Origin of the sequence: Microcoleus sp. (genome assembly GCF_041354475.1) — a bacterium.
Lineage (GTDB): Bacteria > Cyanobacteriota > Cyanobacteriia > Cyanobacteriales > Microcoleaceae > Microcoleus.
Genome location: NZ_JBGJZU010000049.1, coordinates 1 through 48,092 on the forward strand (window position 1 = coordinate 1; position 48,092 = coordinate 48,092).

The 48,092-nt window shown below is 44.7% G+C and carries 44 protein-coding genes; 18 read left to right on the forward strand and 26 right to left on the reverse strand.

All coding sequences use genetic code 11. The features are described 5' to 3' along the window. Nucleotides 1-1,255: FG-GAP repeat domain-containing protein (locus ACBR23_RS18125; protein WP_371125666.1), on the reverse strand; the 1,255-nt coding region annotated here is incomplete at its 3' end. A gap of 158 nt (nt 1,256-1,413) precedes the next feature. On the opposite strand from ACBR23_RS18125, the gene ACBR23_RS18130 reads away from it, so the two are divergent. Together ACBR23_RS18130 and ACBR23_RS18135 are read left to right on the forward strand one after the other, a co-directional pair. Continuing rightward, the gene (locus ACBR23_RS18130; protein ID WP_371120132.1) at nt 1,414-1,824 is read left to right on the forward strand and encodes a hypothetical protein; all 411 of its coding nucleotides are present in this window, start codon (nt 1,414-1,416) and stop codon (nt 1,822-1,824) included. Between the two features lie 120 nt (nt 1,825-1,944). Beyond that, a complete protein-coding gene (locus ACBR23_RS18135) occupies nt 1,945-2,331 on the forward strand; it encodes a hypothetical protein (RefSeq protein ID WP_371120131.1) in 387 nt (128 codons plus the stop codon). 58 nt (nt 2,332-2,389) lie between these two features. On the opposite strand, the gene dcm is transcribed toward ACBR23_RS18135, so the two are convergent. Next, the gene (gene dcm / locus ACBR23_RS18140) at nt 2,390-3,352 is read right to left on the reverse strand and encodes a DNA (cytosine-5-)-methyltransferase (RefSeq protein WP_371120130.1); all 963 of its coding nucleotides are present in this window, start codon (nt 3,350-3,352) and stop codon (nt 2,390-2,392) included. Nucleotides 3,353-3,453: 101 nt separating this feature from the next. Continuing rightward, nucleotides 3,454-3,594: a hypothetical protein gene (locus ACBR23_RS18145; RefSeq protein WP_341736195.1), complete on the reverse strand. Its 141-nt coding sequence runs from the start codon at nt 3,592-3,594 to the stop codon at nt 3,454-3,456. A 22-nt stretch (nt 3,595-3,616) separates the two neighbouring features. Here ACBR23_RS18145 and ACBR23_RS18150 point away from each other — a divergent pair, with 22 nt between their 5' ends. Further along, on the forward strand, nt 3,617-4,000 hold the full coding sequence (locus tag ACBR23_RS18150) for a DUF4346 domain-containing protein (RefSeq protein WP_340525167.1): 384 nt from the start codon (nt 3,617-3,619) through the stop codon (nt 3,998-4,000). A 59-nt stretch (nt 4,001-4,059) separates the two neighbouring features. Here ACBR23_RS18150 and psb32 read toward each other — a convergent pair whose 3' ends face one another. Beyond that, nucleotides 4,060-4,782, reverse strand: a complete 723-nt coding sequence (gene psb32 / locus ACBR23_RS18155) for a photosystem II repair protein Psb32 (RefSeq protein ID WP_371120129.1) — start codon at nt 4,780-4,782, stop codon at nt 4,060-4,062. Nucleotides 4,783-4,914: 132 nt separating this feature from the next. Here psb32 and ACBR23_RS18160 point away from each other — a divergent pair, with 132 nt between their 5' ends. Next, nucleotides 4,915-5,145: a hypothetical protein gene (locus tag ACBR23_RS18160; protein WP_340525171.1), complete on the forward strand. Its 231-nt coding sequence runs from the start codon at nt 4,915-4,917 to the stop codon at nt 5,143-5,145. A 38-nt stretch (nt 5,146-5,183) separates the two neighbouring features. Here ACBR23_RS18160 and ACBR23_RS18165 read toward each other — a convergent pair whose 3' ends face one another. After that, on the reverse strand, nt 5,184-5,729 hold the full coding sequence (locus tag ACBR23_RS18165) for an NADPH-dependent FMN reductase (RefSeq protein ID WP_371115887.1): 546 nt from the start codon (nt 5,727-5,729) through the stop codon (nt 5,184-5,186). A 202-nt stretch (nt 5,730-5,931) separates the two neighbouring features. Between ACBR23_RS18165 and ftsH the strand changes: the two genes are divergently transcribed. Next, complete coding sequence (gene ftsH / locus ACBR23_RS18170; RefSeq protein WP_371120128.1) at nt 5,932-7,869, forward strand: ATP-dependent zinc metalloprotease FtsH; 1,938 nt, start codon at nt 5,932-5,934, stop codon at nt 7,867-7,869. Nucleotides 7,870-8,313: 444 nt separating this feature from the next. Here the strand turns inward: ftsH and ACBR23_RS18175 are convergent, their stop codons facing one another. After that, nucleotides 8,314-8,865, reverse strand: coding sequence for a M23 family metallopeptidase (locus tag ACBR23_RS18175; RefSeq protein ID WP_341736220.1), 552 nt, complete (start codon nt 8,863-8,865; stop codon nt 8,314-8,316). Between the two features lie 347 nt (nt 8,866-9,212). On the opposite strand from ACBR23_RS18175, the gene ACBR23_RS18180 reads away from it, so the two are divergent. Next, entirely contained in the window at nt 9,213-9,596 is a 384-nt protein-coding gene (locus ACBR23_RS18180; protein ID WP_341736199.1) for a hypothetical protein, read from the forward strand. A gap of 187 nt (nt 9,597-9,783) precedes the next feature. Continuing rightward, nucleotides 9,784-11,232 (forward strand): ATP-dependent DNA helicase RecQ, encoded by a 1,449-nt coding sequence (locus tag ACBR23_RS18185; protein WP_371120127.1) that lies wholly within the window; start codon nt 9,784-9,786, stop codon nt 11,230-11,232. Between the two features lie 236 nt (nt 11,233-11,468). On the opposite strand, the gene ACBR23_RS18190 is transcribed toward ACBR23_RS18185, so the two are convergent. The 3 genes from ACBR23_RS18190 to ACBR23_RS18200 form a co-directional block, all read right to left on the reverse strand. Beyond that, entirely contained in the window at nt 11,469-11,915 is a 447-nt protein-coding gene (locus ACBR23_RS18190) for a hypothetical protein (RefSeq protein ID WP_371120126.1), read from the reverse strand. Nucleotides 11,916-12,289: 374 nt separating this feature from the next. Further along, nucleotides 12,290-12,541, reverse strand: coding sequence for a type II toxin-antitoxin system VapC family toxin (locus tag ACBR23_RS18195; RefSeq protein WP_371120125.1), 252 nt, complete (start codon nt 12,539-12,541; stop codon nt 12,290-12,292). Then, the gene (locus ACBR23_RS18200) at nt 12,538-12,837 is read right to left on the reverse strand and encodes a hypothetical protein (RefSeq protein WP_371120124.1); all 300 of its coding nucleotides are present in this window, start codon (nt 12,835-12,837) and stop codon (nt 12,538-12,540) included. The genes ACBR23_RS18195 and ACBR23_RS18200 overlap by 4 nt, the downstream gene beginning before the upstream one ends. Nucleotides 12,838-13,003: 166 nt before the next feature. Between ACBR23_RS18200 and ACBR23_RS18205 the strand changes: the two genes are divergently transcribed. Next, complete coding sequence (locus tag ACBR23_RS18205; protein WP_371120123.1) at nt 13,004-13,966, forward strand: RluA family pseudouridine synthase; 963 nt, start codon at nt 13,004-13,006, stop codon at nt 13,964-13,966. 239 nt (nt 13,967-14,205) lie between these two features. Here ACBR23_RS18205 and ACBR23_RS18210 read toward each other — a convergent pair whose 3' ends face one another. After that, nucleotides 14,206-18,855 carry a CHAT domain-containing protein gene (locus ACBR23_RS18210; protein ID WP_371120122.1) on the reverse strand — a complete coding sequence of 1,550 codons (4,650 nt, stop codon included), beginning with the start codon at nt 18,853-18,855 and terminating at the stop codon, nt 14,206-14,208. A 396-nt stretch (nt 18,856-19,251) separates the two neighbouring features. Here ACBR23_RS18210 and ACBR23_RS18215 point away from each other — a divergent pair, with 396 nt between their 5' ends. Further along, the gene (locus ACBR23_RS18215; RefSeq protein WP_371115861.1) at nt 19,252-19,455 is read left to right on the forward strand and encodes a hypothetical protein; all 204 of its coding nucleotides are present in this window, start codon (nt 19,252-19,254) and stop codon (nt 19,453-19,455) included. Nucleotides 19,456-19,592: 137 nt separating this feature from the next. Here ACBR23_RS18215 and ACBR23_RS18220 read toward each other — a convergent pair whose 3' ends face one another. After that, nucleotides 19,593-19,868, reverse strand: a complete 276-nt coding sequence (locus ACBR23_RS18220; protein WP_371115860.1) for a hypothetical protein — start codon at nt 19,866-19,868, stop codon at nt 19,593-19,595. A 169-nt stretch (nt 19,869-20,037) separates the two neighbouring features. Here ACBR23_RS18220 and ACBR23_RS18225 point away from each other — a divergent pair, with 169 nt between their 5' ends. The 3 genes from ACBR23_RS18225 (at nt 20,038) to ACBR23_RS18235 (ending at nt 23,115) form a co-directional block, all read left to right on the forward strand. Next, a complete protein-coding gene (locus ACBR23_RS18225) occupies nt 20,038-21,600 on the forward strand; it encodes a nucleoside transporter C-terminal domain-containing protein (protein WP_371115859.1) in 1,563 nt (520 codons plus the stop codon). A gap of 289 nt (nt 21,601-21,889) precedes the next feature. Continuing rightward, on the forward strand, nt 21,890-22,504 hold the full coding sequence (locus ACBR23_RS18230; RefSeq protein WP_371115858.1) for a DUF3318 domain-containing protein: 615 nt from the start codon (nt 21,890-21,892) through the stop codon (nt 22,502-22,504). A gap of 176 nt (nt 22,505-22,680) precedes the next feature. Then, nucleotides 22,681-23,115, forward strand: a complete 435-nt coding sequence (locus tag ACBR23_RS18235; protein ID WP_340523732.1) for a response regulator — start codon at nt 22,681-22,683, stop codon at nt 23,113-23,115. 8 nt (nt 23,116-23,123) lie between these two features. Here ACBR23_RS18235 and ACBR23_RS18240 read toward each other — a convergent pair whose 3' ends face one another. The 7 genes from ACBR23_RS18240 to ACBR23_RS18270 form a co-directional block, all read right to left on the reverse strand. Next, the gene (locus tag ACBR23_RS18240) at nt 23,124-23,702 is read right to left on the reverse strand and encodes a hypothetical protein (protein WP_371115857.1); all 579 of its coding nucleotides are present in this window, start codon (nt 23,700-23,702) and stop codon (nt 23,124-23,126) included. A gap of 2 nt (nt 23,703-23,704) precedes the next feature. After that, a complete protein-coding gene (locus tag ACBR23_RS18245; RefSeq protein ID WP_371115856.1) occupies nt 23,705-25,393 on the reverse strand; it encodes an AAA family ATPase in 1,689 nt (562 codons plus the stop codon). Between the two features lie 17 nt (nt 25,394-25,410). Beyond that, nucleotides 25,411-26,553, reverse strand: a complete 1,143-nt coding sequence (locus ACBR23_RS18250; RefSeq protein ID WP_341736211.1) for a DNA cytosine methyltransferase — start codon at nt 26,551-26,553, stop codon at nt 25,411-25,413. A 96-nt stretch (nt 26,554-26,649) separates the two neighbouring features. Beyond that, nucleotides 26,650-27,441, reverse strand: a complete 792-nt coding sequence (locus tag ACBR23_RS18255; RefSeq protein ID WP_371120121.1) for a Uma2 family endonuclease — start codon at nt 27,439-27,441, stop codon at nt 26,650-26,652. A 268-nt stretch (nt 27,442-27,709) separates the two neighbouring features. Beyond that, nucleotides 27,710-28,984 carry a histidine--tRNA ligase gene (hisS, locus tag ACBR23_RS18260; RefSeq protein WP_371115854.1) on the reverse strand — a complete coding sequence of 425 codons (1,275 nt, stop codon included), beginning with the start codon at nt 28,982-28,984 and terminating at the stop codon, nt 27,710-27,712. Between the two features lie 130 nt (nt 28,985-29,114). Continuing rightward, complete coding sequence (locus ACBR23_RS18265; protein WP_340523744.1) at nt 29,115-29,405, reverse strand: hypothetical protein; 291 nt, start codon at nt 29,403-29,405, stop codon at nt 29,115-29,117. Nucleotides 29,406-29,439: 34 nt separating this feature from the next. Beyond that, nucleotides 29,440-29,715 carry a LuxR C-terminal-related transcriptional regulator gene (locus ACBR23_RS18270; protein WP_341736214.1) on the reverse strand — a complete coding sequence of 92 codons (276 nt, stop codon included), beginning with the start codon at nt 29,713-29,715 and terminating at the stop codon, nt 29,440-29,442. A gap of 382 nt (nt 29,716-30,097) precedes the next feature. Between ACBR23_RS18270 and ACBR23_RS18275 the strand changes: the two genes are divergently transcribed. Further along, nucleotides 30,098-31,078 (forward strand): carbohydrate kinase, encoded by a 981-nt coding sequence (locus ACBR23_RS18275; protein ID WP_371115853.1) that lies wholly within the window; start codon nt 30,098-30,100, stop codon nt 31,076-31,078. A 344-nt stretch (nt 31,079-31,422) separates the two neighbouring features. Here the strand turns inward: ACBR23_RS18275 and aqpZ are convergent, their stop codons facing one another. The 3 genes from aqpZ to ACBR23_RS18290 form a co-directional block, all read right to left on the reverse strand. Next, the gene (aqpZ, locus tag ACBR23_RS18280) at nt 31,423-32,121 is read right to left on the reverse strand and encodes an aquaporin Z (protein ID WP_371115852.1); all 699 of its coding nucleotides are present in this window, start codon (nt 32,119-32,121) and stop codon (nt 31,423-31,425) included. Between the two features lie 307 nt (nt 32,122-32,428). After that, complete coding sequence (locus tag ACBR23_RS18285; RefSeq protein ID WP_371115851.1) at nt 32,429-33,256, reverse strand: SWIM zinc finger family protein; 828 nt, start codon at nt 33,254-33,256, stop codon at nt 32,429-32,431. A gap of 334 nt (nt 33,257-33,590) precedes the next feature. Then, nucleotides 33,591-36,992, reverse strand: coding sequence for a DEAD/DEAH box helicase (locus ACBR23_RS18290; RefSeq protein WP_371120120.1), 3,402 nt, complete (start codon nt 36,990-36,992; stop codon nt 33,591-33,593). A 470-nt stretch (nt 36,993-37,462) separates the two neighbouring features. Here ACBR23_RS18290 and ACBR23_RS18295 point away from each other — a divergent pair, with 470 nt between their 5' ends. Continuing rightward, entirely contained in the window at nt 37,463-39,616 is a 2,154-nt protein-coding gene (locus tag ACBR23_RS18295) for a polyribonucleotide nucleotidyltransferase (protein ID WP_341739347.1), read from the forward strand. Between the two features lie 414 nt (nt 39,617-40,030). Here the strand turns inward: ACBR23_RS18295 and ACBR23_RS18300 are convergent, their stop codons facing one another. From ACBR23_RS18300 to ACBR23_RS18315, 4 genes are all read right to left on the reverse strand, one after another. After that, a complete protein-coding gene (locus tag ACBR23_RS18300; protein WP_371120119.1) occupies nt 40,031-41,254 on the reverse strand; it encodes a Rid family detoxifying hydrolase in 1,224 nt (407 codons plus the stop codon). A 142-nt stretch (nt 41,255-41,396) separates the two neighbouring features. Beyond that, entirely contained in the window at nt 41,397-41,891 is a 495-nt protein-coding gene (gene msrB / locus ACBR23_RS18305) for a peptide-methionine (R)-S-oxide reductase MsrB (RefSeq protein ID WP_341739349.1), read from the reverse strand. Nucleotides 41,892-42,123: 232 nt separating this feature from the next. After that, nucleotides 42,124-42,840, reverse strand: coding sequence for a molybdopterin-dependent oxidoreductase (locus ACBR23_RS18310; protein ID WP_371115845.1), 717 nt, complete (start codon nt 42,838-42,840; stop codon nt 42,124-42,126). 10 nt (nt 42,841-42,850) lie between these two features. Continuing rightward, a complete protein-coding gene (locus ACBR23_RS18315; protein WP_371120118.1) occupies nt 42,851-43,459 on the reverse strand; it encodes a cytochrome b/b6 domain-containing protein in 609 nt (202 codons plus the stop codon). A 360-nt stretch (nt 43,460-43,819) separates the two neighbouring features. Here ACBR23_RS18315 and ACBR23_RS18320 point away from each other — a divergent pair, with 360 nt between their 5' ends. Together ACBR23_RS18320 and ACBR23_RS18325 are read left to right on the forward strand one after the other, a co-directional pair. Continuing rightward, a complete protein-coding gene (locus ACBR23_RS18320; protein WP_341739352.1) occupies nt 43,820-44,440 on the forward strand; it encodes a thioredoxin family protein in 621 nt (206 codons plus the stop codon). A 4-nt stretch (nt 44,441-44,444) separates the two neighbouring features. Next, nucleotides 44,445-45,137 carry a cytochrome c biogenesis CcdA family protein gene (locus tag ACBR23_RS18325; protein WP_371115843.1) on the forward strand — a complete coding sequence of 231 codons (693 nt, stop codon included), beginning with the start codon at nt 44,445-44,447 and terminating at the stop codon, nt 45,135-45,137. Between the two features lie 192 nt (nt 45,138-45,329). Here the strand turns inward: ACBR23_RS18325 and ACBR23_RS18330 are convergent, their stop codons facing one another. Next, nucleotides 45,330-45,557, reverse strand: a complete 228-nt coding sequence (locus ACBR23_RS18330) for a hypothetical protein (protein WP_371125667.1) — start codon at nt 45,555-45,557, stop codon at nt 45,330-45,332. Nucleotides 45,558-45,802: 245 nt separating this feature from the next. Here ACBR23_RS18330 and ACBR23_RS18335 point away from each other — a divergent pair, with 245 nt between their 5' ends. Both ACBR23_RS18335 and ACBR23_RS18340 read left to right on the forward strand, forming a co-directional pair. Next, the gene (locus ACBR23_RS18335; protein ID WP_371115841.1) at nt 45,803-46,393 is read left to right on the forward strand and encodes a sigma-70 family RNA polymerase sigma factor; all 591 of its coding nucleotides are present in this window, start codon (nt 45,803-45,805) and stop codon (nt 46,391-46,393) included. 10 nt (nt 46,394-46,403) lie between these two features. Beyond that, entirely contained in the window at nt 46,404-47,183 is a 780-nt protein-coding gene (locus tag ACBR23_RS18340) for an anti-sigma factor domain-containing protein (RefSeq protein WP_341739366.1), read from the forward strand. The last annotated feature ends 909 nt before the right edge of the window (nt 47,184-48,092 follow it).

Here is a 48,092-nt window from a genome sequence, read left to right on the forward strand (position 1 = left end):
CCGGAGTTGGCGTTGTTACCGGAGTTGGCGTTGTTACCGGAGTGGGAGTTGTTACTGGAGTTGGCGTTGTTACCGGAGTTGGCGTTGTTACCGGAGTGGGAGTTGTTACCGGAGTGGGAGTTGTTACTGGAGTGGGAGTTGTTACCGGAGTGGGAGTTGTCGCCGGAGTGGGAGTTGTTACCGGAGTTGGCGTTGTTACCGGAGTGGGAGTTGGCGTCGGAGTGGGAGTACCCTCATTGATGAGCACTGTCAAGCTTTTGCTCAATTCATTCGCCACAACCAGATCGAGTTTACCATCACCATTGAAGTCAGCAGCCGCAAGTGAGGAGGGACGAGATCCTACTGGAATTTCTGGCTGTTTGGTAAACTTACCAGCATCAGAGTTTAGCAGCACTGAGATGTTATTGCTACCTTGGTTGGCGATCGCCAAATCAGCCAAACCATCGTTATTAAAGTCACCACTGGCGATCGAACTTGGAGAATTACCAACAGTAATATCTGGCTGTTTGGTGAAACTGCTACCCTGAGAATTCAACAAAACTGAAATGCTGTTGCTGGCTGTATTTGCGATCGCCAGATCGGGAAAACCATCGTTATTAAAGTCACCAGTGGCGATCGCCCTTGGTGAATTCCCAACAACTATATCTGGCAATTTTGTCAAGTTACCACCACCAGCATTCAGCAACAAAGTCACATTATTGCTATCTTCGTTGGCGATCGCCAAATCGATTTTACCATCAACATTAAAGTCAATCGCCGTCATCGCCACAGGATTAGTACCAACAGGAATGGCTGGCTGCAAAATAAAGCTAAAACCACGGTTTAGCATCAAAGCGGCCACATTCTGCTTCCCATTGACGACAGCAAAATCTAGTTTACTATCCCCATCAAAATCCGCCGCGATCGCCGCGTCAGGAAAAGGCAGATTACCAAAGCTAAAGGTCGGAAAATTAATGAATCCTAATTTGCTATTTAATAGTAATGATATGCTACTATCTCCGCTATTTGCTACCAAGAGTTCTGGTCTATTATCTCCATTAATAAAATCGGCTGCTAAAACTATAGTGGGTGCGATTCCCACATTTTTGTCCAGTTTGAAATCAAAGTTTCCAGAGCCAGCATTAGCGAACAATGAGATGCTATTGCTGCCTAAATTCGGTACAACTAAGTCGGGTTTGCCATCTCGATCGAAGTCTGTCACTGTCAGTGACAGTGGGTTCGTACTTACCGATACATCTTTACGGGAGAAGTTCAAATTGCGACCCCTCTAATTTTTATTAGTGTATAAAATTTTATGACTATTTTACAGGAGTTTTGCGGTAAGTCAATCGATTTGGGATTTTCCCCGTCAGTCAGGCTGGGAGAGGCTGTGTTAGGATCAAATTAGCGATCGGCTAAAAGGGATTTAATCTTATGACTGTAGCAAACGAACAGATTACTAAGAGCATCAGCAATAGCGGTTTATCAAATTTTCGCATCACAATCGAACGTCTGATCGAGCTTTTAGATTTAGAAGAAGACGATGAGTACGGGATTTTGAGACCGACTGAGTATGCTTTCAGGACAGCGATGAAATTGGTTGTTGAGGCTTATGATAGCATGGGAAACAGTTTTCCTAAATGCTCTACTGGTACTGATGACCAAGGCAGTATTAGACTTGCTTGGCAAAATATAAATACTGATTGTAGAGTTAGGTTATTCTGCCCATCTAATGCCGAGGAAAAAGCTTACATTTATCATCAAAAGAATCAGGAATATAAATCCGAATATCTCATTTCCGCGTCAACATTAGTTCATTGGCTAGAGTGGTTTAACAAGGTATAACTGATAAATTTTATAGGAGTCACTCAGATGTATTATTAAAGAAGTGCTATAATTTTGATTATTCGTGGATAAAACTTATCCTATTTATTCTGCGAATGACATCTTTATGAATAAATATTTATGACTACAAACTATGAATTCGAGCCTTTACCTGAAAGTGCGATTGTCTATAGAGCTTTACTTCGCCGACAATGGATTGACGAAGGAAATAATTTAGTTGTATTTTCCGCTTATTTACTTCGCCCCAATGAACCGGGTTTATCGGTAACAATTGCCAGTGTTTGTTCCCCAGAACAATGTGCGGCAAAATTCCAAAATTGTTACGGAGTTGCTAGTCTCCAAGTAGGACAAATTCGCGAATTAGGTTTAGACGCAATACCTGACTCTGACTCCCATGCTCAGATAGTCGGTTTACCTTATGTGAAAGATGATCGAGATAGGGCTGAAAGATTGGCTGATTTGTTAGCAGAGCGATCGAGAATTGTATGGACACCTTCGCAAACATAGCTGAGCAAATTTTCAGGTTAAATCCGGGTTAAAAACCCCCTGATAATACTCGGCGGTTTCAACCATCGAGTATTTCTTTGGCGATCGCCTCCACCACGGGCACGCAAACCGAATTCCCAATTTGCTTGTAACTTTCTCCCGCACTCGGATAACTCTTAAAATCTTCAGGAAAACCCATCAGACGGTAACATTCCTTCAAAGTCAACTTTCTCACCAAATCTCGATCGGGAAAATAGATAAAAAACCTGCCCGATGTTTCTTGGGAAGGAATTGTCGGATGCACGCCATCTACCGAATAAATACGATTAGGCTGTCGGTGAACCCTCGATAAATGTTCTGTATTTGGCCTCACGCCAGTTTTCCAAGTACCTTTATTTCTGTAACCTACAAATAAAAGTCCTGAATCTTGCTTTCTGGGATATTCAATTAAAGTATACTCCGATTTATCCAATATTTCAAAATCTCCTGTCTCATCTAGAAATTCCCTGAGTTTAGGAGGAAACTTGGTTTTAATTCGAGAAAAATTGAATTCTTTACCCTTAGTCGCCATAATGAATATTCTTTCGCGATGTTGAGCAATGCCAAAGTCTTTAGCATTCAGAATTTGATAATTTACGCTGTACCCCAACTCTCTCAGACTGGCAATAATTACTTTTAAAGTATTTCCCTTGTCGTGATGGATTAAGTGCTTGACATTTTCCAGAACAACTACTTGAGGTTGTTTTACTTTGATAATTTTACAAATCTCGAAAAATAGCGTACCCCTAGTATCTTCAAAACCCAGCTTTTTGCCACAGATACTAAAAGGTTGACAGGGAAACCCCGCGACTAAAACATCAAAGTCTGCTAAATCTGTAGGATTGATGTTACTGATATCCGCAAAAGGTACTTCCCCAAAATTTTCTGCGTACACTTGCCGACATTTGCTGTTGATTTCGCAGGAAAAAACACATTCAAACCCAGCTTTTTCAAAACCTTGTCGAAAACCTCCTATCCCCGAAAATAAATCTATAAATTTCATCTATAATTAAATACAAAATCTTAATCAATCCCATAATAACACATTTTGTTTCTCTCTGTTCTTCCACTCTGCGCTCTCTGCGCTCTCTGCGGTTCATAATACTAATTAGAACAAAAACCCAGCGCCGGACAGGGCAAACCGTAAGTCCCTACAGATATCGCGTAGAAAGCCGATCGCCCAAAAACTCCCAAACTTGTCCCGCAGCCGACTAAACTAGAAATAGCAGGAAAAATTACAGCCATTATCTACTTCCTTTCACCAACCATGAGTCAAACCTTGGAAAACCTCACCGCCATCGATGACAACCTATCCAAACGCCACATCGACCTCGATCCAGGCGGCTACTTCATCATCTATCTCGATCGCACAACCAGCCTAATTTGTGCAAAACATTTCACCAACATCATCGACGATAGAGGCCTCGCCGTCGATCCCGAAACCGGTAAACCCATCCCCGCCCGCGGCAAAGTAGAACGCACTCAGTCTACACTTTTTACCGGCAGAACCGCCAAAGAACTTTGCGTCAAAATCCTCGAAGAAACCCGCCCCAATCCTGTGACAATGTTAGATCACGCGGCTTATTTGGGACGGGAATTTGTACGGGCAGAAATGGCCCTATTGAGCGATCGAGAATACGTTCAAGATTAGTGCGACAGTGCCATAATTTATTCACAAAATGGCAACCGATCAGATTTAGCAGTATCCGATCATGAAAAACCTTGATACCAGAAATAAGTCACCATCGGAATCACTGTCGCCAACACCAACAACACCACCACAATAACTGTGGCATTACCTTGGTCTGTTTCTTCAGCTTTCTTAAAGGTGCCTTCGACTTGAATGTTGTCCACAACTTCAGGCGCCCCCGGATCGGGTTCACCGGACAAAACAGTAGCAATGCGCGAACTGGCATCAGTCAATGCCTCATTGTATTTGTTACCCTCCCGCAGAGGCACTTGCACGGTTTCCCCAGCCACACTCTGGGCAATTTCATCGGTTAGCAGGGATTTCACCCCTTCCCCCGTGCGAATTGCCGCAGTGTTGGTAACAGTGTCGAGAACGAGTAAAATTTGATTAGTCTGGTCATCTGTGGCGGGAAACCACTGTTCAAATAGTTGTTTGGTGAAAGTGGCCGTAGTTTCGCCGTAGTCTAAGCGGTGGATGGTGACAAACCGGACTTGTTTCCCTGTTTGTTGTTCCAAGTTGTCGAGCACGTTGCTAATCGTGGTTTCGCTGTTGCGGCTGAGTACATCGCCTTTGTCGAATACCCAAGTACGATCGCCAGCCGACAACATCGGCATTTCGTAGACACCAGTCGCCAATGCCGGCAAGACAGCCATCTGGGATAGGATCAGGGCGATCGCGATCGCCCCCGCCAAAGGTTGGAAATGTTTTTTCCAACTCAAGAATTTCTTGAAAATTCCAATCATGAGGTTCAGGGTAAAAGTGCCTTTTTTCCAAAAATACTATACAAACCCCCTGAAAAGTCATTTTATCGATGGCAATATTGAGAATTAGCTCAGCAATTGAACGCCCTACCCGATTGTTTTAGGATCGTCACTATGGAACCAGCAGACACTTATAAAGGTTGGATTATTCAGTCTCAGAAAGTATTCTACGTCGAGGTTTGGGATAGCCGTGGCAACCGCCACGTCGCTGTCCAAAATGCCAAAACTGAGGAGGAAGCTTTGGAATTAGCCAAAAAGTGGATTGACAAATATGAGTCAAAACCCGGCAGGATGGTGATGGATGAACCCTATCCCTTCGGAGAGGCGATCGATATGCCATTTTAACTCATAACAATTAATCACTGACAAAAGCCAGCATTTTACTACTGAATTCCGCGCAATTTCTGGGTATTTTCTACTAAGCTGCGAGCAAATTGGTCGAACCTTTCATCCAACTTTTCATCCAACAATTTACCCTCTGGACTAAAAGCCTTCCAAGCTTGTCCGATCGCAATTTGTTCAGGAATCACCCAAGCGTGCACCCATCTCAAAATCACCCGCAAATCATTCAGCGCATTGCTGTTAACTTGCCCTCCCAAAACGGCGATCGAACCTACCACTTTTCCATCTAAATGCTCAAAACTCATTAAATCCAGGGCATTCTTCAATACACCGCTGAGGCTGCCGTGGTACTCCGGTGTTGCCAAAATTAAACCGTCGGCCGCCTTAACCGAATTCTGTATTTTTGCCACATCGGGGTATTGATGATAATCATTCTCTCCAGTACAAAAAGGCAGATTGAGCGATCGCAAATCCCACACTTCCACCTCGGCACCCAGGGCCTGCGCCCGCTGTGCTGCTATATCCAGCGCCATCTGGCTGTAAGAACCAGCCCGCAAACTCCCGCCAATTCCAACTATTTTTACCATAATTAGGTTAAGAGCTAAATAAAACGTACTCATTATGAGTATGATTAATTTAACAAGCTGGATGCTTCATTGTCAACAGAAGGTTGCACAACCAGTGATGGGGACCCCGCCCTCTTGTTAAAATAGATAAACGCAGCAAACGAAGAGCAGCCAATCTTGGCAGTCTTCAACCTTGGTAGTCTTCAACTTTGGGCAAAGCAATATGAAAAATTCTTGGAAACACGCATGGCTGGGGCATCTAGCCGCCAAACAAGACAAGTCGAGGCAGAGTCCTAAAACATCAATTCCTGGACGGCATCTTTGGCGCATCCTGGGCAGTTTGGTGCTTTCTCAAGGAATATTGCTCTCGACACCGGTGTTTGCCGATACCACGCCAAACACCATGAGTTACAGCAAACTGATCGATAGCATAGACAAAGGACAAGTCAGCAAAATCGAAATAGATGAAATCCAAAGAACGGCCAAAGTTAAGCTAAAAGACCAAAAACCAACGGATACAGCCCAAGTTGTTACCCTGTTCGACTACAACAACCGGGAACTTTACTCGCAAATCCGCGCCAAAAAAATCGACTTTGAAGTCAAACAAACCGCAGATAACACTGCCGCCGTCAGTTTAGTCATAAACTTGCTAGTAATTTTCGCAGTGCTAGCAGTGCTGATGGCAATCCTGCGTAGATCGACCCAATCCCAAGGAAATGCCATGAATTTCGGCAAATCCAGAGCCCGTTTCCAAATGGAAGCTAAAACCGGCGTGATGTTCGACGACGTAGCAGGCATCGAAGAAGCCAAGGAAGAACTTCAAGAAGTCGTCACATTCCTCAAAAAACCCGAACGATTCAACGCCATCGGTGCCAAAATTCCCAGAGGAGTTTTGTTAATCGGGCCTCCCGGAACAGGTAAAACCATGTTGGCAAAAGCCATCGCCGGGGAAGCAGGGGTGCCCTTCTTTTCGATTTCCGGTTCCGAATTTGTCGAAATGTTCGTGGGTGTCGGCGCCTCCCGCGTCCGCGACTTGTTCCGCAAAGCTAAAGAAAATTCCCCTTGCATCGTCTTCATCGACGAAATAGATGCCGTAGGCAGGCAACGGGGGGCGGGCATAGGTGGCGGCAACGACGAACGGGAACAAACTCTCAATCAGTTGCTGACAGAAATGGACGGCTTTGAGGGTAACAGTGGCGTGATTATCATTGCCGCTACCAACCGCCCGGATGTCCTGGATACTGCCTTGTTGCGGCCAGGTAGGTTCGATCGCCAAGTAACGGTAGATTTACCAAGCTACAAAGGGCGCTTGGGAATTTTGGAAGTTCACGCGCGCAACAAAAAACTCGACCCAGAAGTTACCTTAGATAACATCGCCCGTCGTACTCCCGGCTTTTCCGGCGCCGACTTAGCCAATTTGCTCAACGAAGCGGCAATTCTCACAGCTAGACGGCGCAAAGATACGATCGCTAATTTAGAAATTAACGATGCGATTGACCGGATCACGATCGGTCTGACTCTCAATCCCCTACTCGACAGCAAGAAAAAGTGGATGACAGCATACCACGAAGTCGGACACGCCCTAGTAGCGACCATGCTCAAAAATGCTGACCCGGTAGAAAAGGTGACAATCATTCCCCGTTCCGGTGGCATCGAAGGCTTTACTAGCTTTACCCTAGATGATGAAATGGTCGATAGTGAAGGTTTGAGGAGTCGATCGCTGCTATTAAACCGGATTACAGTAGCTTTGGGGGGACGGGCTGCCGAAGCCGAAATCTACGGCGACGACGAAATCGACACCGGTGCCGGTAGCGATATCCGAAAAGTTAGCAATCTCGCCAGAGAGATGGTAACGCTTTATGGAATGTCCGATTTGGGGCCTGTGGCTTTGGAAAGTCCTAGCAATCAGGTGTTTATGGGCGGGGAATGGGGTTCGCGATCGCAATATTCCGAAGAAATTGCCGACAAAATCGATCAACAAATTCGGAAGATTGCCTTTGACTGCTACGCAGAAGCCCGCCGGATTATCAGCGAAAATCGTCCTTTGGTCGATCGACTTGTCGAAGCACTTTTGGATTTAGAAACCATCGATGGTGATGAATTCCGCCAAATTGTCGATCGATACACCAAATCGGCGAAAAAACAATTGGCACCGAGATAAAGCCAAAATGAGGAGACGGCAATGCCGTGTCCCTACAATTACTCGTTACCAGGCTCTGGCCTGGTAACGCAGATCTAGAGGCTCTGCCTCCATTTTCCTGATAGATAAGGACGAGGCAGAGCCTCTAGACATTGGTTCCCAGGCCAGAGCCTGGGAACCAGTTAAACCGAGATAAGCAATACGGAGACGGCAATGCCGTGTCCCTACAATATTTTTTACTCGTTACCAGGCTCTGGCCTGGTAACGCAGTAGAGGCTCTGCCTCCATTTTCCTGATAGATAAGGACGAGGCAGAGCCTCTAGACATTGGTTCCCAGGCCAGAGCCTGGGAACCAGTTAAACCAGTTAAACCGAGATAAGCAATACGGAGACGGCAATGCCGTGTCCCTACAATATTTTTTGGGTAGGGACACGGCACTGCCGTCTCCTCTATCTCATTCCTAATTTAAGACTGTTGCGCGTACATTTCCCGGAGCACCAAAGCCGGATCTACCCAACGCCCGCTGTACTTCAGTCCCCAGTGTAGATGAGGGCCAGAAGTGCGGCCCGTCATCCCGACTCTCGCAATTCGTGCACCAGCCGGCACTGTTTGACCTTGCCAAATTTGTAAGCCTTCGCGATCGGTATAATAACGTCCGCCGTTAGCAGTTTCTACTCTGCCTCTGAGGTGACAATAGATATGTTCCCAATTGCCCGATCGCACCACAATACCAGTACCACACCTACCGTCTTCCCAAACTTCCGCAATTTGACCACCCCACCAATTGCGAATATAACTGCCTTCAGGGGCTGCCATGTCCAAACCGTAATGAAAATCGCCGCCGCGGGGACCGAAGGGAGAAGTGTAGTCTTGAAATTTCTCCACAGGAAAAGAAGCTTCTTGCCACAAATTACCTGTGGCTACTTTGCTCGGTAAAGCTGACTGAGCTTTGACCAACTGCTGCTGTAAATAAGGGCTAATCAAAACAATGCCGATCGAAAGTACCAGCAGCAGCATCTGTCGGAGACGAAAAAAGCGTTTTACTGTCAGCGGGCCTCTAGAGTCTTGCAGGATTTTTTTCACGGCTCAAAGTAAGAATTTATGGGCAAGTGTCTATGTTGTCAATTCGCTGCCAGATAGCGTGTGAGCTCTACCCGCTGGGCGAATCAGTTTATCAACGTGTATCTTACTTCATGCAGAACCAGTGTCAAGGCTTCCGGCTAAATGTCGGGGGTGGCGCAACCACAATTTTGGTGGAGAATTCCTGCTACGGTTGAATTCGATCGACTCTTTGTTTGACACTATACTTGTCCGGGGATTTTGGATGAACTCTAAAATCTCATATTTACAGTTGACACCCAGCAATGCTTACTGAAATTTTTCCCTTTAGTTTTGCCATAGACGCAACTGCGATCGCCGGTGCGTCTTTATGGTCTTTGGCCCTGTATTGGGGTCTATCACCCCTGACAGCATGGGTGATTCTGCAACTCAACCGCTGGATGAATTTTGCCGAAAGATCCCTTTATACCTCGGAAGTGGAGTTTGAGAAGACTCGCCAAAGTAGAGAAGCTCAAAATGCCTTTTACGCTTCGCTGTTGAGTATTGTGCCTTTTTTAATTGTCGGGGGACTTTGCAATTGGGGCGTAGAATTGTCTCTCGGTACAGGTTGGGCCGTATCTATGGGTACGATCGCCTGTATTGGAGGCGCAGTTTACGAACTCGGACGCCGAGATGGTGAGGATTCTTAGGGAATTTTAGATTTTAGATTTTGGATTTTGGACAAGACTTACGCGCGGGTGGTCAGAAACCGGGTTTTTGCGACAATATTTCGTTGTCACCCGCAGATTCACTAAAAAACCCGGTTTCTTTTGTCGAAGCGCGTAAGTCCTGTACGATCTCTTAAAAATATCGCATGATCCGTTGCAAATAAAGTGCATGAAAATTAATCCAGAATTAACATTATTAAATCAAGCCCGCGCCACTTTCCAAAAAATTTGGGGATATGCAGATTTTCGACCACCCCAAGCAGAAATTGTCACCAGTTTATTAGCCGGAAAAGATACACTAATCATTATGCCGACTGGTGGTGGAAAATCTATCTGTTTTCAACTGCCAGCTTTGTTACAGACAGGCTTAACTCTCGTAGTTTCGCCGCTGGTAGCGCTGATGGAAAATCAAGTGCAAGAATTGCGCGATCGCCATCTCCCCGCCGCCCTCATCCACAGTCAATTGCCAAGACAGCAGCAGCGACAAACTATGCAATCTCTGCAACAAAATAAGTGGAGATTGCTGTACCTATCTCCCGAAACCTTGCTCAGCAAATCTGTCTGGGAAATCATCAGTCAGCCACAAATACAAATAAATGGTTTAATATTAGATGAAGCTCACTGTTTAGTCCAATGGGGCGATACATTTCGACCAGCTTATCGGCGTTTGGGTACTGTGCGATCGGCTTTGTTGAAAACTAAGCCGGAAGGAAGTAAAATTGCGATCGCAGCTTTTACCGCTACAGCCAACCCAGAAGCACAAAAAATCATCAAAAATGTCTTGCAATTGCAAAAACCGGAAGCATTTATACTAAGTCCCTATCGTTCTAACTTACACCTGCAAGTCCAAACAGTTTGGACTCCGAGGGGACGCAAACAGCAGTTATTAACTTTTATTAAATCTCGACCAAAAGAAGCAGGTTTAGTGTATGTTCGGACTAGAAAAGATAGCGAAAAATTGGCAGATTTGCTGGAAGAATCAGGCTATCAAACAGCAGCATATCACGCAGGCTTAAGTCCAGAAGAACGGCGACAAATTGAAACAGCTTGGCTGAACAATCAGCTTAAATTCGTGGTTTGTACCTCAGCATTTGGGATGGGAATTAACAAGCCAGATGTGCGGTGGGTTGTACATTTTCAAGCACCTTTGCTATTATCAGAATACATTCAAGAAATTGGTAGAGGCGGACGGGACGGCAAATCGGCGATCGCCCTGACGTTAATTAGCGAACCGACGGGCTGGTTATACCCCGAAGATAAACAAAGAAAGGAGTTTTTTGAGGATAAATTGCGATCGCAATATCGAGAAGCGCAGCAGCTAGCTAAAAACCTACCAGTCAAAGGTAATGTAGATGCGGTTTCGCAGGAGTTTCCCGAAAGTGCGATCGCCCTTTCGATTCTGCACAGTAGCGGACAATTAAAATGGCAAGATCCTTTTAATTATGTTATTAATAAATCTGCACAGCAAAAAGCCGAAAAACCCAATTTTACCGTCACTGAGGAAATGGTAAAATATTTGAAACACAAGGAATGTAGGTGGCAATTTTTGCTGCAAGCTTTTGGGTTTGCAAAGGAAGCTAAATCAATGCGTTGCGGACACTGCGATAATTGTAAGTAGATGAGTGGAAAAATACATAAGTATGTGTCATTCTTAGTCCGCGGAGGCGGACTTTGTTTTTGTAGAAGCGATTTCAATCGCCGAATCATCTTCATATTAAATTGCTATCACGGGGGTATAGATATGTGTGAAATTCCGAAGATGTTTGATCTTCTAAATTAGGAAATACTCAATTTTAAATCAAAGGATAACCCGTCTAAAGTACATTGTGACCTAAAAATTCATCTTCATGGGGCTCAGTATTTCAGCGTTTCCTTGACTCCGAGTTGGCTTGGCTCAAAGATAGATACCATTCGACAGAATTTGTGGAATACTATGTAATACTCTTCCCCACTATCCAGATTGTGCCAAAATCTTTGGTTGTGCATTGCTTCTTTTGCATAATAGCCAAATGTGTACAGTGCAATTTCCTTTTTCATTATACCAGACTTGATCATAAAGTAAACCTCTTCCAAAAAGCAGATAAATACCTCTTTTTCCTGTTTTGTGACTGATATGCTGCTAGAGCTATCTTGCAAAAGCTCACAGACTTTCTGGATTGACTCGTTCTCATCGAATCTTTTGCTCATCTCATGAAATTTCTCATATCTACGTATCCTATTGAGATCTACAAACTCAAGAATGCCTTTCACAAAAGCTAGGATTCCTATTAGTCCACCAATAGCTTCAATAAAGTTTTTCATGATTATATATCAAGTAGGAAGAGATGGTAATTATACCCTATTATACTGATGATCGGCAAAAAAGTCATGGTGGGGTTCATCAGTATTTATACTCATCGCAAAAATGACACGCTCTCATGGGGAAGTCCTTGGAGAGGACGTTTAAGCCGTATTGATGGATTTGTGCTAGGTGATTCAAAAAACGATAATTGACGGACGCGAGCTTGAAGATTGGAGGAAAAACGAACAAGATCCTTGATATCAATTTATCATTTGTATATTCACGCATTTATAGAGGTTTGAAGCTTAAAATCAGAAAATACCTATTTCCTGATGTATCATCCGAATGGAGCCGTAAAAAACATTTCTTTTCTTTTAAAAACGGTGACGTAGCTTCATATTAAATTGGTATTATCTACTGTTGCTACTTGACAAAATGTTGCTAACTGCCGCAAAAAATCCAGAGTCCAATCGCGACCTTTGTCTCTGCGAATGATATAGTAAAGATCGCTAAAAGTTGAGGCTGAAATATAGCCTTGAATCTGGGCTTCTTCCACAAAAGTTAAAATGCGATCGCTCTCGGCAAAGAAAGGCTCTCGATCGAGCGCAACATCTACTATGATATTGGTGTCTATCAGGACTTTCATAGGTTATGTTTTTCCTTTAAATACTCCCATTTTGCTTGTTTGTCTGGATCTTCAAAATCGAGCGGTTCCGGTACAGCATCTCGATCGAATAAAGCTTGAAATGCCTTCACGTTAGTTTTAAACTTTTTTTTAGGTGTTTCAAGTTCGATCGCACTTTCTGACGCGCTAGCTTGTTTAACCGGATCGGCTAGCTGCAAGACAATGATTTCCACATCTCCCGGCGGCATATTCACGGGTTCGACAACTACCAAGTTGCCAGTTGCATCGATTTTACCTCTAAGTTTGTATGCTTGCATGGTAATCTCCGATAAATATGTTTCTATTATAGGACATAATAACCTCCTTCATTACCACTCCGCTTCAACATCTGGACTCTTGAAATATCTAGCTAAAACCTTCTCAATCACAATATATTAAGTTATAATTATACAATAACTTACCAATCATAACCAAAGAAACTAAATGATAGAAATAGATACCAAACAAATATACATAGTTGAAAATACAGGGGAATTTAATCAAAATAATGTTAATCCGCGATTAGATATTTGGCTGGCAAACCAGATTCCAGATTTATCCCGATCGCGCATCCAAAGCCTCATATCACAGGGGAACATCAAAGTCAATGACGAAACTTGCACATCCAAAAAAATCTCAGTAAAAACGGGCGATCGCATCCAGATTACCCTCCCCGATACCCAGCCCACTTCCTTACAACCCGAATCAATTCCCCTCGATATTCTCTACGAAGACGACAGCTTAATTATCATCAACAAACCAGCCGGATTAGTCGTCCATCCCGCCGCCGGACATCCAGATGGCACCTTAGTAAATGCCCTACTAGCCCACTGTCCCCTAGCAGCAATCGGTGGAGTTCAAAGGCCTGGAATTGTGCACAGATTGGACAAAGATACCACAGGGGCGATCGCGATCGCCAAAACTGACATTGCCCACCAACACCTGCAAGCCCAACTCAAAACCAAAACCGCCCGCCGCGAATATCTAGGCATAGTTTATGGCATTCCTAACGCCGAAACAGGTACGATCGACTTACCAATCGGTCGGCATCCCACAGACCGCAAAAAAATGGGTGTAGTACCCGTAGACAAAGGCGGTCGCCCCGCAATTACTCACTGGCAAATCAAAGAAAGAATTGGTAACTATAGTCTAATTCACTATCAATTAGAAACAGGTCGCACCCATCAAATTCGCGTCCATACAGCCGAGATAAAACATCCGATTATCGGCGATCCGATGTACAGTTCTAACCGTTCTATAGGGGTGAATTTAACCGGACAAGCCCTCCACGCATGGCGGCTGCAATTGCAACATCCCATCTCAGGAGAATTAATCGAGGCGATCGCACCTTTACCTGACCAATTCAATACTCTACTCAGAATACTGCGACTGCGAGCTCCGACTTGATATATAGCAATCCTAAAATCATTGGTGAATTTCTTACTCCCGGACCTTACTAAGGGGAGGGTTGGGGTGGGGTAAAATTATTTACGACTCCTGCAAGGATTGATATATAGCAATCCTAAATCATTGGTGAATTTCTTACTCCCGGACCTTACTAAGGGGAGGGTTGGGGTGGGGTAAAATTATTTACGACTCCTGCAAGGATTGATATAGCATATGTTAATCCTATCAAATCCCCTCTATTACCAAGGGTTGCCAATCAGGGTAAAAGCAGCCCAAAAATAAGGATGAGAAAGCAGTCGATCGCCCCGCATAGCAATGTCGGGCGGCAAAGCGATCGCTTCATTATGGGCGATCGCCCGCAACATCCCATCTTGAATCTGTACCCGCCCCCGCAACAGCTCCAATTGCGCCCGTCGCAAAGCATCGGCTTTCGTAATCAAATTACCCCCACTTCTGGGTAGTCGCAACTGTCGATAAAACTCCGTCATCAGCCCCAAAGTCCCATCATCGCTGACTTCCCACAAACTCGCCAACGCCGATTTAGCACCACTAGCCACCGCCAAACCCGCAAACCCCAACTCCGCCTCTTCATCGCCCAAAGCCGTACTACAGGCGCTCAAAACTAACAAATTTACCGCCGGTTCATTCCACCGCAACTGTCGCATTTGATTGATGCGCAACTTAGTATCCCATAACTGAATGTAAGAATTTTTTGGTTCCCCCGGCAAAAATTCGCTGTGAGTTGCTAAGTGAATTATCCCAAAAGGTCGATTTTGTCGCTGAGATTGCAAATTACGTAGAGTAAAATCTTGATTCAAAAAAGATTGTCCTCGATCGGGTGGCACGATGGACTCCAACTCCACAGGCACCGCAGGTAATGGGGCTTTATCTTCAAACACCGAAGCCCCCATGGCCAAAATTTCATCATCGGCAATATTATCATAACCAATATCAGTCAAACTCAAACTCGGTATCACGCTCAGGCTGTATTGTTCAACTAAGAATTGTTTACCATCGTGCAAGGCTGCAAAGGGAACACTTCGCAACCCAGCAGCGGGAATTATCATCAAATTATCAATCTTTAAACCTGTGATTTCTGAGGCTAAGGGCGCGATTAACCAGTTATAAAGTTTTTGAGCAGTATCCAAATAACTAACACTATTTCTGCGTCGAGGATTAGTAATTTCCGTTTGAAATGCGTCCGCCAATTGCAATACTTGCCACCTAGTCGCTTTGGGGATTAAAAACCGCTGGGGTTGAGCATTAGCTGTTACTAACACTAACTCCAAAATCTCTCCTTTAGGAAGATCGGCAACTGCTTTGGTTTTTGGGTTCAACCTCTCCCCCAACTGTTCTCCTAAAAAGCGATCGGAGTCACCATCGGTTTCACCTGTTTTTGGTGTCCGCTTTTGTGTGACAGGTAATAAATTAGATAAATCCTGACTAGCTACTAAAACACCACCATTTTCTTTGGTAGCTTTGGCGTCATCACTACTGACCCAATTCATATAAATAATTGCCGATTTCACCCCTGTAATCGCCTCATTTTTACGAAGAATTTCGTAAATCACCGACATATTAGTAATCGGCTTTCTCGGAGATAAATCCAAATATTTTTCATATTCCCGCGTAAATGTTCGCTCAAAGGCTAAAACTCCAGCCCCGGCAGAATTTGAGCGGTTAGAAGAAGTGGAATAGGTGGAATTCACTGGAGAATTTTTACCAGTGGGCGGCCGCAATTCTACTTGTAAAGATGGAGGAATAGATGGCTTAGTAATCGGATTTATAGGGGCTGGATTTACGACAGGAACAGGTTGGGTAATTATTTCGGGAATTGGTTCAACTGGAACGGGGATTGGTTGGGGAATGGGTATAGGAGTCGGTGACGCACCGTTGGTGATGAGGGAAATCTGATTTAAAAAACTTCCCTGAGTGTAAGTTTCCAAAAAAGAAAGAGTAGGCAAAATAGCATTTTCCGCCCCAGCATTAATGCTTCCCCGCGTGCCATTTTCCCCATCGCTACCAACGACAAAAGGTCGATCGCTACCACCGGAATGTCGAATCACGATCGCCCCGCGATTCCCACCTCCGGCAGTAGAAATACTGGAAATATTGCCTGAAATATCATTAAACACATTGTTCGATCGAAACAAACCCTTGGTAGTGATATCAACATTGCCACCACTCCCTGCGTTACCGCTTTGAGCGTTGATGAAACCCAATTGAATATTACCGATCGCATTTAGAGACACATTGCCGCCACTTCCCACACTGCCGGCGGCGCTGACATCAAAAGCAGAAATAGCCGCTGTCGAGGTGAGAGAAATATTGCCGCCGATCGCCCCTGAAGCATTCAAAGCACCCGCCGTTAAAGCACCCGCATTGCTTTTAAGGACGATCGCCCCACCAGTGCCCCCAGACACCCCCGAATCGATCGCACCCACAGTCAAACTATTTCCCTTAACCCGAATATTCCCACCCTTAGACAGAATATTAGCAGTCCGAACCTCACCAGTTGCTTGCAAGTTCACCGCACCACCATCCGTCCTCAAATTACCCTCTAAGAGGACATTTTCCCCCTTGATATCAGCTCCAGAAGTAGCTGTCGTACTCCCCCGCAGGGTAGCAGAATTACGCGCGTTCACCTGGAAATTTCCCGTGGTAATTGTCCCATTCCCCGTCACCGCAGCAGCATCAGCCCTGAGAAGGCCCAAGCTTTGAGTTTGCCCGATCGCGCTGCCAAAAGTAACGTTGCCGCCAGCTAGCAAGGCCAAATTAGGGGCTGTATCCATCGCACTGTCGAGACTCTGGGCAAAAGTGATATTACCAGCAGTGGTGGTAATGGTGGCGTTGCGACTGAGGGTGACGGGACTGTTGAAAGTGATGTCACCGCTGGATGTAGCGATGTTAGCGCCGATCGCCGTTTGAGCCGCCTCGAAAGTCAAAGAAGCGCCACCGATGGCTGTCAAGGGGTTTTGGATATCGATGGATATTCCTTGAAGGGTGAGGGGGCTGAGGATGGTGGTGGGCCCGACGATGGCGATCGAACTGGTGTTTTCCCGCCCGATGGCGATCGAGCGAAAATCCCCCGCCAAAGCACCGATATCCCCTGCCGTCAAGTCCAAAATACCCAAAATATCACCCGTACCGCCGATCCGAATTGCTCGATCGTCATCGGGTTGCAAGCGAATTGTCCCCCCCGCACTGCTGACGGAACCGCGATCGCCTCTCAAATCAATGCCGCTAGCGGTGAGAGCGATATTGCCGCCCTTAGCATTGAGTCCACCCACAGAGATGCTGCTAGCAAAAATATTGATGTTACCGCCTTGAGTCTCGATCGAATCCTTGGGGTCATTGACAAAAAACACTCCACCTGCATTAAATGTCACGCTGTCTCCTGTTCTTGCTTGGAGTCCCAGTCTGTTGTCCGCCAAGTCTTGGAGGATGATATTGTTGGTTGCCTCTAGAACCACATTGCTGCCGGCACTCATCTGTTCTAGCTGCACTTCGGAGATGGTGGTTGAACTCGATTCTGTGGCGGTGTCCAGTTCCCCGCCCATGGATGGCGCGCTGGTTTCGCCCTTACCGTTGACGATGGTAATATTTGCCGGATCGAGCCTCGAAGTGCCGATCGCACCGTTAGGCGCGCGGGTATCGACCTGTCCTTGGAAAATCAAAGAACTTTTGCCGGAAACTTCCACTTCTCCACCGTTACCGCCGAGATTACCGCCACGGGCAGTAATATTGCCAAAGAAGCGAGTGATGTTGTCGGCCCAAATTACCGCTAGGCCACCATTACCACGGTCGATCGCGTTTAGTGCGAGGCTAGAGTCAGGACTAACGTATGTTACCAAGGCATTGGGTATGGGTGCTTGCCCCTGGAAACTGCCTCCCACGCGCACCACACCTCCACCCTCAATGCCGGAAGCATTGATAGTCGCACCGAACAAGCCTACTTTTTCGCCTAAAATATTGACACTGCCGCCTCTGGTGCCCGCAGGCGCAAACACATTGACTGAACCGGAGACGATCGTACTTGCGCCATTTACCCCCACTGTTGTGCCACCTGTGAGCACCAATTCACCTTTTGCATTAGTCGTTAAACCTGTGGCTGACATGACACCTGGCCCTGTCAGCAACTGTGGCAAAGCTACCGGGGCGATCGGGTTGTTTTCTGACTGCAAAGCCGGAGTAATTTCTAAACTTAATAAATTGCCCGCTTGACTAATCCGAACAGCATTGCTTCCCGGCACAGCCGCCACCGTAATTTGACCACCAGGAGCCGATAATTGTCCTGTATTAATCACCGTGCCTCCGAGCAAAGTTAAACTTTGTCCGTTGCCAACTACCAGGTTTCCAGCATTGACAATGGCACCAATTTGTGAATTATTAAAATTAAATTGAGTCGGATTTCCCACCAAGGATTGGTAATCATTGATGCCCGTGCTATTAAACCAACTCTCGCCAAAACCAATCCCTGTAGCCGTGGTTGCCAAAAAAGACCCCGGCACGTTTAATCTAGCATTTTGACCGAAGATAATACCTGCGGGATTCATCAGGAATAAATTTGAATTGCCACCGCTCACGGAAATGAGACCATTAATCAAAGAAACATCACCACCAGTGATTCTACCTAAAATATTTTGAATCTTGGGATTGGTGAGAAAATTGGCAATTTGACCTTCGCTTAAATTAAATTGGCTGAAGCTGTGAAACAGATTTGTGCCGTTGACCGAAAGTTTGCCACCGCTAATATTCCAGCGATTTTGCTCGGCATTCACCACCGTATTAGTGCCGTCAGGTGCGGCAACCACAGGTTGCGATTTCACTGCTAGGGGTAGCAGTGAAATCGCTAAACTCAGAATTATAGCAGAGCGAATATAGGTCATTCGATTTGAAATTTTAGATTGGGAATTTTAGATTTTAGATTGAACAGTTCGGTCAGCATAGGGTGCATCTCATTTTTGCAAATATATTCCTAGGGGCGAAGCATGACCGCAGTAAATCTCTGGCGATTGCTAATAAATTGTCTGCGGTCATGCTTCGCCCTTACCAAATTGAAATGCACCCTCCGCATAAAACTCAAATTCCAATTTCCCCATTCCCTATTCCCCATTCCCCATTCCCCATTCCCCATTCCCCATTCTATAAAGTTAGTGTCTTGACAAACTGCCCCCTAAGTCATAGAATTATAAAAAACTTTGATAGATTCCCCAAAACCCAATAAAAATCTGGATTTTGTGATGAATTTAAAAACAGACTATTTATTATTTGAGAGACCAACCATGTCAACCATACAAACTCAAGATTCCCCATTTTTAACAGAAGAAATAGTCGCTCAAATATTTGCGGATGGGGAACTGACTCGTGCTCACAGACAGCGGATTAAGTTAATGCTTTTAGATGAATCCATCGACGAACATCAATTAATTCTCATCGAAAGAGTGATGGCCGGCGTAGTCCAGGGAGTGCTTGATGTACTGTATTAATTAATATATATATTCATCCAGATACCATTTGTCTGTTGAGTAAACTACAGATTTCCGGTAGGAACTTAGACCAAACCTAAGTCCCTACTCCTGTGCACTTGATTTCCACCTAGAGAAAACTACTATTACTTGAACTTTCAGAAATCATCTGAGTCGTCAGTGGTGCTCTCATCGCGACGCACAAGCTCCGAAGGAGGGCGATCGTTACTCCAAGCCCACCACACACCATCGCACTGACAGCGATAAAATTCCTGCCACTTGCGACGGTTGAATTCGGTGTATACTGGCGATCGACGATTAATCCATACCTCCTGCGCCTCCGTGCAGCTAGCACCGCATTTCGGACAGCAGAATTGATGAGCGTGAACTGCTGTCGCAGTCCATTCGGGAGGAATTGGAGCAAAAGCTTCCATGTGTTCGAGTTTAGATTAAACTGCTGGTAATTAAGGCAAATCAAGGGTTGCGAAAGCTCCGCAGAACTCGTACAGTTAATTTTTTTGACATTTGCCCTCAAATGAAGAGTATAACTGATTTGATATAAGGCATCAGCCGATATTCTCAGATATTTCAAGGACTAGGGTCATGTCTATTTACAACTTTATCTCATTTCTGGGCATTTTTGGCTTATGCGCGATCGCCTGGATTTTTTCCGAAAACCGCAAACCTCAGTATATACCGTGGCGGGTCATCATCTGGGGTATTGGGCTGCAATTACTCTTGGGGTTTTTAGTGTTCCTATTTCCCCCAACTCGTATCGCCCTAGAGTGGTTTACTAGCTTACTTGATGGCGTATTTACCGCTGCTGATGCGGGGGCGAGATTTGTATTCGGCAAAAACATTGTACCCATACCAGGCCAAGAACCTCCAGTTAATTTAGGATATATTTTTGCCTTTCGAGCTTTGCCAACAGTGGTGTTTTTTTCAGGTTTGATGGCTTTGCTTTATAACATCGGTGTTATTCAAATTATAACCGAAGTTTTCGCCAAAATTTTTTATATGACAATGCGTTTGAGTGGCGCAGAAGCACTCAGCGGTGCTGCCAATATTTTCGTAGGCATTGAAGCAGCAATTGTGGTCAAGCCTTACTTGCCTAAAATGACTCGTTCGGAACTTTGTGCCATCCTATCTTGCTGTTTTGGGACTGCTGCTTCCTCAACTTTAGCAATTTACGTCAGTTTCCTCAAGCCTGTTTTTCCCAATATTTTAGGACATTTAGTTTCAGCTTCCATTATTGCCATTCCAGCTTGTTTCGTCCTCTCCAAAATATTAGTGCCCGAAACCGAAGTGCCGCTGACAATGGGTGGTATTCCCAAGGAAAACCCAAAACCTCAAGGTCGAGAATTTGTGGGAGAAGAAATTGATGACTTGGACGGCGCAATTCCCCAACAAGAAACCGTTGGCGGAGAACCAATCGAACGAGTTAGCCCTTTGGATGCTGCCATCATCGGTGCCTTGGATGGGGTAAAGATGGCAGTGGCGATCGCCGCTGTTTTAATATTAATCTTAGGTTTAGTTTCCTTAATCAATCAATTCTTTGGCTGGCTGGCTATCTTGCCAAACCCGATTGGTGGCTTTTTTAAAGTAGTAACCTTGGCCAACATCATGGGATTCTTATTTTATCCCCTGACGCTGTTAACCGGAGTTCCCCTTGAGGATTCTTGGCAAGCATCTATAATCATCGGCCGCCGACTTTTGGAAACAGCAATTCCACCTTATCAAACTTTAGCAGAAGTGGCTGGGAAAGGACTGGTGAGCGATCGCACAGTATTGATTGTCAGTTACGCCCTTTCCGGCTTCGCCCACCTAGCCTCTGTCGGCATATTTGTCGGTGGCACAATCGCCCTAATTCCCTCCAGGCGCAAAGACATTTCCGAACTTGGTTGGAAAGCATTATTTGTCGGAACTTTAGCCACCATGATGATTGCTTGCATCGCTGGCTTATTTGACACAGGAGATGCCAGCATTTTAGGTACTAAAACACCTACTGCTGCACCATTAACAGCCCCTGCTTCTGACAAACCAGCGGCAACTTCCAAGCCCTCAGTTGCCCCAAAAATTGCCAACCCAAAGCCTTCGCCCAAGAGTGAAAAAGCAACTCCCAAAGCTCAAAAATCTCCATCTCCCGACTCCAAGAAAAACCCTTAATATAGTAACCGTTGCATCGGAATGATTTAACCACAGAGAACACAGAGAACACAGAGAGAAATTAATAATTCCGATGAACAGAGGAATTGATATCAAGCCCCTCTCCCCCATCTCTTTCTTCCTGATTCCTGACTTTCCCCCCTAGGGGGGGTGACTTATTCCTGAATTTCCCCCCTAGGGGGGGGCAGGGGGGGGTTCTTCTTCCCTCTTCCTTCTTCCCTCTTCCTTCTTCCCTCTTCCTTCTTCCCTCTTCCTTCTTCCTTCTTCCCTCTTCCTTCTTCCTTCTATTATGAATCCCGAACCAGAAATTCGCCGCCTGTTAGATGTGATGCCAGCCTCCGGCCGCATGATGTGTAAAATCATTAATAAGCCACAGCAATCAAAGGTAATAGACTGTCAATTTCCTTTACCTTGGAATCGCAATCGACCAATTTATATTAATTTTGATCTGTGGAAGTTGCTGTCTAAGCCGCAGCGAGATTTACTAATATTACGCAATGTCAGTTTTCTGGGAAATGTTCAGTGGTTTAAAGTCGATATTTATCAAGGGGCAGCTCTGGCGGGAGTTGTCGGAACAGTGGTAGAATTATTGCAGGGAGATGCGATCGGCACTGCGATCGCCGGCGGTTTGACGGGACTTGCTGTAACTCGAATTTGGCGGGACAACCGGAGTTCCCAAGTAGAGTTAGAGGCTGACGAAGCGGCGATTAAAGTAGCTCTCCGGCGCGGTTACAGCGAAGAAGAGGCCGCCAGACATTTACTATCGGCGATCGAGGCTGTAGCGCAAATAGAAGGTTCTGGGTTGGATTTTAATGCTTTGATTCGGTGTCAGAATTTAAGGGCGATCGCCGGGATTTCTGCGGTAGGTGTGCCTGATAATATAGCTGAAGGAAAAAGGTTTTAGGAATGAAAATTTGAGTTCAAAGTGCGATCGACCTCACTCAAGGTTCACCAAACTCATATTACTTCATATCTCTTGACATATTAAGGGCATTAATTCATATTTTCTCCATTTTCTTCGTCTAATCTGAAACTGTCGGCGATCGAGTTGACCATCTGACACTCAAAGTGAGGAAACCTATGATCAATATGCTCTGTTCAAATCAAGTTATCCAGAACAATCACTCCGAAACTATCAATCCAACTACCAAACGCATTTTAGTTGTAGATGATGACGAGTCTATCCGGGAAGTTGTGGCTTTTTGCTTGCAAAAATTCGGAGGTTGGGAAGTTTTAACTGCCTCATCAGGAGAGGATGCTTTGCATCAAGCCAGTACGGAACTTCCCGATGCGATCGTTTTAGATATGATGATGCCTCAAATGGATGGTTTGACTTTTTTAGAATACCTGCGATCCAATCCAATAACCGTATTCATTCCTGTGGTACTATTAACCGCAAAAACCCACTTACCCGAAAGCTATCTGTTTCCTAAGCTGGGTGTAATAAAGACTATTTATAAGCCATTCTTCCCTTTAGAATTAGTTCAAGAAATTGACCTGGCTCTTGAATTGTAAAACTATATTTAACTAATTAAGCTATTTTTAACCGCACGAGCGATTAAAGGTGCTTTCTTTTCTAACCCTTCTAGATTCAGTTCTCCATCTAGATACATCCGATACCACTCCTGACGTTGTTCTATTACCCATTCACTATTCTGAAGTTGTAACTTTTTGAGTGTAAATTCAGCTAGTTGGCGCTTGTGGGAAGGCACCAAATCAGTCAAAACTAACTGACAAGAAGGGAGAATAATTTCAAACCAATTATCTTCAACTTCAAAAGGGTCGAGAATTTGTTGATCGTAAGTTCCTTTGCAGCTATTTACCCGTTGCAAAGCATAGCGATAGTTTTGCCATTCATAAATCAAATGGCGGTTTTCTGCTTTACTTTTACTCAAATAATGATCGACAGTTCCCATCCGACTCGGTATGTACATAACTGAATAGCCACAAAGATTTTGGAACCCTTTAGCTAATGCGGGTTTTAAGGTAGACCAAAAATCTTTTGGTTCTTTCCCAGGATTGTTAACTAACCAATTATTGCCTGCTTTTCGCACCTGTTGCTCAAAATCTGCTGGTTCCGGTGGCGGAGTAAATCGCATCATATTTACTCTACCTCGGTGCTCACAATCCATCGCGGCCAAAAGCGATCGTGTTCTGGTAAAACTCGCAGGAGTTCTTGATGAATTTGCTCTTTAGTTCTTAGGTATTCAGGAAAAGCATCTATGCTTTCTCCTCGCATGAAGGTATACGCAGCATCAATCGCTATTTCTGCTTCGCGGGAACGAGCCTGTTTCAACCCAAAAATATCGGAAGTTAGCCAACCAACAGCATCCCCATGTTTTGTCCAAGGAATTTGATTAAGAGTTACATCTTTACCCTGTAACTCAAACAAAAATAACTTATCTTGTTCCTCATCAAATTGAGGCTCAATAGAGGCAAGTACCAGAGGAGAATGAGTAGTCGCTATTACTTGAATTTTTATCTTTTTTTTGATATTTATAGCGACTTCTAAGATGGCGGGCAGAATAGATCGTTGCCACTGAGGATGTAAGTGAGCTTCAACCTCATCCATCAGCAAAATCATCTGATCCACAGGTTCTTGCTGTCGCAGCTTAGATGCTAGCGTGTGTTCGTACCAAGCCCACACCAGCAAGTAAGCTAATCCTAAAATACGTTTTATTCCTGCTGATGCGTAGATGACAGGGACATTACCGTAAGGTAAATTAAGTGTAGGAATATTACGAACATCCTCAACAGAAACTCGCATTGGCTCTCCCGGTTCCATCCATTCATCTGCATGGGGAGCAAGTTGCTGAATTACGTGGGATAAAAGTTCAAATTGGGATCTATCGGGTTGACGTTGCCAATTCACCCAATCGTGAATTAAACCATTACATAGGACTTTATCACCTACTCTTAATCCATTCCAGAGGCTATCGCTAGTAAAATGATAAGAACTTGAGGGCTGGCGAGTAGAATCGAAAACTGAAAATCCATCAACACGGATATAAATAATCAAGCTTTTCAAACTGGGAGACCTTCGCAGATTGAGCCATTTCTGATCGGAATAACTAAATAGACTTCTGTACTCCTCAGAGTCTTTTTGATTGCTCAAAAGAGATATAATTTCTGGTGTCTCTCCTTCTACTTGTTGGGGAAAAGCAGGATGTTCAGACCAATTTCCGGTTAGTACCCACCACGCAACATCCAACAAAAAAGTTTTTCCCAAACCGTTATCTCCGGTAAATAAATTGATTCGTTCACCAAACTCCACATCGAATTGTGGGGCTGAGCCAACCCATTTGATGTGAAGTTCTTTCAGCATTTTGTGCTGCATAGACACATCAAATTCTAAGTAGTAGTCATAATCCGATAATTTATACAGACGGATATAGTCTCTACCGTACTTCTGCAATGTCTCGCTAGTAACGGGTTCAAATTGTTTCAGAGCACCACTTTGTTCTAACTTACCTTTTATCCAGCGGCCGAGAATTTTTAAGTCATTCTTGGATCTAAAGTTTTTATAATTTGCTCCTTGAGTTTGACAGTCAAATGTTAAACCATCATCTGTGTGAGCGATAAAATCACCTTTTGGGTAGATAGGATCGCTTATTGTTTTTGAATCCACAATAAGTTCAACTTCGTACCAATCTCTTGGGATAAATTTACCAGTAGATTTATTCTCCCGCCCTTTGCCAAAAAAAATATTGAGATTTGATTGCTGCTCTTTATCAACTCTTGATAATGATATGTCCACATAGGGAGTTTCAGGAGTTATGCTAGGTATCGACATTCAATTACCTCACTTGACTAAACATTAACCGTCAATTGTAATTGCTGTTCAGAAGCCTCTGCTTCTGCGTGTTCTAATCGTTCTTTAATTGACATTAATTGCAATTTTTTATTTAAATTGTATAAATCTATTTTCTGATAATCCTCTTGAAATAAGGGAATCAGTGATTCAACAACTTCAACTATTCCATCGGGCGGAACTGCATTGCCAATTTGTCTTCTTACTTCAGTAATAGAACCCTCAAAAACAAAATTATCGGGAAAACTTTGTAACCTTGCTCTTTCCCTATTTGTCAATGAACGGGGTTCGGGATAATGATATCCCCAAGTACCGCCACCACCACCAGCAATAATTGTAGCACAGGGTTTATCTGGATGAATTCGCCGATAAACGTGACTGATCATGCCTTTTACATAGTAGGGACTATCTTTGGGAATATCAGTAAAATTCCCTCCCGGTTTGATGCGACTCAAAATTTCAATGGTTCGTGGTTGAATTTTCTGATGTTCTTGATTATATTTGACTTTTTCGACATTTTTGAGTGCTTGGCCGGCAGTTCGATAAGGATAATTGCGATTTTCACCGTATTTTGGCTGAGGATGTACAAAGTTAAATCCTGTATCCATCCGAATGCCAACTAATAATACTCTTTGGCGAAATTGGGGGACTCCGTAATCCGCAAAGTTGTAGAGTTTGGGTTTGACTAAGTAGCCGGGAGCGATACTTTCAAAGTCTGAAATTATTTGTTTGATTGCTTGATAATTATTGGCGCTTAATAAGCCTTTGACATTTTCTGCTACAAAAGCTTTGGGTTTTTTTTTATTGACAAAATCTAGAAAGTATGTGTATAAATTGCCTCTGGTTCCTTCCAGTCCTGGACGTTTCCAAATCATGGAAAAGTCTTGACAAGGAAATCCTCCTATACATATGTCTGCATCTGGAACTTGGGTAATGTCTATATTTTCTATGCTGTCATTGACGATGACATCGGCGATATTTCTGCTGAATGTTTTGCAGGCGTATTTGTTAGAGTCGATCGCCCAAACTACCTCAAATCCGGCTTGGTGGAATGGCAAGTCCATGCCGCCACAACCTGAAAACAATGAAATCAGTTGGGGTTTTTTTTTCCAGGCGATGGGCTTGAGACGTTCGATTAACATATTAGTTCGTAATAGGACAATGGCTGGCTGGATGCCAGCACCACAAGATAGTAATTATACCAAAATATAGTCGAATTCGACTATATTTTGATAATTTCACTCTTCATCATCTAACTCGATCCCGGCTTGACGCAGTTTTTCGGCCAATCTTTCAGCGCGGAGTTTTTCGCGATCGCCCCGTTGACGTTCTTCTTCAGTTCGCTGACGTTCTTGTTCTACTCGTTCCTCTGACCACAACAATAACTCGCCTGCTGTATTCCACCACCTCAACCAACAGCCTGTTCTCCCTTCGTGGGTTCCTTCCCAAACTCCTAAAAATAAGTCTAATCCCGGTATCCAATAACGTCCATTTTCATCGGGTTTTTGCAAGTTGTAACGCTCTGATTCTAAAGCATAAACTTCTAAATGAGCGGTAGTTGCCCGAAAAATCACGTATCTGGGGACTTTGATTACTTGCTCATAAAAAAACCACTTTCCCACCCGCGAGGTAAACTCAACAGAGTATTCTTCTCCGTAGGTTTCTGACAGAAATTCCATCAGGATTTGGGGAATTGTCCCTTCTGTGTGTGGCGTGTAACTGCGGCGTACTTGCGAGACATTTTTGGGATTGACGGGTTTCACGTACATCCAATCTGGTGCTTTGCAGATAATGCGCTGTTCGCCGCTGGTTGAACCTGGGAAACTTATGCCGGCACAAAGGGCAAAGTTGGAAACTATTAAGGCATTCTGCATTAATTCAGGAAATGCTGTTAGTGGCTGGCGTAAAGCTGCTGCTAACAATGGTTGGCTTTCATCTTCCACGGGGTCGTCTGGTAGTTGGAAATCTTCTGGTAGTAGTGGCCAGGTGATTGTGAGTTTTTTTTCGGGTTTTTTTGTTGCTAACGACATACTATATCAGATGTTAGATGTTTTAATGGTTAAATTATATCTCTTGGTTTTTCGGATTAATGTTAATTGCGTTAATCGCGAGGCAGAGCCTCTGGATCTGCGTTACCGGGCAGAGCCTGGTAACGAGGAAACCGACAGTTTCTTTTGTTGGTATCGAAGTCTAGATCCCCCCTAGCCCCCCTTAATAAAGGGGGGACAAGAGTGCCATCAAAGTCCCCCTTATTAAGGGGGATTTAGGGGGATCGAGACTTGGCAACAACCCATCTTTCTAAGGGTTTTGAATCTTCTGCTGTAACTCCTCTGTCATTGCTAGCAGTTCTGATTGCCCGATCGCACTTTGTTCTCCACTCGCCAACCACTTCAATTGTACCGTCTCGTTTTCCGCTTCCGCATCTCCCAAAACTAAGCACCCAACAGCACCGCTTCTGTCAGCTCTTTTAAACTGTTTCCCAAAAGCACTGCCGCTCAAATCGATTTCGACGCTAAACCCAGCAACCCGGAGTTTTTGAGCTAATAATACCGATTGTTGTTCGGCTTTTTCACCCCTGGATACCAAATAAAAATCTAACTTTGGTTTGGGTAATGGTTGCAATTTTTGCAGCAGGATAATCAACCTTTCCATACCCATTGCCCAACCGACTGCCGCCGTATCTGGTCCGCCCAATTCCTTTACTAAACCATCGTATCTGCCACCTCCACAAACTGTGGCTTGCGCGCCTAAATCGTCGGAAATAATTTCAAAGGCAGTATAGGTATAGTAATCTAAACCGCGCACTAATCGGGGATTTAACTGATAGCTAATTCCTAAATTTGTCAGCATTTGCTGCACTTGCTCGAAGTGCGATCGCGATTCATCGCCCAAATAGTCCAAAATACTCGGCGCGCCTTTGACAATTTCCTGGGTCCGCTCATTTTTACTATCCAAAATCCGCAGCGGATTGCGAGTTAAACGGTCTTGGGAATCCGCATCTAATTCGGATTTGTATGGTGTAAAATAGTCGATTAAGGCTTGCCGATAATTTTGTCTATCTTCCTTATTTCCGACAGAGTTAATATCGAGGCGCAAATTTTTTAAACCAAGGGTTTGAAGGATATCGCAGGCGATCGCAATTACCTCCACATCCGCACGAGGATTCGCACTCCCCAAGACTTCCACACCAATTTGATTGAACTGTCGCTGTCTGCCATCTTGGGGGTTTTCGTAGCGAAACATTGGCCCAGCATACCACAGGCGCTGGACGTCTCCTTGAGCATACAAACTATTTTGAATAAAAGCTCGAACTACTCCGGCTGTACCTTCTGGCCGCAAAGTAGTCGATCGATCGCTTTTATCTTTAAAAGTGTACATTTCTTTGCCCACAACATCGGTTGCTTCGCCGATACCGCGTTCAAATAAAGATGTTTGTTCAAAAATAGGCGTGCGAATTTCTCGATAAGCCGCTTTTTTCAAAATTGTTCTAGCGATTTCTTCGACATTTTGCCAATATCGAATTTCATCTGGCAAAATATCCCGCGTTCCCCGTAAAGTTTTAATTGCACTCATTTTGTTAGTAAGTTGTCAGTAGTCAGTAGTAAGTTGTCAGTAGTCAGTAGTCAGTAGTTAGTTGTTAGTTCCAATTCCCAATTCCCAATTACCAATGCCCAATGCGCCATGCCCCATGCCCAATTCCCAATTACCAATTACTAATAACTAATGATTCCCAAACTCCGTAGCGATCGCCATAATAAGCCAAAATGCGATCGACCCGTTCGCGATCGGCAAAATCGAACCCTTCAGGATACTGAATCCACAAAGCCCCAACTTGGCTGTCGTTGTAATCAAACTGCTGCGACTGCTGTGGAATTAAACCGGTTTCCACCCCTTCAACTTGACGCAAATGAGCCGCCACTTCGCGATACACCGCCAGTGGTAATCCAGGGCATTGAATTTGATACCGTAATTGTTTTTCTTGTGCCGTTTGCATCATTCCTTTGTCTGTTCCCAACATTGAGCCCTACTTAAGATACTTCTTTATCGATCGGTCCTGGTAGAGGGCAGCAGTTAATATTGTCTAAACATACTTTTCCCCACTGCAAAGCCCAGCGCACCAGTGCAACTCGATTATCAGCCCGCGTCTTATTCAAGATATTGCTAATATGGTTGTCAACTGTGCGCTTGCTAATCTCTAACTTTTCCGCTATTTTCTCATTGGTCAATCCTGTCGCGACCAATTCTACCACTTGTAATTCTCTGTCTGATAGGGTGACAGGGATCTGAGAAACGCTCCCACTCATAAATTTTTCCTATGTCTGCATATTTACCTATCTATAATTCTAAAGGATCGAGGATGAACTAAGAATAGAAAAATTAAATCTTTTCATGCTATCGTTCCCGGAGATTAGCAATTGCAGTCTATCGACCATCACGTCCTCCCAGCGGAGTGCCAACACCAGGTGTCAGTGCAGGCACTCGATCCCTGTGTAATAGATTTCTGGCAAAAAGATGGTCAACAACGGGCAAGTGTCCCGCCGTGCCCTTGAAGGCTTCGATGAAGCTGCGCGGGCGAGGCTCCGCTAGCCCAAGCGCTTCGTCGAAGGGATGCCTGTTCCCCAGGAATTATGGGAGATTTTTAATGACCAGTCTGGCCTTGTCTCAAATCTCAAATCTCAAATCCCTATGACTTATCCTCGCGTACTGTGTTTGGGTGAAATCTTATTTGATTGTCTCGCAGAGCGATCGGGACTTGCCCTAGAAGAGGTAGAATCTTGGACACCCTATCCCGGTGGTGCCCCGGCGAATGTTGCCTGTGCTTTAGTTAAATTGGGGAATAGCGCAGGATTTATTGGTGCTGTGGGTGGGGATGAACTGGGTAACTCCCTCGTGCAGGTATTGCAAGAAATAGGAGTTGACACCACTGGAGTGCAGCGTCACCAGACAGCACCGACACGACAAGTTTATGTATTGCGAAATGAAATGGGCGATCGATTTTTTGCCGGTTTTGGCGATGCAAACACTGCGGAGTTTGCCGACACTCACCTCATCGCGGCCCAAATACCAGAGGTGCTGTTTGAAAATGCGGATTTTCTAGTATTAGGTACTTTAGAATTAGCTTATCCAGATAGTCGAAAGGCGATAGAAAAAGCGATTGAACTAGCAGAAAAGTATGATGTAAAAATTATACTAGACATCAATTGGCGACCAGTGTTTTGGCAGAATCCAGAGGAAGCAAAATCACTGATTAAAAAACTATTCACAAAAATTGATTTTCTGAAATTATCGGCAGAAGAAGCGGAATGGCTGTTTGAAACTACCGACGCTGGAGCTATTACTTACCGCCTCGATTCCCCAGAAGGAGTTTTAGTAACTGGGGGAGATAAAGGTTGTTCCTATTGTATCTCGGAGAATGAAGGAAAAATCCCCGCTTTCAAAGTAGATGTTGAGGATACAACTGGTGCGGGTGATGGATTTGTGGCTGGTTTTGTCAGCCAGTTGTGCAAGGTGGGAATTCTGAATTTAGCCGATGCAGAAGTCACCAAAAAAGTGGTTACTTATGCCAGTGCAGTAGGTGCCATGACGGCAATGAAACCTGGCGCAATTTCTGCTCAACCAAGCGCTGCTGAAGTTGAAGCTTTCTTGTACTTGTACAAAAATTATTAAATCTCTCAATTTTCATTACCAGGAAGAAGATTCCCCGCTCCCGCAGTCCCTATACTATTTATCAGGAATTGGACAATTACCTCTAGAGACTGTGAAGCATCTATGACAATTGCATCTTTTTGAATTTCTTACTCCCTCCTCTGATTCAAGGGGAGGGGAGCATCCCATTTTTGCAAATATATCCGTAGGGGCGAAGCATGACCGCAGTAAATCTCTGCTTTTAACTCATAAATTATCTGCCGGAATGCTTCGCCCCTGCAAAATTGGGATGCTCCCAAGGGGAGGGCTGGGGTGGGGTAAAAAATTTATGACTCCAGAAACCCGATTTTTGGCTCAATTTCTGATTAAACTTCTTCCGGGACAGGCTTAATCAAATTATAAGCCAAAACGCCGATAACTCCACCAACGATCGGGAATACAATAAACGCCCACAACTGTTGGATTGCCCATCCTCCTTGAAAAAGTGCGACACCGATACTTCTAGCTGGATTAACCGAAGTATTGGTTACAGGAATTCCCACTAAGTGAATCAAAACCAGCATCAAGCCGATCGGGATTCCGCCCAAACCTACAGGATAGTTGGGATGGGTAGTACCCATGATGGTAAATAACAGAAAAGCCGTCAGTACAATTTCAGTTAATGCCGCCGCCAAAAGTCCGTAACCTGTAGGAGAATGCTCGCCAAAACCGTTAGATGCAAATCCCGAAGCGGCAGCATCAAATCCCGGTTTTCCTGATGCAATCATGTATAAAACAAGACCACCTAGAATTCCACCTAAAATCTGACCTCCTATATAATAAGGAAGCAAGACTGCATCGATAAGTTTGGCAACTACTAAACCAATACTCACTGCTGGATTGATGTGGCATCCAGAAATTGGGCCGATGGTATAAGCCATAATTAATAGGGACAACCCAAAGGCAATGGACACTCCTAAAAAGCCAATTTTGTCTCCTGCTAACACCGCACTACCGCATCCACCTAGCACCAATACAAAAGTGCCTAGAGCTTCTGCAACACCAATCTTTATTTTGTTGTTCATATTCACAATTATTTGAAGTTTCAGGTATGTGAACTTAGCACCCTAAAAAACACTAATTCTAACAATGAAAGCTACAGATTTTTGACAGTAGTGCACCAGTATTAACGGAATATTTTATTGATCTGTAACTTTAGTTAATTAGAACTACTGTTCGCGTTTACTTTGAGCGCGTAAAAACTGAATTAACAATTTCGGATACAAGATATCATTGTATTTAAATAATGTCAACACTGAAATTTTTTTGTATAAAATGTGAGATTAATTAGAGTATTTCTAGGTACTGATTAAGGTAGAAAAACCAAAGCGCTCAATCTCCTTCACTCCGTTTTAGTGCTGCTAGAACTGCTTGCTGGCTTACTGCTTGGTAAATTTTGCTAAAATGCTGTTTGAGTGCATCTGAGGCTGGGGATGATTTGCTGGCTGTTCCTTTCCCGTCAGTGGCGAGGGGCATTGGCCCTAAAATATCTAAGACTGTTTCGCTACTCGGTGGTGGTACAATCACGACTAGAGATGATTCTAGTTGTTGGTTGTATTCCCAAAAGCGATCGACTTTAGGTAATTTGGCATTTTCAGTTAGGGAATTTTCCCCTGAATTTAGTTGTGTATTGTCTTTGGCTTCTGTACCTCGTCTTTGGCGGAGTGCTGTCAGGATTTGTTCTTTGGTTCTACCCCGCATTTGAAACAGCACGAAGGGGTCTTCGCTGAAGCGATCGCCCAATAAGTAGTACACTGCACTTATGTGTTTGCAAGGGTTTTTGGGATCGGGACAGCTACAGCGCGATCGAATATCCGACAAACTTAACGGAAATAGGGTTTTCCCAGCCGCTGCGAACACATCTTCAATATTGTGTGGCATTTCTCCAGCTAATAATTTTGCTGAAAAAATAGCTCTTTGTGACATATTTTCAATCACATATTCCCAATCTTCATCTGTTAGTGGATCGAGTCCTAGAGAAACTTGATAGGGTTTGGGATCAGTACCTTGAACGAGGGCAATTACTTCTTGATTAGGAAATTTAATGCTGAGAACTTTACCTTCTCGCGCATATTGCCAGCCGCGTTCTAACCGCTTTTTGAAGCGGTAGGTATTGATTAAATCTAGCCATTGTTGGGTCCACCATTCTCTGTCAATCATAAGCAGAAGGAAGAAGGAAGAAGGAAGAAGGAAGAAGTCATATCAATTCCGGTTGTATCGTCAGGTGATTTAACCGCGAAGGCGCGAAGTACGCGAAGGAAGAGAAGAGAGAGTTTAATACAGGACGATGAAGAGAGGATTTTATATCATATCAAATCCGGTAGCATCTGAATTATTCAAATCTCTATTCTCGGACTCTGTGTCCTCTGTGTTCTCTGCGGTTAAATCATTCCAATACAACCGGAAACGATATCACCCCCCAAGGGGGGAAATTCAGGAAGAGGGAAGAAGGTCTTTCGACTACGCTGACTGAACCGGAATAAGGAAAAAAGCTTTATTCTTCATCACTAGATTCTATGATAGCATTGCGATCGAGAATTAGTAAATTCCGAAGTTGGTCTGTATCTAACTCGGTAATCCAGTTTTCTCCAGCACTGACTACTTGTTCAGCCAAGGCTTTCTTGCTTTCAATCATATCATGAATTTTTTCTTCTAATGTGCCAGTACACACAAATTTATGTACTTGAACATTCCGGGTTTGACCAATGCGAAATACCCGGTCAGTCGCCTGATTTTCTACTGCTGGGTTCCACCATCTGTCATAGTGGAAAACATGAGTTGCTCTGGTCAAATTAAGACCAGTACCGCCAGCTTTTAAGGATAAAATCATAATCGGTGGACCTTGGGGGTCGTGCTGGAAGCGATCGATCATTTCTTCCCGCTGTTGCTGCTTAATTCCGCCATACAAAAACAGAACTTCTCGACCTAAATGCTTTTCTAGATGTGGTTTGAGCAGTTTTCCCCATTCGGCAAATTGAGTGAAAATTAAAGAGCGATCGCCCTCAGCAACAACTTCTTCTAACATTTCCAGCAACCGCTGCAATTTCCCCGACTCCTGACTCTTAATTTCCAAGGCTTTCGGGTTTTGTTTGGCTGTCAAAAGCGCCGGATGATTACAAAGTTGTTTGAGTTTTACCAACAAAGCCAGAATCATCCCCCGGCGCTGAATGCCTTCGGCAGATTCCAATTCTGATATTGACATTTCGACTATTTGCTGATATAATGTCGCCTGTTCAGTCGCCAGTCCGCAAAACACAGTCATTTCCTGTTTTTCGGGCAAATCTTGGATAATTGACTTGTCAGTTTTCAGGCGGCGGAGGATGAAAGGCCGAACGAGCGATCGCAAAGTCTGCAAAGATTCGCGATCGCCATATTTCTCAATGGGAATCGCAAATCGGCGCTGAAAGAAATTGCGAGGTCCCAAATATCCAGGATTCAGAAACTCTAAAATCGACCACAATTCTTGCAGTCTATTTTCCACCGGAGTTCCTGTCAGCGCAATTTTAAAAGATGCTTCAATTTGTCGTACTATTTTCGACTGCTGAGACTCCGAATTTTTAATATTTTGCGCTTCATCCAAAACCAATCCTTGCCACTTAGTGCTTTGAATTTCCTTCGCATCACGAAACACTAAAGAATAACTGGTAATAATTAAATGTTTGCCCTTAATTGCCGTAGCAAATGCTTTGCCTTTAGCACGTTTTTCTCCGTGATGCAATAACACTTTTAGTGTCGGGCCAAATTTCTTGACTTCCCGTTGCCAATTGCCCAATACCGATGTCGGACAAACTACTAATGTTGGATTCTCCAGTGTTTTATTTTCTTGCAAATGTAACAAGAATGCAATTAGCTGGGGCGTCTTCCCACAACCCATATCGTCCGCGAGACAAGCACCTAAACCCCAACGTTCTAAGAAGGCCAACCAGCCAACTCCTAGGGCTTGATACGGCCGCAATTCTCCTCGAAAACTAGCCGGCGCGATCGCACTTACGGCCTCATTATTATTTAAAGTATTCAACAACTCCTGAAGTTGACCAGTTGCTTCAAAATTCACCACAGGTAGTTTTTCGATTGTCTGAGAATCACCATTCGCCAAACGCAAAGCATCTTCCAAAGAAAGAGTCATTTGCTCTTTGCGACTAGCAAAAAAAGTTTGAGCCGCCCTCACATCAGGCGCGCGCAATTCCACCCACTCGCCGTTAATTTCCACCAAAGGGGAATTCAATCCTACCAATCTGTCAAATTCAGCCTTAGAAATGCGCTGTCCCCCAATCGTCAATTCCCACTTAAAACTTAACAGACTTTGCAATCCTAACCCCCCCTTGCCCCCCCTTACTAAGGGGGGGTTAATTTCTGGAGCGCCCCCCCTTGCTAAGGGGGGGTTGGGGGGGGTTGTTTCCGCTTGAATACTCAAACCTAAACGACTCGCCCAACCATCTGTCTTTGTCAAACTGGGTGGCAAAACTACGCCTAATCCGCTATCAGTAAACCGCCAAGCTACAGACTTGATAAAATTGTAAGCATCTAATGGTTTTAACGGACAAAATTGAGGTCGCTGTGCTTGCAAAGTCGGTTCAATTAAGGGATAAAGTTTTGAGGCTAAACCCAAGCCGCTGAGCAAAGTTTCTTGAGGCAATTCTATAGTCCTACCTGCATAATTCAAACTCTCGACTGAATTGTTCCAAATAGTTCTAGCATCTACCAAAAATTCATTTTCATCTGCTGCTTGCAAACAATAATTTAAACTCCATTCAACTTTACCGGGCGCTGGCGGCATGAGTTGAAAACAAGTGTGAAATTGATGTTGTTGAGATAGTGCATTTTGCAGTGGCGCAGTCCAAGCACTCAGCTTTGTGATCATGTTTTCCAAGGCTGATGATTCTGCTTGCACAATCCCAGATTCTTGTTGCAAAGATTGCAGCCATTCGCGGGTTGGAGAAACTGTTTTGATTTCTAAGGTTGAGCCGCAAGCCAATCGCACCTGACTATCCACAACACTACTCAAAAATCCCAAAATTAACTCCTGGGCTCCCATTGGCAAGTCCACAGCCAAAGGCAATTGATTCGATTCTTCTTCTTGATTCTCTTCCCTTCCTTCTTCCTTCTCTTCCTTCTTCCTTCTTCCTTCTTCCTTCTTCCTTCTTCCTTCTTCCTTCGATTGATATGTTCTACAAGCAGTAGGCATTTGCTTGACAAAAGTAGCGAGACGGAGTTGATCAATAGAACTATCTAACAGAGGTTGCCACCTCGCAATAGCCGAACCGTCCGACTGTTTTTCCAATGCCGGCAAAAATTTGCATCTCGCCAATAAATCCAAATTCCATCTAGCCATATGAGACCAAAAGCGCAAATCTGAACCGACAAAAGAGTCAGATTCTGTGCTATTGAGCGGTATTGCTTGCAAGAAAATAAAAGCTGCTTGAGGATTGAGACAAAACCCCTCTATCTCCCAGGGAAAAAGGTAAAGATTGTCATTGTCTTCTGCTGTCAATGTTGCTGCCGAGTGCTGTGGGAATACCAGATTGATGTTGGATTCGGAGATTTGGGTAGGAAGTGCGATCGCCCGAATTTCCCGGCGAATCGATGAGTTGTCGGCTGTCACTTCTGGGTTGTGATTTTTTGTCGATCGCCTAATTTTTTTGCTTTTGTCCTGTGGAGTTTCGGCGGTAACTGAGCTTAGTCCAAGTGAGGTTTCCGGTAACAGCCAATTCAGTTTACCGGACTGGTGCAAAGAAGTTAGGAAAGTTTTCAACTCAGCTTCAGTCATGGCCAAGGGAAAGCTAAGATTCGTCCCCGATTCGGTATCGATCGCCCCAATTTTTCGCCAAGTTTCCCCCCAAATAAATAAATAACTTTCTTGCGAATCGACTATCCAACTACCGTGTAAAATTGCCATATTATTTAAGTATTGGTTATTTGTTATTGGTTATTTGTTATTGGTTATTTGTTATTGGTTGTTGGCGTCGCCAGCCAGCGAAGTCGAAGGGTTATTTGTTATTTGCGGTGCTAGCTCGCGCTTAAGAACTCTGCTTCGCCGAAGGGTAGTCTAAGGGTTATTGGTTATTTATGGGTTTCCATTCCTCAGCAACACCTTGGCCCTATCTCCTGTGTCCAATCCCGGACTCCGACTTTGCCCCATGCCCAAACGAAGATCCTACCACCTATTTCAGAGATGCGGCGGGCGATCGCCCCATCGCTCCCAGAAGAGCCCGCATCCTGGGAGAGTATAATTACTCATGATTTCGGCGCAAAACCTCGATCGAACCACAATTATTGCTCTCTTTTCCCCGCTTCCTCTCAAAGCCCTGTGGTTAATGTTACGATCCCGACAGAGAAAGAATGTGGTAGATAAGGAAGCAGTGCTACATGGTAGAGATAGACAAGTCAATATCCTTTGATGGACGGGATATTAGACTGAAGATTGGTTTACTAGCGCCTCAAGCAGGCGGTGCAGTTTTGATTCAGTCGGGTGACACGGCGGTTTTAGTGACGGCAACTCGCTCCCAGGGGAGAGAAGGAATTGATTTCCTGCCCCTGTTAGTGGATTACGAAGAGAGACTGTACGCAGGTGGTAAAATTCCCGGTGGATTTTTGCGCCGGGAAGGCCGTCCCCCAGAAAAAGTGACTCTCACGGGCCGTTTGATCGACCGACCGTTGCGTCCGCTATTTCCAAGCTGGCTCAGAGACGACATCCAAGTCGTCGCCACAACGCTGTCAATGGACGAACAAGTACCCCCAGACGTTCTGGCGGTGACAGGGGCTTCCGTAGCGATATTGCTAGGGAAAATGCCCTTTTATGGACCCATGGCCGCAGTCCGAGTTGGTTTGGTAGGAGACGACTTCATCATCAATCCTACCTACAGCGAAATCAAAGAAGGCGAATTAGATTTAGTGGTGGCGGGTTCTCCAGATGGAGTAATCATGGTGGAAGCCAGCGCTAACCAATTGCCAGAACAGGATATCATCGAGGCGATCGACTTCGGCTACGAAGCAACCTGTGACTTGATTCAAGCCCAACGGGAAATCATGGCAGAATTGGGCATAGATTTGGTGGTGGAAGAACGGCCATCCCTAGACTCAGCCCTGGAAAACTTTATTCGCGATCGCGCCGAAGCCCCAATCCGCTTTATTTTGTCTAAATTTGAACAAGACAAAAATCAGCGCAACGCAGCTTTGGACGAAGTTAAGGCAAATGAAGTAGAATCTGCGATCGCCGAACTCTCCGAAGACGATCCGGTAAAAGTAGCCGCCACCGCCAACAGCAAGGCGATCGGCAACGTTTTCAAGGACGTCACCAAAAAAATGATGCGCAAGCAAATCGTTGAAGATGGCGTCCGTGTAGACGGCCGCAAGCTAGACGAGGTGCGACCCGTTTCTTGTCGCGTCGGCGTGCTCCCGTCGCGAGTACACGGCAGTGCGTTGTTTAATCGGGGCTTGACTCAAGTGCTGTCGGCAGCAACCCTGGGAACCCCAGGCGATGCCCAAGACTTAGCAGACGACTTGCACCCACAGCAAGACAAACGCTACCTGCACCACTACAATTTCCCGCCCTTTTCCGTGGGAGAAACCAAACCCATGCGATCGCCCGGACGCCGAGAAATCGGTCACGGAGCCCTAGCAGAACGAGCCCTAGTCCCAGTGTTGCCATCAAAAGAAGAATTCCCCTACGTGATTCGCGTAGTATCGGAAATTCTCTCTTCCGACGGTTCCACCTCCATGGGTTCCGTTTGCGCCTCAACCCTAGCCCTCATGGACGCAGGCGTACCCCTGTCCCAACCAGTCAGCGGCGCAGCAATGGGGTTAATTAAAGAAGGCGATGAAGTCCGAATTTTGACTGACATTCAGGCAATTGAAGACTTTTTAGGCGACATGGACTTCAAAGTAGCCGGTACCGACACCGGGATTACTGCTTTGCAAATGGACATGAAAATCAAAGGTTTACCCTTAGATGTGATTGCCAATGCCATCCGCCAAGCCAAACCAGCCAGACTGCACATTCTAGAAAGAATGCTGTCAACAATAGACACTCCCCGCAAGGAAATGTCGCCCTTTGCACCGCGTTTGCTAACCCTGAAAATCGACCCCGAATTCATCGGTTTAGTAATTGGACCCGGTGGCAAAACCATCAAAGCCATCACCGAAGAAACCGGCGTCAAAATTGACATCGAAGACGACGGAACCGTCACAATTGCCGGCAACGACAGCGAAAAAGCTCAACGAGCTCACAGCATTATCCAAGGCATGACACGCAAGTTGAATGCAGGAGACGTGTATGTTGGCCACGTTACTCGGATTATTCCGATCGGCGCTTTTGTGGAAATTCTGCCCGGAAAAGAAGGCATGATTCACATTTCGCAGTTAGCCGACTACCGCGTTGGCAAAGTGGAAGACGAGTTAGCTGTCGGCGACGAAGTGATTGTCAAAGTGCGAGAAATTGACAATAAAGGTCGGATCAATTTGACCCGATTGAATATTCATCCTGACGAAGCGGTTGCCGCCCGTGAAGCGTTGAATAAATAGTTGACAGTTGGTAATTGGTAATTGCTTTTAGAGTAATTGCTAATTGCTAATTGGTAACTGGTAATTAGTAATTCCTAATTGCTAATTGAAATTAAATCTGATTGTTTTCAGATTGATTTAGGAGTAGGGTGCGCGACAGCGACAGATCGACAAGTGCGATCGGCTGTTAGAGTTAATAAATTCGCGCACTTTCCCCTCAGTATCATTCGGCGGTTGAAACCGCAACTACACAAACGAAGTCCGCCTACGCGGACTGAAGAAAATATGAAGTATGCTTAGAGGGAGGCATAAATCAATATCAACCATCTCTCTTCTCTCCCTCTGTGTCCTCTGCGTTCTCTGCGGTTAAATAATTCCCATATAACCAAACCCCCGACAGATTGAACGAGTCGGGGATTTAATAAAAAGAGGAAATCAAATCACCGCAATACAATCAATCTCAACTAACACATCCTTCGGCAAACGCGAAACCTCTACACAAGCGCGCGCCGGTGCAGTTTCCTCATCAAAATACTTCCCATAAACCGCATTCACAGCAGCAAAATCATTCATATCTTTGAGAAACACCGTAGTTTTTACCACATCCAACCAAGTCGCACCGGCTTCTGTGAGAATGGCTTCGAGATTTGCCATAACTTGTTGTGTTTGTTTTGCCACATCGTCAGTGTAGACAATATCGTTTAGTCTCGTGTCGATCGCAATTTGGCCAGCTACAAACAGCATAGTACCCGAAGCGGCGATCGCTTGATTGTAAGGGCCCACGGGTGCCGGTGCTTTGTCAGTACGAATAATTTTGCGCGTCATAGATGTTACTTTTTGGGATTCTTGTTGATTGGTTTGCGGTTTGTAAAATTCTCCATCGGGCATGATTGTACCAGTGAAGTCTGCATTTTTGATGTTCATACCATAAGTATTGGCCTCAGTCAAATCTGCTCTCTTAAGCTTAGCACCCTCCAGATTAGCTCGCATCAAATTAGCTCTGTGAAGACCTGTTCTCTCTAAATTCGCACCCCGCAAACAAGCGTTTCTCAGATTTATTTCTGTCAATTCGGCTCCAGCTAAATCGGCTTCTGCTAGATTGATACCCGACAAATCATAGCTAGACAAATTGACACCGCGAAGCTTGGCTCCCTGAAGATTGGTATCTTTGATTGTTAAGCGAGTTATATCTGCCCGACTTAAGTCTGCTTCATTCAAGTTTGCTTTAGTCAGGTTGGCACTATTGAGGTTAGCTCTACTCAAACACACTTCAACCAAGGATGCTTTAGTGAAGTTTGCAGAAGCTAGTTGGGCATCACTTAAGTTTGCTTCATTCAAGTTGGCATTACTAAAATTAGCAGAATTCAAATTGGCTTTACTCAAATCAGCACCGCACAAATCTGCATCAGTGAAGTTTGCATAAGAAGCTGCTACTAACCCGCTCAAATTTGCACCTTTTAGAGATGCCTTCGTGAGGTTTGTACTATTAAGCGTTGCTCCGGTTAGGTTTGCCTCATTCAACTCTGCTGCTGTCAACGTTGCAGAGCTTAAGTCGATCCCACTCAAGTCTGCACCTTTGAGGTCTACACCTCTGAGCATAGCTGAATGAAATTGTCGTTCGCCTTTAGCGTATCTTTCTAAAAGTTCTTCAGCATCCATAAAACATCGATCGCCCTCACATCCCACAAATCACTATACCATCCGCGCGAATCCGCGTGCACCTGCGGTTTGGCAGTAGAGATCCGTCTGGGGCGTCGATGATTATCGGATTCTTTACCACAGGAGTACCCGTAAAAGAATGTCAGCCAGCAATAAATTTCATAGCAACACCATTCATGCAGTAACGTTTACCAGTAGGTGCAGGGCCGTCATCAAATACGTGACCCAAATGCCCCCCACAGCGATGGCAATGCACTTCAATTCTACTCGCAAACAGCGAATTATCTACCGATGTGGCGATCGCCCCTTTTATCGGGTCATAAAAACTGGGCCAGCCAGTACCGCTATTAAATTTAGTTTGCGATGAAAAAAGTGGCAAACTGCACCCAGCACACTCATAGATTCCCGAACCGTATTGCTTATCGAGAGGGCTAGTGTGAGAGCGTTCAGTGCCATGTTTTCGCAACACATCAAACTGTGCCGGAGTCAAAAGTTTGCGCCACTCTTCCTCAGTTTTAGTAACTTCAAAAACACCCTTGGAAGCTGCCATAACTTTTGACTTCCCAGGCCAATAGCGCGATAACCATGCGATGCTTACTGTTGCTGCACCAGCTTGTAAAAAAAATCTTTTCTTCATTATTAAACCCCTGTCTAATAGCTAAAGTCGGTTGAAACCGACGGTCGATTTGCCCCAAACCAATATACATCAACTAACTCTTCAGTCCTCTTTGAGAGGACTTTCGCTATAAGACAGGGGTTTAAACCCCTGTCGGGCTATTGGTTCTACCTTAAGTTGACACTAATTGGCACTGCCGTGTCCCTACAATAACTCAAGAAGACTACGGAATTCAGGCTTCTCAAACACATTATTATAGCCCTCCAAACCACTCGTAACCTTTATCCTCCCAGTAACCCTTTTTGGGCAGCAATTCACTAACTAACGTAATTCTCGTCACCCACTTACTTTGTTTGTAACCTAGCTTAATGGGAGATGCTAGACGTAAAGGCGCACCATTCTCAACACTCAGAGGATTACCATTTTTCTGATAAACCATCAAAGTCTGAGGGTGCAACGCTGAAGGCATATCCCAACTCTCGTAGTAGCCATCAGCAGACTTAAAATAAATGTAACGAGCATTAGCCTTTGGTTGTGCAAGGTCTACCAAATCCCGCAGACGCACTCCGCCCCACTGCACAATAGCAGCCCAACCCTCCACACAAACATGGCGAATTGTCATTACACTCAAAGGCATAATCTGAAGTTGTTCTAGACTAAGGTTAAGAGGACGATTTACCTCACCATCAATTATCAGACGGAAAGCTTTTACATCAATGTTTGGAGTATAATCAAAGGTATTGATAATTAAGGCATTCGGCTCGATCGCACTTGCAGGAAATTCCGGTACGAGTTTTTGAGGATTCAACAACAAAGCTTCCACACTTTGGTTGAGAGGTTCAAAAGTCTTACCAATCGTAGCATCAAATGGAATCAACCCACAACCGCCTAAAACTAAACCAATGCTAGAAAGTCCAGATAATTGGAGAAATTGGCGGCGCTGCCATAAACGAGGAGAGTCTGGAAACATGAGAAAACCTCTACCAAAAAATTGACTTAATCAGGCGCGAACCCCCTACCTGGAGGCCGAGCAAAGAGTGAATTATTGCAAAAATGATGACGGTAGGAACAGATATAAAGTGAACGACTCTCAGCGCCTGCCAACTGCCGAATAAATCAACAATCCAGTGGAACTGAGCAGGTTTATACATTCCCATTCCGCTAAGTAAAGCTAGCAGCAAAACCGGAATAATTGCTGTATAAGCTAGGCGGTGCCACGAATAATTTTTGCGCTTCTGGTTCTGAGAATTCTGCAAAGCTTTCAGGTCATTATAGCCGAGAAAACGATGCTGCCAGCGGCGGGTGATGAAAATATAGAGACCGTACCAAAATAGATTGAGTGCGAATAACCACATGGCGGCGAAATGCCAATGTCTGCCGCCAGCCAGCCAACCGCCTAGCAAAAATATGGGTGGGAACTCCCATCCTCCCCGCCCGCCAAAAACCGGATTCGAGTTGTAAATTTGCAATCCACTGCCAATCATCAGAACTAGACTAATGATATTTAACCAGTGAAATATTTTCGCCCCAGTTGCCTGAGTCGGTAAAGGTTTAGACCGAGATTTTTGAGAAGGAGCAGATGAATCCATAGTGCGTAAGGGTGACAAGAACTGCTTTAAATCAATACCTAAAGAACTCAGAGAAAATTATTACTCTGCCCTTGTAGGTAGCAACTAACCCAAGTCAGTTAACTTTTTCTGCTACCGTGCATAAAAATTACTTGTAAAGTGGGATACAAATAGACTGGGCTGTTATAGTAGTCTCTAACTTAATACGAGGCTAACTCTATTTTGGATTTAAAATTTTTCCGGTTTGCATAAAACATCCAATTTCCGGTCATCTCCGTATATAAAGTAGACATCTTCCAAAAAGCAAGTCTTGAACAGGCAGGATGCCTGTTCCACAATAATTATGGGAAATGTCTAGTAAATAAGGAAGGAAATTACTTTATGAACAATCGCTGGCTGGGGCGACGCCAATTACTTTGGTATTTAGGTCTGGGAGTTGGTTCGACTACTCTCAGTTGTGCCCTTAAAAAAGATATTATCCCAACTTCTAGCTCTGACAATATTTCCATACCCACTCCTGCTAAAAATTCTAATTCACCCACAGTCGAGAACGTTGCTGCCTCACCAACTGGAAAGTCTTTACCAGAGTTTCAAGGTATCAGCCAGTGGCTAAATTCTGCCCCTCTGAAAATAGCTGACCTAAAAGGAAAAGTGGTGTTGGTGCAATTTTGGACATTTTCCTGCATTAACTGTAAGCGCACTTTGCCCTACATCGTCCGCTGGCACCAGCAATATGCCGATCGCGGATTAAAGATTATCGGCGTACACACCCCTGAATTTCCCTTTGAGCGGGATGCAAACAACGTCAAAAAAGCTTTGAAGGAACACCAAATTACCTATCCAGTGGCTCTGGATAACGAATTCAAAACTTGGGCGGCTTACCAGAATGAATACTGGCCTCATTTATTTTTAGCCGATCGCCAAGGCATCTGGCGCTACGATCATATTGGGGAAGGAGCTTATGAGGAAACCGAACAGACTATTCGCAAATTATTAGGGTAGTCAGATGGCAATTTCACTCACTTCGGCTGGTGTAGCTTTACTAGCAGGACTTTTAACAATTCTCTCGCCCTGCGTCTTACCAATCCTACCAATATTATTAGGACGAAGCCTGCAATCTCATCGCTATGGCCCAATTGCTTTGGTATCAGGATTGATCGCTGGTTTTGCGGCAATTGGGAGCTTGTTGGGAGTAACATCAGGGTGGTTTGTCAACTTTGCTAGCATCCTCCGAACAGCAGCACTTGCCTTTCTTTTGATTGCTGGGATCAGTGCCATTTTTCCACAGATTTACCAACTGCTGTTTAAATACTTACACTTTGAAAGTTGGCTCAAAGCACCCGCACGAGTAGGATTGGTTGGGGAATTTTGGCTGGGAACCCAACTCGGCTTGCTTTGGACACCTTGTGCGGGACCTGTTCTGGCGAGTATTCTGGTTTTAGCTGCTGTCAATCCTCAGCCTGTAACTGCGTTTATTTTACTAATTTTGTACGGTTTGGGAGCCGGGTTGCCGCTACTGGCGATCGCCTATGGAGGACGCTATTTCAGCCAGCACTTATTACGTTTGCGCCCCCACAGTGAAACCTTACAAAGAATCGGCGGCGTAATTGTGGTGGGAAGTGCGATCGCGATTCTTTTGGGTTGGGATGTCAAGATACAGCTTTGGTTAGCTCCGTTTTTTCCCGCTCTACCACTATGAAGTGCGATGAAGTGCGATCGGATTAAACTATTAGACCTCGACCATATTTCTTGTTCAAGACTTGCTTTTGTAGAGATGTCTATTAATTTTTGAGAGAGACTCCGCCATTCATCTCGCCACCCAATTGGGTACAGTTATGGTGGGAGATGAATGGCGGTAGAAGGTAAAAGTCGGTGATATCTTTAGTGGAAGTTATTTTTTATCAGGACTCTTCATCGCATCAGGACTCTTCATCGCATCAGGACTCTTCATCGCATCAGGACTCTTCATCGCATCAGGACTCTTCATCGCATCAGGACTCTTCATCGCATCGGGGGAAGCGTTAGGAGTAGTCTGATCTGCGCTAGGAGTAGAAGAGCAGGCATACAGACTAGCCGTTAGAGTCAGACCAACAATCAAATAAAGCACTTTCCGGTTCATATTTTTCTTCCAAATCTGAGGAATTTTGATTTTAGCAGTCAGCAGGTAATAGCTAGCCGTGGTTCCTATAATAGTACGGATTACTTCTTTGATTGGATTGTCAAGATAATCAGCTTGTATACATCCAATCAGCTCTGCGGGTCGTATTTAAGAAGATGGGGCCAGATTATTTTGGGAGACGCGCTTGCTGCAATAACCAGAATTAACTTAAAATTATCCGTTTAGGTCTGTTCTACAAAACACCTATGGATTTGAACTCTGCCGAAACAAGCGCGGACAACACTGACAAACAGACTGACGCTGAGTTATTTCGGTTGATGAGTCTTGGTCAACCCTCTGCCTTGGGTATTCTCTATAACCGCTATGGCAGCTTAGTCTACAGATTGGCGCTGAGAATTCTCAGCAATCCTCAAGAGGCAGAAGACTTAACCCAAGAGATTTTTCTCACTCTCTGGAATCGGGGCGCATACAATCCGAATCGCGGCTCTATGAGCAGCTTTTTGACAACTATGGCTCGATCGCGCGCAATTGATAAACTTCGTTCCCGCAGCACTAACTTAAAATTTCTCCAGCGATGGAGTCAGATGATGGCTACTGAAATTCCCCCTCTCACGCCTTTCGAGTCAGCTTCTTTAAGTGAACGATCGCACTGTGTTCGCGATGCCTTAACTCAACTTCCAGAAAAACAGCGACAGGTTCTAGAGATGGCTTACTATGATGGTTTGAGTCAATCAGAAATTGCTACTAAACTTAGTACACCGCTGGGAACAATTAAAACTTGGTCTCGGCAAGGTTTGTTGAACTTAAGAAAAAATTTACAAAATTTAATTGGTTAGTTTTGCACTTATGACAGAGCCTTTATTTCCTGAACGATCGGAAGAATTGATGGCAGGTTATGTACTTGACAACCTCAACTCCTCAGAAGCTGAGGAATTAAGGCGAGTGCTGAAACAAAACCCTGAACTAGCTACAGAGGTGCGTCGCCTGCAGGAAGTCCTAGAAGTTATGCCCTACGCCCTACCTGATATCGCACCGCCACCACACCTTTATTCCGCCATTTTGGCAACTGCCTCGGCGGCTAGCGTTGCAGTACCAAATCCTCATGTTTCTGGAGTTCCTAACTCATTACCCCAGGAAAAACTGAAGCATTCACTTCTACAATGGAGTCGCGTTCTTGGTAGCATAGCGGCACTCTTGGCGTTGGCCCTTGGTGTGGACAACTACCGAATCAGGCAACAAATAACAACGCTTGAGGCTCAGGTAGTGCGACAAAAAGATGTGATTGCAATGCTGCAACAGCCTAATACTCGTCTGGTTTCCCTCAAAGGGATGGCTGACGCATCTGCTGCCTCTGGTAGTATTGTGATTACACCCGGTGAACCCAAAGCTGTTTTAATCTTAAGGAACCTTCCGGTTTTACCACAGGGTCAATTTTATCAGTTATGGTCGGTTATTAATAATGAAAAAATCGCTTGGGAGCCCTTTAATACTAATGAAGCAGGAACAGTTTTTGTCAAACTTTCTCTGCCGGCTAATGCGGAACTAACACCATTAGTTGTCACGGTTGAAGCATCGCCCTTACTTAAAAATCCTGCGGGGCCTATGGTAATGACGGGGACTCTATAATTATTTAAATCACCCTAAGAAATAGCTGGTAAAAGTATAGTCATCTACGTTCATCTGCATCTATCTGTGGTTAAGAAATTATTTTTTTAATCGTTTCCGGTTGCATCGGAATAGTAAATTAGAGTTAACCGTCAACCCTTCGACTACGCTCAGGGCGGCGCAGTCAACCGTCAACCGTCAACAGTAATGTAGAGCTTTGGCTTCTGCAACCATCCCACACACTCACAGCTTACGGCTAGCAACCTACTTAATTATTTAAGGGCTGTGAGTGCTTTACTTCGTTCCGATTACACATTGGTTGAACATGACAGCGTAATGCTTTCCACCGGGTTTTTGGGCAGTGCAGATAAGTCAATCCGATAATTGCTTATGCCCTATCCTTGCCTTTTGGCTTGGTCTAACAGCCATTTGACCATCTATCATAACGGTGGTTCAAACACATTTTTGCTTTCGCTACGCATATGTTCTTGCTCGACAGCTACCCCATTCGGCTAAGAGTCTTTCTGCCTTTTATCCCCGCTTTATCCTGTTAGTTGCTACCCAACACAATAGGGGATATGCTTTTACCGCTGCACCTGCGGACTGGGACTTGACTTAATGCCTCATATCAATTCCGGTTGTATCGGAATGATTTAACCACGAAGGCGCGAAGGACGCGAAGGAAGAGAAGAGAGAGATTAATCATTCCGATGTCAACGGATTTGATATCACCCAGAAGTGTAATCAGTTATCACTAACTCGCAACGGAGTCAGGCTAACCGTCCCTGGATAGGAGAACCTATCCATTGTCGGGTAAGGTTCGAGAGTCACCTCTCTCCCCTCCCCTAGGAACCGTGCGTGAGACTTTCGCACTCACACGGCTCAAGCCTTACTTCAAGCGAGATTTAACTTGGGTTTTATGTACCTGCT

Bases quoted from the DNA above. Each gene is read 5' to 3' on its own strand.
- ACBR23_RS18205 (WP_371120123.1), top strand. From the start codon at position 13,004: ATGATAGAAATAGATACCAAACAAATATACATAGTTGAAAATACAGGG.
- ACBR23_RS18190 (WP_371120126.1), bottom strand. From the start codon at position 11,915: ATGAAAAACTTTATTGAAGCTATTGGTGGACTAATAGGAATCCTAGCT.
- ACBR23_RS18250 (WP_341736211.1), bottom strand. From the start codon at position 26,553: ATGTTAATCGAACGTCTCAAGCCCATCGCCTGGAAAAAAAAACCCCAA.
- ACBR23_RS18295 (WP_341739347.1), top strand. From the start codon at position 37,463: ATGGTAGAGATAGACAAGTCAATATCCTTTGATGGACGGGATATTAGA.
- ACBR23_RS18320 (WP_341739352.1), top strand. From the start codon at position 43,820: ATGAACAATCGCTGGCTGGGGCGACGCCAATTACTTTGGTATTTAGGT.
- dcm (WP_371120130.1), bottom strand. From the start codon at position 3,352: ATGAAATTTATAGATTTATTTTCGGGGATAGGAGGTTTTCGACAAGGT.
- ftsH (WP_371120128.1), top strand. From the start codon at position 5,932: ATGAAAAATTCTTGGAAACACGCATGGCTGGGGCATCTAGCCGCCAAA.
- ACBR23_RS18235 (WP_340523732.1), top strand. From the start codon at position 22,681: ATGATCAATATGCTCTGTTCAAATCAAGTTATCCAGAACAATCACTCC.
- ACBR23_RS18225 (WP_371115859.1), top strand. From the start codon at position 20,038: ATGTCTATTTACAACTTTATCTCATTTCTGGGCATTTTTGGCTTATGC.
- ACBR23_RS18290 (WP_371120120.1), bottom strand. From the start codon at position 36,992: ATGGCAATTTTACACGGTAGTTGGATAGTCGATTCGCAAGAAAGTTAT.
- ACBR23_RS18300 (WP_371120119.1), bottom strand. From the start codon at position 41,254: ATGGATGCTGAAGAACTTTTAGAAAGATACGCTAAAGGCGAACGACAA.
- ACBR23_RS18180 (WP_341736199.1), top strand. From the start codon at position 9,213: ATGCTTACTGAAATTTTTCCCTTTAGTTTTGCCATAGACGCAACTGCG.
- ACBR23_RS18175 (WP_341736220.1), bottom strand. From the start codon at position 8,865: ATGCTGCTGCTGGTACTTTCGATCGGCATTGTTTTGATTAGCCCTTAT.
- ACBR23_RS18145 (WP_341736195.1), bottom strand. From the start codon at position 3,594: ATGGCTGTAATTTTTCCTGCTATTTCTAGTTTAGTCGGCTGCGGGACA.
- ACBR23_RS18310 (WP_371115845.1), bottom strand. From the start codon at position 42,840: ATGTTTCCAGACTCTCCTCGTTTATGGCAGCGCCGCCAATTTCTCCAA.
- ACBR23_RS18325 (WP_371115843.1), top strand. From the start codon at position 44,445: ATGGCAATTTCACTCACTTCGGCTGGTGTAGCTTTACTAGCAGGACTT.
- ACBR23_RS18315 (WP_371120118.1), bottom strand. From the start codon at position 43,459: ATGGATTCATCTGCTCCTTCTCAAAAATCTCGGTCTAAACCTTTACCG.
- aqpZ (WP_371115852.1), bottom strand. From the start codon at position 32,121: ATGAACAACAAAATAAAGATTGGTGTTGCAGAAGCTCTAGGCACTTTT.
- ACBR23_RS18335 (WP_371115841.1), top strand. From the start codon at position 45,803: ATGGATTTGAACTCTGCCGAAACAAGCGCGGACAACACTGACAAACAG.
- ACBR23_RS18200 (WP_371120124.1), bottom strand. From the start codon at position 12,837: ATGCAAGCATACAAACTTAGAGGTAAAATCGATGCAACTGGCAACTTG.
- ACBR23_RS18285 (WP_371115851.1), bottom strand. From the start codon at position 33,256: ATGATTGACAGAGAATGGTGGACCCAACAATGGCTAGATTTAATCAAT.
- ACBR23_RS18215 (WP_371115861.1), top strand. From the start codon at position 19,252: ATGTCAACCATACAAACTCAAGATTCCCCATTTTTAACAGAAGAAATA.
- ACBR23_RS18265 (WP_340523744.1), bottom strand. From the start codon at position 29,405: ATGCAAACGGCACAAGAAAAACAATTACGGTATCAAATTCAATGCCCT.
- ACBR23_RS18150 (WP_340525167.1), top strand. From the start codon at position 3,617: ATGAGTCAAACCTTGGAAAACCTCACCGCCATCGATGACAACCTATCC.
- ACBR23_RS18245 (WP_371115856.1), bottom strand. From the start codon at position 25,393: ATGTCGATACCTAGCATAACTCCTGAAACTCCCTATGTGGACATATCA.
- ACBR23_RS18230 (WP_371115858.1), top strand. From the start codon at position 21,890: ATGAATCCCGAACCAGAAATTCGCCGCCTGTTAGATGTGATGCCAGCC.
- msrB (WP_341739349.1), bottom strand. From the start codon at position 41,891: ATGAAGAAAAGATTTTTTTTACAAGCTGGTGCAGCAACAGTAAGCATC.
- ACBR23_RS18195 (WP_371120125.1), bottom strand. From the start codon at position 12,541: ATGAAAGTCCTGATAGACACCAATATCATAGTAGATGTTGCGCTCGAT.
- ACBR23_RS18270 (WP_341736214.1), bottom strand. From the start codon at position 29,715: ATGAGTGGGAGCGTTTCTCAGATCCCTGTCACCCTATCAGACAGAGAA.
- ACBR23_RS18130 (WP_371120132.1), top strand. From the start codon at position 1,414: ATGACTGTAGCAAACGAACAGATTACTAAGAGCATCAGCAATAGCGGT.
- ACBR23_RS18210 (WP_371120122.1), bottom strand. From the start codon at position 18,855: ATGACCTATATTCGCTCTGCTATAATTCTGAGTTTAGCGATTTCACTG.
- ACBR23_RS18135 (WP_371120131.1), top strand. From the start codon at position 1,945: ATGACTACAAACTATGAATTCGAGCCTTTACCTGAAAGTGCGATTGTC.
- ACBR23_RS18220 (WP_371115860.1), bottom strand. From the start codon at position 19,868: ATGGAAGCTTTTGCTCCAATTCCTCCCGAATGGACTGCGACAGCAGTT.
- ACBR23_RS18160 (WP_340525171.1), top strand. From the start codon at position 4,915: ATGGAACCAGCAGACACTTATAAAGGTTGGATTATTCAGTCTCAGAAA.
- hisS (WP_371115854.1), bottom strand. From the start codon at position 28,984: ATGAGTGCAATTAAAACTTTACGGGGAACGCGGGATATTTTGCCAGAT.
- ACBR23_RS18275 (WP_371115853.1), top strand. From the start codon at position 30,098: ATGACTTATCCTCGCGTACTGTGTTTGGGTGAAATCTTATTTGATTGT.
- ACBR23_RS18240 (WP_371115857.1), bottom strand. From the start codon at position 23,702: ATGATGCGATTTACTCCGCCACCGGAACCAGCAGATTTTGAGCAACAG.
- ACBR23_RS18185 (WP_371120127.1), top strand. From the start codon at position 9,784: ATGAAAATTAATCCAGAATTAACATTATTAAATCAAGCCCGCGCCACT.
- ACBR23_RS18255 (WP_371120121.1), bottom strand. From the start codon at position 27,441: ATGTCGTTAGCAACAAAAAAACCCGAAAAAAAACTCACAATCACCTGG.
- ACBR23_RS18340 (WP_341739366.1), top strand. From the start codon at position 46,404: ATGACAGAGCCTTTATTTCCTGAACGATCGGAAGAATTGATGGCAGGT.
- psb32 (WP_371120129.1), bottom strand. From the start codon at position 4,782: ATGATTGGAATTTTCAAGAAATTCTTGAGTTGGAAAAAACATTTCCAA.
- ACBR23_RS18330 (WP_371125667.1), bottom strand. From the start codon at position 45,557: ATGAACCGGAAAGTGCTTTATTTGATTGTTGGTCTGACTCTAACGGCT.
- ACBR23_RS18165 (WP_371115887.1), bottom strand. From the start codon at position 5,729: ATGGTAAAAATAGTTGGAATTGGCGGGAGTTTGCGGGCTGGTTCTTAC.